59 protein-coding genes and 1 tRNA gene (2 of these 60 running past the window's edge) are annotated in these 55,191 nt (G+C 62.6%); 22 read left to right on the top strand and 38 right to left on the bottom strand.

Annotated elements, in window-relative coordinates; genetic code table 11:
• The 6 genes from ugpB to PPGU16_RS14535 all read left to right on the top strand — a co-directional run.
• On the top strand, positions 1-387 hold the end of the coding sequence (gene ugpB / locus PPGU16_RS14510; protein ID WP_180720594.1) for a sn-glycerol-3-phosphate ABC transporter substrate-binding protein UgpB. 939 nt of this gene lie to the left of the window's left edge; 387 of the gene's 1,326 nt are visible here — the last part of the coding sequence; its start codon lies beyond the left edge, outside the window; it ends in the stop codon at positions 385-387.
• Positions 388-470: 83 nt separating this feature from the next.
• Positions 471-1,355: a sn-glycerol-3-phosphate ABC transporter permease UgpA gene (ugpA, locus tag PPGU16_RS14515; protein ID WP_180720595.1), complete on the top strand. Its 885-nt coding sequence runs from the start codon at positions 471-473 to the stop codon at positions 1,353-1,355.
• The gene (gene ugpE, locus PPGU16_RS14520; protein ID WP_180720597.1) at positions 1,352-2,197 is read left to right on the top strand and encodes a sn-glycerol-3-phosphate ABC transporter permease UgpE; all 846 of its coding nucleotides are present in this window, start codon (positions 1,352-1,354) and stop codon (positions 2,195-2,197) included. Before ugpA ends, ugpE begins: the two co-directional genes overlap by 4 nt.
• A gap of 25 nt (positions 2,198-2,222) precedes the next feature.
• Positions 2,223-3,314 carry a sn-glycerol-3-phosphate import ATP-binding protein UgpC gene (locus PPGU16_RS14525; RefSeq protein WP_180720598.1) on the top strand — a complete coding sequence of 364 codons (1,092 nt, stop codon included), beginning with the start codon at positions 2,223-2,225 and terminating at the stop codon, positions 3,312-3,314.
• A gap of 964 nt (positions 3,315-4,278) precedes the next feature.
• Positions 4,279-5,946, top strand: a complete 1,668-nt coding sequence (gene ettA, locus PPGU16_RS14530; protein ID WP_180720600.1) for an energy-dependent translational throttle protein EttA — start codon at positions 4,279-4,281, stop codon at positions 5,944-5,946.
• 212 nt (positions 5,947-6,158) lie between these two features.
• Entirely contained in the window at positions 6,159-7,298 is a 1,140-nt protein-coding gene (locus tag PPGU16_RS14535) for a DUF748 domain-containing protein (protein WP_180720602.1), read from the top strand.
• Between the two features lie 19 nt (positions 7,299-7,317).
• Here the strand turns inward: PPGU16_RS14535 and PPGU16_RS14540 are convergent, their stop codons facing one another.
• From PPGU16_RS14540 to PPGU16_RS14555, 4 genes are all read right to left on the bottom strand, one after another.
• Positions 7,318-7,941, bottom strand: a complete 624-nt coding sequence (locus tag PPGU16_RS14540) for an HAD family hydrolase (RefSeq protein ID WP_180720603.1) — start codon at positions 7,939-7,941, stop codon at positions 7,318-7,320.
• Positions 7,938-8,489, bottom strand: coding sequence for a cysteine hydrolase family protein (locus tag PPGU16_RS14545; protein WP_180720604.1), 552 nt, complete (start codon positions 8,487-8,489; stop codon positions 7,938-7,940). Before PPGU16_RS14545 ends, PPGU16_RS14540 begins: the two co-directional genes overlap by 4 nt.
• A 177-nt stretch (positions 8,490-8,666) precedes the next feature.
• Positions 8,667-10,481 carry an aminopeptidase P family protein gene (locus PPGU16_RS14550; protein ID WP_180720606.1) on the bottom strand — a complete coding sequence of 605 codons (1,815 nt, stop codon included), beginning with the start codon at positions 10,479-10,481 and terminating at the stop codon, positions 8,667-8,669.
• Positions 10,482-10,500: 19 nt separating this feature from the next.
• Complete coding sequence (locus PPGU16_RS14555) at positions 10,501-10,755, bottom strand: hypothetical protein (protein WP_180720607.1); 255 nt, start codon at positions 10,753-10,755, stop codon at positions 10,501-10,503.
• A gap of 187 nt (positions 10,756-10,942) precedes the next feature.
• Between PPGU16_RS14555 and PPGU16_RS14560 the strand changes: the two genes are divergently transcribed.
• The 7 genes from PPGU16_RS14560 (at position 10,943) to PPGU16_RS14590 (ending at position 17,115) form a co-directional block, all read left to right on the top strand.
• Positions 10,943-11,689, top strand: a complete 747-nt coding sequence (locus PPGU16_RS14560) for a response regulator transcription factor (RefSeq protein ID WP_180720609.1) — start codon at positions 10,943-10,945, stop codon at positions 11,687-11,689.
• A 53-nt stretch (positions 11,690-11,742) separates the two neighbouring features.
• Complete coding sequence (gene hemA / locus PPGU16_RS14565) at positions 11,743-13,032, top strand: glutamyl-tRNA reductase (protein ID WP_180720611.1); 1,290 nt, start codon at positions 11,743-11,745, stop codon at positions 13,030-13,032.
• 147 nt (positions 13,033-13,179) lie between these two features.
• Entirely contained in the window at positions 13,180-14,262 is a 1,083-nt protein-coding gene (gene prfA / locus PPGU16_RS14570) for a peptide chain release factor 1 (protein ID WP_180720612.1), read from the top strand.
• Positions 14,263-14,271: 9 nt separating this feature from the next.
• Positions 14,272-15,120 (top strand): peptide chain release factor N(5)-glutamine methyltransferase, encoded by an 849-nt coding sequence (gene prmC, locus PPGU16_RS14575; protein ID WP_180720614.1) that lies wholly within the window; start codon positions 14,272-14,274, stop codon positions 15,118-15,120.
• A gap of 124 nt (positions 15,121-15,244) precedes the next feature.
• On the top strand, positions 15,245-15,556 hold the full coding sequence (gene grxD / locus PPGU16_RS14580) for a Grx4 family monothiol glutaredoxin (RefSeq protein ID WP_035989050.1): 312 nt from the start codon (positions 15,245-15,247) through the stop codon (positions 15,554-15,556).
• Between the two features lie 38 nt (positions 15,557-15,594).
• Positions 15,595-16,194: a UbiX family flavin prenyltransferase gene (locus PPGU16_RS14585; protein WP_180720616.1), complete on the top strand. Its 600-nt coding sequence runs from the start codon at positions 15,595-15,597 to the stop codon at positions 16,192-16,194.
• Positions 16,195-16,329: 135 nt separating this feature from the next.
• Positions 16,330-17,115: a DODA-type extradiol aromatic ring-opening family dioxygenase gene (locus PPGU16_RS14590; protein WP_180720618.1), complete on the top strand. Its 786-nt coding sequence runs from the start codon at positions 16,330-16,332 to the stop codon at positions 17,113-17,115.
• A gap of 86 nt (positions 17,116-17,201) precedes the next feature.
• On the opposite strand, the gene PPGU16_RS14595 is transcribed toward PPGU16_RS14590, so the two are convergent.
• Complete coding sequence (locus PPGU16_RS14595) at positions 17,202-18,806, bottom strand: APC family permease (protein ID WP_180720619.1); 1,605 nt, start codon at positions 18,804-18,806, stop codon at positions 17,202-17,204.
• A gap of 453 nt (positions 18,807-19,259) precedes the next feature.
• On the opposite strand from PPGU16_RS14595, the gene PPGU16_RS14600 reads away from it, so the two are divergent.
• Positions 19,260-19,463 carry a cold-shock protein gene (locus tag PPGU16_RS14600; protein WP_007731769.1) on the top strand — a complete coding sequence of 68 codons (204 nt, stop codon included), beginning with the start codon at positions 19,260-19,262 and terminating at the stop codon, positions 19,461-19,463.
• A gap of 107 nt (positions 19,464-19,570) precedes the next feature.
• Here PPGU16_RS14600 and PPGU16_RS14605 read toward each other — a convergent pair whose 3' ends face one another.
• Positions 19,571-20,842 carry an Hsp70 family protein gene (locus tag PPGU16_RS14605; protein WP_180720621.1) on the bottom strand — a complete coding sequence of 424 codons (1,272 nt, stop codon included), beginning with the start codon at positions 20,840-20,842 and terminating at the stop codon, positions 19,571-19,573.
• Positions 20,843-21,094: 252 nt separating this feature from the next.
• Here PPGU16_RS14605 and PPGU16_RS14610 point away from each other — a divergent pair, with 252 nt between their 5' ends.
• Positions 21,095-22,564, top strand: coding sequence for an MFS transporter (locus PPGU16_RS14610; protein WP_180720623.1), 1,470 nt, complete (start codon positions 21,095-21,097; stop codon positions 22,562-22,564).
• Between the two features lie 88 nt (positions 22,565-22,652).
• Here PPGU16_RS14610 and PPGU16_RS14615 read toward each other — a convergent pair whose 3' ends face one another.
• Positions 22,653-23,246, bottom strand: coding sequence for a nitroreductase family protein (locus tag PPGU16_RS14615; protein WP_180720624.1), 594 nt, complete (start codon positions 23,244-23,246; stop codon positions 22,653-22,655).
• Between the two features lie 183 nt (positions 23,247-23,429).
• Entirely contained in the window at positions 23,430-24,713 is a 1,284-nt protein-coding gene (locus PPGU16_RS14620; RefSeq protein ID WP_180720626.1) for an MFS transporter, read from the bottom strand.
• A 168-nt stretch (positions 24,714-24,881) separates the two neighbouring features.
• Here PPGU16_RS14620 and PPGU16_RS14625 point away from each other — a divergent pair, with 168 nt between their 5' ends.
• Together PPGU16_RS14625 and PPGU16_RS14630 are read left to right on the top strand one after the other, a co-directional pair.
• Positions 24,882-25,514 carry a TetR/AcrR family transcriptional regulator gene (locus PPGU16_RS14625; RefSeq protein WP_180720627.1) on the top strand — a complete coding sequence of 211 codons (633 nt, stop codon included), beginning with the start codon at positions 24,882-24,884 and terminating at the stop codon, positions 25,512-25,514.
• Positions 25,515-25,541: 27 nt separating this feature from the next.
• Positions 25,542-26,111, top strand: a complete 570-nt coding sequence (locus tag PPGU16_RS14630; protein WP_180720629.1) for a DUF1415 domain-containing protein — start codon at positions 25,542-25,544, stop codon at positions 26,109-26,111.
• A gap of 21 nt (positions 26,112-26,132) precedes the next feature.
• Here PPGU16_RS14630 and PPGU16_RS14635 read toward each other — a convergent pair whose 3' ends face one another.
• Positions 26,133-26,963, bottom strand: coding sequence for a class I SAM-dependent methyltransferase (locus tag PPGU16_RS14635; protein WP_180720631.1), 831 nt, complete (start codon positions 26,961-26,963; stop codon positions 26,133-26,135).
• 390 nt (positions 26,964-27,353) lie between these two features.
• Here PPGU16_RS14635 and PPGU16_RS14640 point away from each other — a divergent pair, with 390 nt between their 5' ends.
• From PPGU16_RS14640 to PPGU16_RS14650, 3 genes are all read left to right on the top strand, one after another.
• Positions 27,354-27,674: a type II toxin-antitoxin system HicA family toxin gene (locus PPGU16_RS14640; RefSeq protein ID WP_007731784.1), complete on the top strand. Its 321-nt coding sequence runs from the start codon at positions 27,354-27,356 to the stop codon at positions 27,672-27,674.
• A 424-nt stretch (positions 27,675-28,098) separates the two neighbouring features.
• A complete protein-coding gene (locus PPGU16_RS14645; protein ID WP_180720633.1) occupies positions 28,099-29,388 on the top strand; it encodes an MFS transporter in 1,290 nt (429 codons plus the stop codon).
• Between the two features lie 22 nt (positions 29,389-29,410).
• On the top strand, positions 29,411-30,955 hold the full coding sequence (locus PPGU16_RS14650) for a UxaA family hydrolase (protein WP_180720635.1): 1,545 nt from the start codon (positions 29,411-29,413) through the stop codon (positions 30,953-30,955).
• Positions 30,956-30,977: 22 nt separating this feature from the next.
• On the opposite strand, the gene PPGU16_RS14655 is transcribed toward PPGU16_RS14650, so the two are convergent.
• A complete protein-coding gene (locus PPGU16_RS14655) occupies positions 30,978-31,190 on the bottom strand; it encodes a DUF1059 domain-containing protein (protein ID WP_180720636.1) in 213 nt (70 codons plus the stop codon).
• A gap of 268 nt (positions 31,191-31,458) precedes the next feature.
• Between PPGU16_RS14655 and PPGU16_RS14660 the strand changes: the two genes are divergently transcribed.
• Entirely contained in the window at positions 31,459-32,727 is a 1,269-nt protein-coding gene (locus tag PPGU16_RS14660) for a TIGR03862 family flavoprotein (RefSeq protein ID WP_180720639.1), read from the top strand.
• A gap of 9 nt (positions 32,728-32,736) precedes the next feature.
• Here the strand turns inward: PPGU16_RS14660 and PPGU16_RS14665 are convergent, their stop codons facing one another.
• From PPGU16_RS14665 to PPGU16_RS14700, 8 genes are all read right to left on the bottom strand, one after another.
• The gene (locus PPGU16_RS14665) at positions 32,737-33,882 is read right to left on the bottom strand and encodes a methyltransferase (RefSeq protein ID WP_180720641.1); all 1,146 of its coding nucleotides are present in this window, start codon (positions 33,880-33,882) and stop codon (positions 32,737-32,739) included.
• Positions 33,883-34,033: 151 nt separating this feature from the next.
• Positions 34,034-34,109: transfer RNA gene (locus PPGU16_RS14670), tRNA-Thr, on the bottom strand.
• 26 nt (positions 34,110-34,135) lie between these two features.
• Positions 34,136-34,621 carry a ClpXP protease specificity-enhancing factor gene (locus tag PPGU16_RS14675; protein WP_180720643.1) on the bottom strand — a complete coding sequence of 162 codons (486 nt, stop codon included), beginning with the start codon at positions 34,619-34,621 and terminating at the stop codon, positions 34,136-34,138.
• 69 nt (positions 34,622-34,690) lie between these two features.
• Entirely contained in the window at positions 34,691-35,302 is a 612-nt protein-coding gene (locus PPGU16_RS14680) for a glutathione S-transferase N-terminal domain-containing protein (protein ID WP_006052302.1), read from the bottom strand.
• A gap of 95 nt (positions 35,303-35,397) precedes the next feature.
• Complete coding sequence (locus tag PPGU16_RS14685) at positions 35,398-36,153, bottom strand: cytochrome c1 (protein WP_180720645.1); 756 nt, start codon at positions 36,151-36,153, stop codon at positions 35,398-35,400.
• A 23-nt stretch (positions 36,154-36,176) separates the two neighbouring features.
• The gene (locus PPGU16_RS14690; protein ID WP_180720647.1) at positions 36,177-37,559 is read right to left on the bottom strand and encodes a cytochrome b; all 1,383 of its coding nucleotides are present in this window, start codon (positions 37,557-37,559) and stop codon (positions 36,177-36,179) included.
• A complete protein-coding gene (gene petA, locus PPGU16_RS14695; RefSeq protein WP_180722637.1) occupies positions 37,559-38,176 on the bottom strand; it encodes a ubiquinol-cytochrome c reductase iron-sulfur subunit in 618 nt (205 codons plus the stop codon). Before petA ends, PPGU16_RS14690 begins: the two co-directional genes overlap by 1 nt.
• Before the next feature lie 219 nt (positions 38,177-38,395).
• Positions 38,396-39,142 (bottom strand): Nif3-like dinuclear metal center hexameric protein, encoded by a 747-nt coding sequence (locus PPGU16_RS14700; protein ID WP_180720654.1) that lies wholly within the window; start codon positions 39,140-39,142, stop codon positions 38,396-38,398.
• Positions 39,143-39,161: 19 nt separating this feature from the next.
• Here PPGU16_RS14700 and PPGU16_RS14705 point away from each other — a divergent pair, with 19 nt between their 5' ends.
• Positions 39,162-40,370: a Do family serine endopeptidase gene (locus PPGU16_RS14705; protein WP_042313829.1), complete on the top strand. Its 1,209-nt coding sequence runs from the start codon at positions 39,162-39,164 to the stop codon at positions 40,368-40,370.
• Positions 40,371-40,487: 117 nt separating this feature from the next.
• On the opposite strand, the gene tatC is transcribed toward PPGU16_RS14705, so the two are convergent.
• From tatC to PPGU16_RS14805, 20 genes are all read right to left on the bottom strand, one after another.
• A complete protein-coding gene (gene tatC, locus PPGU16_RS14710) occupies positions 40,488-41,267 on the bottom strand; it encodes a twin-arginine translocase subunit TatC (RefSeq protein WP_180720656.1) in 780 nt (259 codons plus the stop codon).
• Between the two features lie 42 nt (positions 41,268-41,309).
• Positions 41,310-41,858, bottom strand: a complete 549-nt coding sequence (gene tatB, locus PPGU16_RS14715) for a Sec-independent protein translocase protein TatB (protein ID WP_180720658.1) — start codon at positions 41,856-41,858, stop codon at positions 41,310-41,312.
• Positions 41,859-41,913: 55 nt separating this feature from the next.
• Positions 41,914-42,150: a Sec-independent protein translocase subunit TatA gene (gene tatA, locus PPGU16_RS14720; protein ID WP_007731834.1), complete on the bottom strand. Its 237-nt coding sequence runs from the start codon at positions 42,148-42,150 to the stop codon at positions 41,914-41,916.
• 328 nt (positions 42,151-42,478) lie between these two features.
• On the bottom strand, positions 42,479-42,844 hold the full coding sequence (locus tag PPGU16_RS14725; protein ID WP_007731835.1) for a histidine triad nucleotide-binding protein: 366 nt from the start codon (positions 42,842-42,844) through the stop codon (positions 42,479-42,481).
• A gap of 46 nt (positions 42,845-42,890) precedes the next feature.
• Complete coding sequence (locus tag PPGU16_RS14730) at positions 42,891-43,286, bottom strand: DUF4870 family protein (RefSeq protein ID WP_180720659.1); 396 nt, start codon at positions 43,284-43,286, stop codon at positions 42,891-42,893.
• Positions 43,287-43,403: 117 nt separating this feature from the next.
• Positions 43,404-43,778: a phosphoribosyl-ATP diphosphatase gene (locus PPGU16_RS14735; protein WP_054929111.1), complete on the bottom strand. Its 375-nt coding sequence runs from the start codon at positions 43,776-43,778 to the stop codon at positions 43,404-43,406.
• Entirely contained in the window at positions 43,775-44,182 is a 408-nt protein-coding gene (gene hisI, locus PPGU16_RS14740) for a phosphoribosyl-AMP cyclohydrolase (protein WP_009771325.1), read from the bottom strand. Before hisI ends, PPGU16_RS14735 begins: the two co-directional genes overlap by 4 nt.
• Position 44,183: 1 nt before the next feature.
• On the bottom strand, positions 44,184-44,957 hold the full coding sequence (hisF, locus tag PPGU16_RS14745; protein WP_180720661.1) for an imidazole glycerol phosphate synthase subunit HisF: 774 nt from the start codon (positions 44,955-44,957) through the stop codon (positions 44,184-44,186).
• A 145-nt stretch (positions 44,958-45,102) separates the two neighbouring features.
• Positions 45,103-45,855: a 1-(5-phosphoribosyl)-5-[(5-phosphoribosylamino)methylideneamino]imidazole-4-carboxamide isomerase gene (gene hisA / locus PPGU16_RS14750; protein ID WP_054929112.1), complete on the bottom strand. Its 753-nt coding sequence runs from the start codon at positions 45,853-45,855 to the stop codon at positions 45,103-45,105.
• Between the two features lie 197 nt (positions 45,856-46,052).
• The gene (gene hisH, locus PPGU16_RS14755) at positions 46,053-46,694 is read right to left on the bottom strand and encodes an imidazole glycerol phosphate synthase subunit HisH (RefSeq protein ID WP_180720663.1); all 642 of its coding nucleotides are present in this window, start codon (positions 46,692-46,694) and stop codon (positions 46,053-46,055) included.
• Positions 46,691-47,311 (bottom strand): MarC family protein, encoded by a 621-nt coding sequence (locus PPGU16_RS14760; RefSeq protein WP_180720665.1) that lies wholly within the window; start codon positions 47,309-47,311, stop codon positions 46,691-46,693. The genes hisH and PPGU16_RS14760 overlap by 4 nt, the downstream gene beginning before the upstream one ends.
• Positions 47,312-47,372: 61 nt before the next feature.
• Positions 47,373-47,960, bottom strand: coding sequence for an imidazoleglycerol-phosphate dehydratase HisB (gene hisB, locus PPGU16_RS14765; RefSeq protein ID WP_042313845.1), 588 nt, complete (start codon positions 47,958-47,960; stop codon positions 47,373-47,375).
• 53 nt (positions 47,961-48,013) lie between these two features.
• Positions 48,014-49,084 (bottom strand): histidinol-phosphate transaminase, encoded by a 1,071-nt coding sequence (gene hisC / locus PPGU16_RS14770; protein ID WP_180720667.1) that lies wholly within the window; start codon positions 49,082-49,084, stop codon positions 48,014-48,016.
• 149 nt (positions 49,085-49,233) lie between these two features.
• Positions 49,234-50,556, bottom strand: coding sequence for a histidinol dehydrogenase (gene hisD / locus PPGU16_RS14775; protein WP_180720669.1), 1,323 nt, complete (start codon positions 50,554-50,556; stop codon positions 49,234-49,236).
• 54 nt (positions 50,557-50,610) lie between these two features.
• Positions 50,611-51,309: an ATP phosphoribosyltransferase gene (gene hisG, locus PPGU16_RS14780; protein ID WP_180720671.1), complete on the bottom strand. Its 699-nt coding sequence runs from the start codon at positions 51,307-51,309 to the stop codon at positions 50,611-50,613.
• Positions 51,306-52,568, bottom strand: a complete 1,263-nt coding sequence (gene murA, locus PPGU16_RS14785) for a UDP-N-acetylglucosamine 1-carboxyvinyltransferase (protein WP_180720673.1) — start codon at positions 52,566-52,568, stop codon at positions 51,306-51,308. Before murA ends, hisG begins: the two co-directional genes overlap by 4 nt.
• 232 nt (positions 52,569-52,800) lie before the next feature.
• Positions 52,801-53,040, bottom strand: a complete 240-nt coding sequence (locus PPGU16_RS14790; protein ID WP_007731848.1) for a BolA family protein — start codon at positions 53,038-53,040, stop codon at positions 52,801-52,803.
• A 23-nt stretch (positions 53,041-53,063) separates the two neighbouring features.
• Positions 53,064-53,819, bottom strand: coding sequence for an ABC transporter permease (locus PPGU16_RS14795; RefSeq protein WP_180720675.1), 756 nt, complete (start codon positions 53,817-53,819; stop codon positions 53,064-53,066).
• Positions 53,816-54,742 (bottom strand): ABC transporter ATP-binding protein, encoded by a 927-nt coding sequence (locus PPGU16_RS14800; protein WP_054929120.1) that lies wholly within the window; start codon positions 54,740-54,742, stop codon positions 53,816-53,818. The genes PPGU16_RS14795 and PPGU16_RS14800 overlap by 4 nt, the downstream gene beginning before the upstream one ends.
• Before the next feature lie 268 nt (positions 54,743-55,010).
• Positions 55,011-55,191 carry the 3' portion of an STAS domain-containing protein gene (locus tag PPGU16_RS14805; RefSeq protein ID WP_180720677.1) on the bottom strand. It continues 125 nt past the right edge of the window, so 181 of the gene's 306 nt are visible here — the last part of the coding sequence; its start codon lies beyond the right edge, outside the window; the stop codon is at positions 55,011-55,013.

Consider the following 55,191-nt stretch of genomic DNA (forward strand, 5'->3'; position numbering starts at 1 on the left):
CTGTGGGTGCTGTCGGGCAAGGATCCGGCCGTCTATAAGGGCGTCGCGAAGTTTCTCGCGTATCTCAGCTCGCCGCCCGTCGCCGCCAAATGGCATCAGGACACGGGTTATCTGCCCGTCACCACGGCTGCGTATCAGTTGACCCAGCAACAGGGCTTCTACGAGAAGAATCCCGGCAGCGACACGGCGATCAAGCAAATGTTGAACAAGCCGCCTCTGCCGTATACGAAGGGCCTGCGTCTGGGCAACATGCCGCAGATCCGCACGATCATCGACGAAGAACTCGAACAGGTCTGGGCTGACAAGAAGACGCCGAAGGATGCACTCGATTCGTCGGTCACGCGCGGCGACGAACTGCTGCGCCGCTTCGAAAAAGCGGGTAGCTGATTCACGCGAGGGGCGCGCTTTCCCCGCCGTAACGGCTGGAACGTAAAGCGCGCCTCATCCGCTCACTGTTGCTAAGGACGTCGATGGACAAGCGTTCCCGCTTCGGCACCAGCCTCCTGCCGTATCTGCTCGTCGCGCCGCAACTCGCGATTACGTTGCTGTTCTTTCTGCTGCCCGCGGGCGAAGCCCTCTGGCAATCGACGCAGACACAGGACGCATTCGGCACGTCGAGCGAATTTGTCGGCTTGAGCAACTTCAAGCAGCTATTTGGCGATCCGCTATACCTCGCGTCGTTCGAAACGACGCTGATTTTCTGCGCACTCGTCACCGTGTCGGGTCTCGCGATCTCGCTGCTGTTCGCCGCCTGCGCCGACCGCGTGACACGCGGCGCGAAAGCCTATCAGACACTGTTGATCTGGCCGTACGCCGTCGCGCCCGCGATTGCCGCCGTGCTGTGGTCGTTCCTGTTCAACCCGAGCATCGGCCTCGTGACCTTCGCGCTCGGCAAGGCGGGCATCGTCTGGAATCATGCGCTCAACCCGGGACAGGCGATGTTCCTGGTCGTGCTCGCCTCAGTGTGGAAGCAGGTCAGCTACAACTTCCTGTTCTTCTACGCGGGACTGCAGGCCATTCCGCGTTCGCTGATCGAAGCAGCTGCGATCGACGGCGCGGGTCCCGTGCGGCGCTTCTTCGGCGTCGCGCTGCCGCTGCTGTCGCCGACGACGTTCTTTCTGCTCGTCGTCAATCTCGTCTACGCGTTCTTCGACACCTTTCCGATCATCGACGCCGCCACGGGCGGCGGTCCCGCGCAATCGACGCGCACGCTGATCTACAAGATCTTCGCCGAAGGCTTCCAGGGGCTCGATATCGGCAGCTCGGGCGCGCAGTCGGTGGTGCTGATGCTGATCGTCGTCGGGCTGACCGTCGTGCAGTTCCGTTTCATCGAGCGGAGGGTTCAATACTCATGATCGAGAATCGCCGCGGCTTCGATATCTTCTGCCACGTCGTGCTGATTATCGGCGTCGTGCTGGTCGTGTTCCCCGTCTACGTCGCGTTCTGCGCGGCGACGATGAGCGAGCATGAAGTGTTCAACGTCCCCCTTTCGCTCGTACCGAGCACGCATCTGTTCGAGAACATCGCGAACATCTGGACGCACGGCACAGGCAACGCGGCCAGCCCGTTCGGCACGATGCTCGTCAACAGCCTCGTCATGGCGCTCGTGATCGCAATCGGCAAGATCGCCGTGTCGATCATCTCGGCGTTCGCGATCGTGTTCTTCCGCTTTCCGGGACGCAACGTCGCGTTCTGGCTCATCTTCATCACGCTGATGCTGCCCGTCGAAGTGCGGATCTTTCCGACCGTGCAGGTCGTGTCGTCGATGCATCTGAGCAATACGTACGCTGGGCTCACGCTGCCGCTGATTGCGTCCGCGACCGCGACGTTCCTGTTCCGCCAGTTCTTCCTCACGCTGCCCGACGAGTTGATGGAAGCGGCGCGCATCGATGGCGCGGGGCCGATGCGTTTCTTCTGGGACGTCGTGCTGCCGCTGTCGAAGACGAACCTTGCGGCGCTCTTCGTGATCACGTTCATTTACGGCTGGAATCAATACCTGTGGCCGATCCTGATCACCAACCAGCAATCGCTGACGACGGCCGTGGTCGGCATCAAGAGCATGATCGCTTCCGGCGACACCGCGACCGAATGGCATCTCGTGATGGCCGCGACGCTACTCGCGATGCTGCCGCCGCTCGTCGTCGTGCTGGCGATGCAGCGCTGGTTCGTGCGCGGTCTCGTCGATGCTGAGAAGTAAGGCGGAAAAACAAGGATAAAGAGTCATGTCTGCACTGACGCTAAAAGGCGTAAAGAAATCGTACGACGGCAAGCAGAACGTTCTGCACGGCATCAACGCGGACGTCGAGGACGGCGAGTTCGTCGTGATGGTTGGACCGTCGGGTTGCGGCAAGTCGACCTTGCTGCGGATGGTCGCGGGACTTGAAGCGATCACCGAGGGCGAGATTGCGATCGACGGTAAGGTCGTCAATAACCTGGAGCCGAAGGATCGGAACATCGCGATGGTGTTCCAGAACTACGCACTGTATCCGCATATGACGGTTGCGGAGAACATGGGCTACGCGTTGAAGATTGCGGGGCTGACGAAATCGAAAATCGAGTCGCGGGTGCTGACGGCGGCGAAGATTCTCGAACTCGAGCCGCTGCTGTCGAGAAAGCCGCGCGAGCTGTCGGGCGGCCAGCGACAGCGCGTCGCGATGGGCCGCGCGATCGTGCGCGAGCCGGCGGTGTTTCTGTTCGATGAACCGCTGTCGAATCTCGATGCGCGTCTGCGCGTGCAGATGCGACTCGAAATCCAGCGTCTGCATGGACGGCTCAAGACGACAAGCCTTTACGTGACGCACGACCAGATCGAAGCGATGACGCTCGCGCAGCGTGTAATCGTGATGAACCGCGGTCACGCGGAGCAGATCGGTGCGCCCACCGAGGTTTATGAGCGGCCTGCTACGACATTTGTTGCCGGGTTTATCGGCTCGCCGGGGATGAATTTGCTGAACGGCTGGATCACTGAAGACGGCGCGTTTTTTGAAGTTGCTGGGGAGGGGCCGAAATTGCCTTTGGCCGGTGTGCCGGGTGTGGGCCGCGAAATCGCGGCGGGGCGTGCATGTGTGCTGGGAATTCGGCCCGAGCATATGACGCCGTCGTCTGATGCCGGTGCGGCGACTGCTGCACTTGCCGTCGATTCATGCGAGTTGCTCGGCGCGGATAATCTCGCGCATGGGCGCTGGGGGAAGCATGATGTCACGGTGAGGTTGCCGCATGGGCATCGGCCGTTAGCCGGCGAGCGGCTGGAGGTCGCTGTGCCTGCGGGGCAGATTCATTTTTTTGATGAGGAAACGGGGCGGCGGTTGAATTGAGGTTTTGATTTGGTTTTGGTTTTGGTTTTGGTTTTGGATTTGGTTTTGTCTACGACGTTTGGTTTTTGGCTTTGCGCTGGCATCCGCGTTTTGCCTTCGTGCTTCATGCGTCGCCCCTGTGCGGGGCGGCACCTACTTTTCTTTGCCGCCGCAAAGAAAAGTAGGCAAAAGAAAGCGGCTCACACCGCCAGTTCTTGTGTTTGCCTGAGGGCCCCCATAGGTTCTTACACTTCAAACGGCAACGCCCCCGTTCGCGCCCGTTGCCAACGTTCTCCCTGTACGCCTCACCCGCTTCAAGCCCCCGCGTCTCAGCACGCCGTGCCAGACAGTCCTCAGCCGCCCAGGTGGCAAACTGTGTGTAGGCATTCGCGCCATGACCGCATCACTCCGGACTGGGTAGCACGGCTGGTGTTTCTGATAAGAGCACCAACCTGTGCGGTGCGACACCCTACACACAGTTTGCCACCTGGGCGGCACAAACCGTTCGCTGCCGCTGGCTCTTGTACGGGCGTCTGACGCGGGTGAGGCTTCCATTCAAAGCGTTGGCAACGCACGCGAACAGAAATACTGCCGTGTGAAGCATAAGACCGGTTGAGGGCCCTCAGGCAAATACACGGGCTGGCGGTGTGAGCCGCTTTCTTTTGCCTACTTTTCTTTGCGGCGGCAAAGAAAAGTAGGTGCCGCCCCGCACAGGGGCAACGCTAGCAAACCAGAAACAAAACGCGGATGCCAGCGCAAACGCAAACGAAACCCAAACAACAACAAAGGCCCACGCAGTGGCACCCCCCCTACCCCAAACAAAAAGCACCACAGACACACGAAGTACAATACGGTTTCCGCCCGAGGCGCGCGCCAAACCCAAACCCGCTGCGCCCGGCAAATACCAGCAACACCCAAAACCCAAACCCATTCACCCGACGCCGTCCACCGTCACGCGGACCGCGAACCCAACTCAAGCGTAAAAATGGCCCAATACGTCTTCACCATGAACCGGGTCGGCAAGATCGTGCCGCCCAAGCGTCAAATCCTCAAAGACATCTCGCTGTCGTTCTTCCCCGGCGCCAAGATCGGTCTGCTCGGCCTGAACGGCTCGGGCAAGTCCACGCTGATCCGGATCATGGCCGGCGTCGACAAGGACATCGAAGGCGAAGCCACGCCGATGCCGAACCTGAACATCGGCTATCTGCCGCAGGAACCGCAGCTCGATCCGCAACAGACGGTGCGCGAAGCCGTCGAAGACGGTCTCGGCGACGTGTTCCAGGCGCAAAAGAAGCTCGATGAAATCTACGCCGCCTACGCCGAGCCGGACGCCGACTTCGACGCGCTCGCCGCCGAGCAGGCCAAGTACGAAGCCATCCTCGCAACGTCGGATGGCGGAAGCCCCGAGCAACAGCTCGAAGTCGCCGCCGACGCGCTGCGCCTGCCGCCGTGGGACGCGAAGATCGAGAACCTGTCGGGCGGCGAAAAGCGCCGCGTCGCGCTGTGCAAGCTGCTGCTTCAGAAGCCCGACATGCTGCTGCTCGACGAACCGACCAACCACCTCGACGCTGAATCCGTCGAATGGCTCGAGCAGTTCCTCACGCGCTTCCCCGGCACCGTCGTCGCTGTCACCCACGATCGCTACTTCCTCGACAACGCCGCCGAGTGGATTCTCGAACTCGACCGCGGCCATGGCATTCCGTGGAAGGGCAACTACAGCAGCTGGCTCGACCAGAAGGAAGAGCGCCTGAAGCAGGAAGAAGCGAGCGAATCCGCGCGTCAAAAGGCGATCAAGAAGGAACTGGAGTGGGTGCGCCAGAACCCGAAGGGCCGTCAGGCGAAGTCCAAGGCGCGTATTGCCCGCTTCGAGGAACTGAATAGCCAGGAATACCAGAAGCGCAACGAAACGCAGGAAATCTTCATCCCTGTCGGCGACCGCCTCGGCAATGAAGTGATCGAGTTCAAGAACGTCAGCAAATCGTATGGCGACCGCCTGCTCATCGATGACCTCAGCCTGAAGATTCCGGCAGGCGCGATCGTCGGCATCATCGGCCCGAACGGCGCCGGCAAGTCGACCCTCTTCCGCATGCTGACGGGCAAGGAACAGCCGGATTCGGGCGAAATCGTCAAGGGCCCGACCGTCAAGCTGGCGTATGTCGATCAGAGCCGCGACGCGCTCGAAGGCGACAAAACCGTGTTCGAAGCGATCTCCGGCGGCGCGGACGTGCTGACGGTCGGCAAGTACGAAACGCCGTCGCGTGCATATATCGGCCGCTTCAACTTCAAGGGCGGCGACCAGCAGAAGATCGTCGGCAATCTGTCGGGCGGCGAACGCGGCCGTCTGCATCTGGCCAAGACGCTGATCGAGGGCGGCAACGTGCTGCTGCTGGACGAACCGTCGAACGACCTCGACGTCGAAACGCTGCGCGCGCTCGAAGACGCGCTGCTCGAATTCGCCGGCTCGGTCATGGTGATCTCGCACGATCGCTGGTTTCTCGACCGTATCGCGACGCACATCCTCGCGTTTGAAGGCGATTCGCAAGTCACGTTCTTCAACGGTAACTACCAGGAGTACGAAGCGGACAAACGCGCCCGTCTCGGCGAAGAAGCGGCGCGTCCGAAGCGTCTGCGCTACAAGCCGATCACCCGTTAAGCGTTGTTGTCGTGTCGTCCGCAGCCGGGCCGCTTGGCGCGGTTCGATGCGGACGGCATAAGAGTTGCTCCCGTCACTCGCAAGCCGCATTCGATCCAGGCAATTTCAGACGCAGGCACCCGCTGCCTGCGCCGCACGCCGAAGCGCGGCAAGATCCACCCTATGTAACCCGATAACCCGAACCACGGCCGGCGCACGGACGAGGAGGTGGCATGGCGATGTCGATGGGCAAGCGCGTGACGTTGGCCGTCGCAGGCGCGATCGTGCTGCTCGTCGTGATTGCGCTGGGCGGGTTGTATTTCGTGCAACACGAAGTGAAAGAGCGCGTCGCCGAAGCGCTCGCGCCGCTCGGCACGGCGGAAAGTATCGACGTCGGCTTTTCGGCGATCACGCTGCGCCACGTCCGGCTGACGGCGCCCAACGACTGGCCGACGCCCGACGCCTTCACCGCCGACGAAATCACGATGACACCCGACATTCGCGATCTGCTCGCGCATCGCGTGCATCTGCAAAGCGTCGTGGTGCGCGGCTTCACGCTGGCGCTCGTACGCACCGCTAGCGGCCGGCTGGAAATCCTGCCGAAGCTGCGTCAAACGGTGAGCCGTCCCGGCCAGCCGGCAAGCGAAGCGAGCGGCGCAGCGGAGGGCCGGCCCCCGCTACCCGCCGAGAAACTCATTGATCACATCGCGTTCGCGGACGGCCAGTTCGTCTTCTACGACGCGATGATCCGCAAGCCGCCCTACAAGGTGACGGTCAGTGACGCGAGCGCGACTGTCGATCACATCCACCTGCCCGACCTCACCGAACCGACGAGTCTGTCCGTCAAAGGCTCGATCAAGGGGCCGACGCACACGGGCACGGTGACGTTCGACGGCTGGATGAAGATCGCCAGCAAGGACTCGCAGACGACCACGACGCTGCGCGGCGTCGATGTCGTGACGCTGGATCCGTATCTGCTGAAAAAGGCCGGCGCGAAAACTCAGGTAACGGGCGGCACACTCGACCTCAATCTGCAGTCGACGGTGACGAGCTATCACATTCACGCGCCGGGCACGGTCACGCTGCATCATCTGCAACTGGCCGCGACCGACGATCCGCTCGACACTTTCATGCAGATCCCGACGCGCGCCGCCGTCGCCGCGCTCAAACAACATGGCGACGACATCACGCTGCACTTCGTGATCGACGGCAATCTGCGCGATCCGAAGTTCAAGCTCAATGAAAGCGTGATGACCGAGTTGCGCGCGAACTTCGCGAAGGCGCTGGGCGTCAGCGCCGAAGGCGTCGCGAAGGGTGCGGGTGAAACGGTGAAAGGGCTTGGGAACGCGCTGAAGAATTTGCTGGGCCAATAAGGCCCACACTAGCGCGGTCTTACACGGGAAGACCCAGTTCCCGGAGTTTCGCTTCGGTTTGCGTGGCGTCCGTGTGGTGCACGCCGTGCCAGCCCAGTTCCGTCGCAGCGGTGGCGTTCTTCAGGTTGTCGTCGATGAAAACGAGTTCGTGCGCTTCGATACCGGGCAGATGCGCGCGGATACGGCCCAGCATCTCCGCGAAGATCGCGGGATCGGGCTTGACCATCTTGACGCGCCCCGACACGACGATGTCCTTGAAGCGCCGCAGCACGGGATAGTGCTCCCACGCATACGGGAAGGTCTCGTCCGACCAGTTCGTCAGACCGAAGAGCGGCACGTTCGCGGCTTCAAGCTTTTCCACCGTCGCGACGCCGTCGTCGAGTTCGCCCGCCACCATTTGATGCCAGCGCTCATAAAACGCGCGAATCAGCGCTTCGTGCTCGGGAAACTTCGCGACCAGTTCGGCCGTACCTTCCGCGATCGGCTGGCCGCCGTCCTGACGGATCACCCAGTCCATCGTGCAGACGTTCGACAGGAACCATGCGCGCTCCGCGTCGTCGGGAATCAGCTCGCGATACAGATACTGCGGGCTCCAGTCGATCAACACGCCGCCGAAATCGAATACGACTGCCTTGATGGTCATGCGAACTCCGTTTGCAGAATGTCATCGAGAGGACGCACCTTGACGCGCTTGCCCGTCATCGACGAGTTCGCCCAGACGAAGTTCTGGTGCTCGACGATCTTGTCGGCAGCGAGGTGCGGCTTGTCTTGCGTGGTGTGCAGATCGGCGACGATCGTCGTGCGCAGGCCGAGCAGTTCGGCGCGGCGCGCCGTTGCGTTGACGCAGAACTCGGACGCGTAACCGCAGATCAGCACGCTGTCGATGTCCTGTTGTCGAAGCTGGTCGGCAAGCGGCGTCTCGTGGAACGAATCGCCGACCGTCTTGTGGATCGACGCATCCGTTTGCTCGCGAACGAGCGCGACGGGCAACTGCCAGGCGTCGCTGCCGCGCGCGAGCGGTCCGTTTGCGTCGCTCTCGTGCTGCACGAAGAAGACGGGCGCATTCGCCTTGCGCGCCGCGGCCGTGAGCCGGTTGATGCCGCCGATGACTGCTTCGCCGCGATACGCGGGGGAAGACCCGCTGAAGAACATCTGCTGTACGTCGATGACGATGACGGCAACACCGGACATGCGAGCCTCGCAATTCGTTGGTGATGGATGGAGCGAAACGGCGGCGTTAAACGGCCGAGCCGCCGTTTAGAAGCGACTCGTCAGCATAGCGGCGAATGGGATGCTGTGTAAAAACCCGCTGCGCGATCAACTCAGCTTGCTTTCGAGCGATCGCGCAGCGCAACGCTGCGCAGCGCGTCAGACCGGCTGCGTGCGCGTCTCGAGCCAAGCCTTCGCGTCGCCCGACACATGCGGCGACACGCGGGTGCGCACCATCTCGTGATATGCGTTGAGCCACGCGCGCTCGTCGTCGTTCAACAGGTTCAACGCGACGCAGCGCGTGTCGATCGGGCACAGCGTCAGCGTTTCGAATTCGAGGAAATCGCCGAACTCGGTCTTCCCCGCCGCGCGATTCAACACCAGATTCTCGATGCGGATACCCCACTTGCCCGGACGATAGATGCCCGGCTCGATCGACGTGATCATCCCCTCTTCCATTGCCGTCCAGGCTTCGGCGGGCGCGTAGTGCGAAATCACCTGCGGGCCTTCGTGGACGTTCAGGAAGTAGCCGACGCCGTGGCCCGTGCCGTGCCCGTAGTCCGCGCCCGCTTCCCAGATCGGTGCGCGCGCGATCGAGTCGAGCATCGGCGAACGGATGCCGCGCGGAAACTTCGCGCGCGACAACGCCATCGTGCCCTTCAGCACCGTGGTGAAGTCGCGCCGATGTTCGTCGTTGATCGTACCGATGGGCACGACGCGCGTGATGTCCGTCGTGCCGCTCAGATACTGGCCGCCCGAGTCGATCAGCAGCAGGCCGTTGCCTTCGATCGTCGAATGCGACGCGGGTGTCGCACGGTAATGCGGCATTGCGCCGTTCGCATTGAAGCCGGCGATGGTCGCGAAGCTCAGCGTGACAAAGCCCGGCCGACGCGCGCGCGCCGCCGTGAGCCTTTCGTCGATGGTCAGTTCGGTGATTTTTTCGCGGCCCAGCGCGCCTTCGAACCACGCGAAAAATTCAGCGAGTGCCGCGCCGTCCTGCTCCATCGTCGCGCGCACGTGTTCGGCTTCGGCTTCCGTCTTGCGCGACTTGAAGAACGTGGACGGATTCACCGCCTCGACGATCGCCACCGAAGCGGGCACCGACTGCAGCAAGCCGTAGGTGATGCGGCGCGGGTCGATCAGCAGCGTCTGCCCGTTCGGCAGCGCAGCGAGCGCGTCGGCCGCCTTCGCGTACGCCTCGACGCGAATGCCGTCGCGGGCGAGCGATTCGGCCAGCTCAGCCGGCACCTTGCCGTCCACGACGAACAGCGACGCGCGATCCAGCCCGATCAGCGCGTGCGCGACGAACACCGGGTTGTAGTTCACGTCCGCGCCGCGCAGATTCAGCAGCCAGGCGAGATCGTCGAGCGTGGAGATGAAGTGCCACTGCGCACCCTTCTCCTGCATCGCGCGGCGAATCTGGTCCAGCTTCTGCGCGCGCGAGACGCTCGCATGCGGCGCGACGTGCTCATAGACGGCGCCCGTCGGCAGCGACGGACGCTGCGGCCAGACGGTGTCGAGCAGATCGAGGTCCGTGCGCAGGTTGACGCCGCGAGCCTTCAGCGCATCGGTCAGCGCGCGCGCTGCCGCCACGCCCAGCACCGCGCCGTCGACACCGACCGTCGCGCCCGCCGGCACGTTCTGCGCGAGCCAGTCGATGTGCGGCGCGCTTTGCTGCCCGCCGAACATCTTCATCAGCTGGATGCCCGTGGCCGCCAGTTGTGCCTCGGCCTGTACCCAATAGCGGCTGTCGACCCACAGTCCGGCGAAATCCGCCGTCACGACCAGCGTGCCGACCGAGCCGGTGAAGCCCGACAGCCATTCGCGGCCTTGCCAGCGTCCGGGCAGATATTCGGAAAGATGCGGGTCCGCTGATGGCACGAGCCAGGCGGCGAGCCCTGCCTGCTTCATGGCGCTACGCAGTTGCGCAATGCGCTCGGGGATCGAGGCGGTTTCGGGGAGTCGTACGTTCATCGGTTTCACCTGCAAGAATTCATCGACGGGAGAACAAGCCGACCGTCACGGCAACAGCAACCAGAGCAATAGCAGTGCAGACGGGCCACTCGAGCGTGTCGCCGTCGTGGAAAAGCTGGGTGACGTTGCCAGCCATGTGCGCGAGGACGGCACCCGCCACGCCGATCAGCATCGCCATCCACAGCACGACGTGGCTCGCGCGCCGCAGCGGATGTAGCCACCAGCTGGCCGCGCCGACGACGGCGCCAAGAATGATCAGTCCGGGCCAGCCCATTAGCGTCGCCCGCCCATCAAATTAAGACTGTTCTGATAGGCGGCTGTTTTATCGATGGCTAGCATTTTTTCTCTTTCACTAGAAGGTCCACGCGGCTTTCTGCGTAGCGGTTGAGTTTAGGGGCCGGGATTAGGTTAAGCAAGCTGAAAGCCTCCCGTGCCAGATCGCTGCGCCCACCCCACCGTCCATGCGAATTGCCCTTATTGAGCCTGACCTCCGGCATGCGGAAATCGTCGGCCGGCTACTGCTTGCCGGGGGGCATGCCTGTCATCACTTCCCGTCCAGCGCGCCTTTTCTGGCGGGCGCCGCAAGCGAATTCTTCGATCTCCTCGTTACCGACGCGTATTGCGGCGACGCCGCCGCGGAAGACGTGATCGTGCGGGTGCGCCAGGTTCTGCCGGGCCTGCCCGTCATCGCCATGATGACCACGCCGCGCGAAAGCGAACTGGTCGCCATGCTGCAATCAGGTGCCGACGACTGTCTGTCGAAACCCGTGCGCGGTCCCGAAATGCTGGCCCGCATCGAAGCGCTGATGCGCCGCGCCGGTATTCGCCGCCCGCGCAACCGCGTGCGCGAAATGTTCGGCGAATATGCGTTCGACGCCGGCCGCTCCATTGTCAGCTTTCGGGGACAGAGCGTCACGCTGACGCCGAAAGAACTGCAGTTCGCCCTGCTGCTGTTTACCAATATGTCGCGGCCGGTGTCGCGCGCGCACATCCTCGAGACCGTCTGGTCGCGCCGCCGCGACGTAAAGTCGCGCACGCTCGACACGCACGCGTCGCGCATCCGCACCAAGCTCGAACTTCGCCCGGAATTCGGCTACACGCTTACGCCGCTGTACGGTTACGGCTACCGTCTGGACCAGATTCCCGTCGAAAACACGGATAGCGCGGATAAACCCGCGCCGACTGAAAGAATCGCGGAAACGCTATAATATTGGGCCTAACCATAGCCCCAATACCGTGCCCAAAAAGCCGTAGCGTCCCCGTGCAACTGTTAACGATCGGAATCAACCACCACACCGCGCCCGTCGCCTTGCGCGAACGCGTGGCGTTTCCGGTCGACCAGATCAAGCCGGCGCTGTCGACGTTCAAGGACATCTTTCTCGGCCGCACGGCCCGCACGGCGCCGGAAGCAGCCATTCTGTCCACCTGCAACCGCACTGAGCTCTACTGCGCCACCGACGACCAGGCCGCCCGCGAGGCCGCCACCCACTGGCTGTCGAAGTACCACAACATCGCCATCGACGAACTCGCGCCGCACGTGTATGCGCTGCCGCAGTCGGAAGCCGTGCGCCACGCGTTTCGCGTCGCGTCGGGGCTGGATTCGATGGTGCTGGGTGAGACGCAGATCGTCGGCCAGATGAAGGATGCAGTGCGCACGGCGTCGGAAGCCGGCGCGCTCGGCACGTATCTGAACCAGTTGTTCCAGCGCACCTTTGCCGTCGCGAAAGAGGTGCGGACGACGACTGAAATCGGGGCGCAATCGGTTTCGATGGCCGCCGCGGCAGTGCGCCTCGCGCAGCGCATTTTCGACAAGGTGTCGAATCAACGCGTGCTGTTCATCGGCGCGGGTGAAATGATCGAGCTTTGCGCAACGCACTTTGCCGCGCAACAGCCGCGCGAGCTGGTCGTCGCGAACCGCACCGCCGAGCGCGGCCAGCGTCTTGCAGACCGCTTCAATGGCCGGTCGATTCCGCTGTCGGAATTGCCCACGCGCATGCACGAGTTCGACATCATCGTGTCGTGCACGGCGTCGACGCTGCCTATCATCGGTCTTGGCGCCGTGGAGCGCGCGGTAAAGGCGCGGCGTCACCGCCCCATTTTCATGGTCGATCTCGCCGTGCCCCGCGACATCGAGCCGGAAGTCGGCAAGCTCGAAGACGTGTTCCTGTATACCGTCGACGACCTCGGCGCGATCGTCCGTGAAGGCAATGCGTCGCGGCAAGCCGCTGTCGCGCAGGCCGAGACGATCATCGAAACGCGCGTGCAGAATTTCATGCAGTGGCTCGACGCGCGCAGCATCGTGCCCGTCATCCGTCACATGCACACGCAGGCCGACGCGCTGCGCCGCGCCGAAGTCGAAAAGGCGCAAAAGCTGCTCGCACGCGGCGACGACCCGGCTGCCGTGCTCGAAGCGCTGTCGCAGGCGCTCACCAACAAGCTCATCCACGGTCCCACGCACGCGCTCAACCGCGCAAGCAGCGAGGAACGCGATTCGCTCATCGAACTGATGAGCGGCTTCTACAAGCACGCTCACTCTTCTTCCGAGCGTTAGCGGCGCTACACGCCGCGGCATCGCGCAGGTTGCCGACCAGGCCCGCGTGGTGCTTCATCTCATTGTCCTGGGCTTTCGTCCCGGGTTATCGTCCCGAATTCCCGAATTCAGCCGTTCTTCCCGGAGCCCGCTCCGACCGACCGCCCAATGAAAACGAGCATGCAAGCCAAGCTCGACCAGCTCACCACCCGGCTGGCCGAACTGAACGACCTGTTGAGCCGCGCAGACGTCACGTCGAACATCGACCAGTACCGCAAGCTCACGCGTGAACACGCGGAACTGCAGCCCGTCGTCGAGCAGTACGGTCTCTGGCGCCAGTCGATGAACGACGCGGCCACCGCGCAGGAACTGCTGTCGGACCCATCGATGAAAGACTTCGCCGAAGAGGAAATCCGCTCGGCGCGCGATCAGATGGAAAAGCTCGAAGGCGAGTTGCAGAAGATGCTGCTGCCGAAAGACCCGAACGACGAGCGCAACATCTTCCTCGAAATCCGCGCGGGCACGGGCGGCGACGAATCGGCGCTGTTCGCGGGCGACCTGCTGCGCATGTATCTGCGCTACGCGGAACGCAACCGCTGGCAGGTCGAGATGATGTCGGCGAGCGAATCGGATCTGGGCGGCTACAAGGAAGTGATCGTGCGGATTGCGGGCGACGCCGCGTATTCGAAGCTCAAGTTCGAGTCGGGCGGTCATCGCGTGCAGCGCGTGCCGGCGACGGAAACGCAAGGCCGCATCCATACGTCGGCGTGCACGGTCGCGGTGATGCCGGAAGCGGATGAAATCGGCGAAGTCGAAATCAATCCCGCTGACCTGCGCATCGACACGTTCCGCGCGTCCGGCGCGGGCGGCCAGCACATCAACAAGACTGATTCCGCGGTGCGTGTGACGCACTTGCCGACGGGCATCGTCGTCGAGTGTCAGGACGACCGCTCGCAGCACAAGAACAAGGACCGCGCGCTGAAAGTGCTCGCGGCGCGCATCAAGGACAAGCAGTACCACGAGCAGCATGCAAAGGAAGCCGCGACGCGCAAGAGCCTGATCGGCTCGGGCGACCGCTCGGAGCGCATTCGCACGTACAACTTCCCGCAAGGCCGTCTCACCGATCACCGGATCAACCTGACGCTGTATCGCCTCGAATCGATCATGGAAGGCGATCTCGACGAGCTGATCGCGGCGCTCGTGTCCGAGCATCAGGCGGAACTGCTCGCATCGCTTGGCGACGCGGACTGAGCGGCGCGCATGAATACCGTCGATACCGTCACCACGTTGCTGCGCGCCTCGCCGCTGCCCGCGCTGGAAGCGCGCATTCTGCTCGGCCATGCGTTGGGCTGGCGTCGCACGGAACTGATTACACGCGCCGACGAGGCACTCGACGCCGCCAGGGTAACGGCCTTTCGTGAGCTGGAAGCACGACGCGTGACGGGCGAACCGATCGCGCAACTGATCGGCTCGCGAGAATTCTTCGGGCTCGATTTCCACGTCACGCGCGACGTGCTGATTCCTCGCCCCGAAACCGAACTGCTCGTCGAAACAGCCGTGCAGGCGCTCGAAGGCCGCGCCGCGCGCTCGCGCGTGCTCGATCTCGGCACGGGCACGGGGGCGATTGCTGTGTCGATTGCGTGGTCGCGGCCGGATGCACGCGTTTGGGCCGTCGATCGCTCGGCCGAAGCGCTAGACGTCGCGCGACATAACGCCGTCAAGCTTCTCGAACCGAAACGTCCCGGCGGCGACCTGCAATTCGCACAAAGCGACTGGTACGCCGCGCTCGACGCTTCGCTCACCTTCGACGTGATCGTCAGCAACCCGCCGTATATCGCGAGTGGCGATCCGCATCTGTCGCAAGGCGATCTGCGTTTCGAACCGCGCGGCGCGCTCACCGACGAAGCCGACGGCCTCTCGGCGATCCGCGCGATCGTCGCCGGCGCGCCGACGCGGCTCGTGCCGAATGGCGTGCTGTGGATGGAGCACGGCTACGATCAGGCCGAAGCCGTCCGCGCGATCCTCACGGCGCAAGGCTTTGCCGACGTGCGCTCGGAATGCGATCTGGCGGATATCGAACGCATCAGCGGCGGTCGTTGGCCGGGCTGATACGCAGTAGTGGCGGCGCGTTGAGATGGCGCCCAGGCGCACCGATCCAGCCGCCGGTCGCTATCAGAGAAATCCGCTATCATTTCACTCTATCTCTTTACACACCGGAACCGCAAGGTCAGTCATGGACACGCAACAACGCATCAAGCAAATCGTCGACGAAAATCCCGTCGTGCTCTTCATGAAAGGCAACGCGCAATTCCCGATGTGCGGCTTTTCGGGCCGCGCGGTGCAGATCCTGAAGGCATGCGGCGTCGATCAGTTCAAGACGGTCAACGTCCTCGAAGACGACGAAGTGCGCCAGGGCATCAAGGAATTCTCGAACTGGCCGACCATCCCGCAGCTGTACGTCAACGGTGAATTCGTCGGCGGCTCGGACATCATGATGGAGATGTATCAGTCGGGCGAACTGCAGCAACTCTTCGCTGCCGCCTGAGCCACGCAACTGAGCCACGAGAGACGGCGCCGCACGTCATGGAAACACGCGCCGCGGCGGCTCGCCGTCTCATCGTCGCCATTACGGGAGCAACGGGCGCCATTTATGGCATCCGGCTGCTCCAGACGCTGCGCAAACTGGGCAGCGTCGAAAGTCATCTGCTGATTTCCAGCGCCGGCTGGCTCAATATCCAGCACGAACTCCAACTGTCGCGTGAAGACGTGCATTCGCTCGCGGATGTCGTTCATTCCGTGCGCGATGTCGGCGCGAGCATCGCGTCAGGCTCGTTTTCGACAGACGGCATGATCATCGCGCCGTGCTCGATGAAAACGCTGGCAAGTGTCGCGCACGGCCTTTCCGACAATCTGATCACGCGCGCCGCCGATGTCACGCTGAAGGAACGTCGACGGCTCGTGCTGATGGTGCGCGAAACGCCGTTCAATCTCGCGCATCTGCGCAACATGACGGCCGTCACCGAAATGGGCGGCGTGATTTTTCCGCCGCTGCCCGCCTTCTACAATCGGCCGGAGTCGATCGATCAGATGGTCGACGATACGGTCGCCCGCGTGCTCGACCTGTTCGCGCTGGGTCCGGCGCTCGCGCCCGCGTGGCAAGGGTTGAATAGTCCGTCGCAGTGAGGCGCGCCGCCAGCGCGTTGAATTCACAACTGTCGCGACGCAATCAAATCCCCGTTTCACCGTTTATCAAATGACAGTGTGGCCTTATATTGGCTCCAACGAAACTTTTCCGGCCCTCAACCAGCCCGCACTGCCATGACCCGCTTGCCGTCCCTCTTCCTGTCGCACGGCGCGCCGACGCTGCCGATCGACCCTTCTATGCCGCGCGCGGAGTTCGCGTCCCTGTCTGCAGAAGTGCCGCGCCCGAATGCGATCCTGATGCTGTCCGCTCATTGGATGACGCAGCAACCCGCGGCGAGTACGTCCGACGCGCCCGAGACGATTCACGACTTCTACGGCTTCCCGCGTCAGTTGTACGAGATTCAGTACCCGGCGCCGGGCGCACCCGATATCGCGCGTCGCGCTGCCGCGCTGCTCGGCGAACAGGGCATTCCGACCGCGACGCAACCGCATGGTCTCGACCACGGTGCATGGGTGCCGATGCTGCTGATGTTCCCGCATGCCGACGTCCCCATCGCGCAACTGTCGATCCAGCCGAGGCTCGATCCCGCGCATCACTTCCGCGTCGGACGCGCGCTGCGCCCGTTGCAGGACGAGGGCGTGATGATCGTCGGTTCGGGGCAGATCACGCACAATCTGCGCGAAGCGGATTTCTCGGCTCGGCCGGAAGACGCCGATCCGCGCGTGACGGAATTCACCGACTGGTTCGAAGCGCGCCTCGCCGACCGCGATATCGATGCGTTGCTCGATTACCGGCGTCAGGCGCCGCACGCCGCGTTCATGCATCCAACCGACGAACATCTGCTGCCCGTGTTCGCCGCGCTGGGCGCAGCGCCCGATGACTACACACTCGGCATTCAGTCGCTCGGGACGTTCCAGCGCTCGCTGGCGATGACGAACTACGTGTTCGGCAACTCGTAAGCGTTCTCCGCCGCGCGTTGCACATAAAAAAGCCCGCCAGAATCTGGCGGGCTTTTTTCATCAGGCAGGCGATCGATCGCTCTGGATCAGGCGCCGATCCCTTCGAGAATCTCGTCGTGCGATTCACGCTCGTTCAGATACTCGGTGCGATAGCCCGTGTGCACGCCCCAGTAATAGAAGATCAGCGAGAACACGATCACCACCAGCATGTCCCAGCCGTATGGCAACACACCCATACCGCCGAACTGCTTGCTGCCGATCAGCGACAGGATCGCCATCACGGGCAGATACGCGACCAGCCACCAGGCCGCCTTCAGATCCTGGTTGAAGCCGCCGAAGCCCGACTTCGCCTGAAAGTAGAAGAACACGGGGAGCGCGACGATCATCAGCAGAATGATTTCGCCCGTCAGCGGCCACTTTGCCCAGTAAAGGATCAGCGACGCGCACACGAATGCGAACGGCGCGATCACGCTCATGCCGCGAATGTGCAGCGGACGCTCAAGGTCCGTCGCCGCGCGGCGCAGCGCCATCAGGCTGATCGGGCCCGTCAGGTACGAGATCACCGTCGCCACCGAAATCACGGCCGCCAGCGAACTCCAGCCGCGGAAGAAGAACAGGAAGATGAACGATACAAACAGGTTGAACCACATCGCCGGACGCGGCACGCCGTACAGCGGATGCACGGTGCCGAACATCTTCGGCATCGTGTTGTTGCGCTCCATCGCGTAGATCATGCGCGTCGTGGTCGCCATATAGGTCGTGCCCGTGCCGCTCGGGCTCACGAACGCGTCGACGTACAGCAGAATCGCCAGCCAGTTCAGGTTCAGCGCGATTGCCAGTTCGGCGAACGGCGACTTGAAATTGAACTGGTTCCAGCCCTTCACCACGTCGGCCGGATTCACCGCGCCGATGTACGCGACCTGCAGCAGCACGTAGATCACCAGCGCCAGCAGGATCGAGCCGATCACCGCAAACGGCACGCTCTTCGCCGGATTGCGCGCTTCCCCCGCGAGGTTGATCGGGCTCTGGAAACCGTTGAACGCGAACACGATGCCGCTCGTCGCCACCGCCGTCAGCACCGCCGACCAGCCGTACGGTGCGAATACGCCCGTGCCGCCGAGAGTTTCACCGAGGTTTTCCTTGTGGAAGCCGCTCATCATCAGGCCGAGAATCGTGAGGCCCGGGATGATGAACTTGAAGATCGTGATGGTCGTGTTCGCGCGCGCGAACACCTTCACGCCCCAGTAGTTCAGCAGGAAGTAGATGACCACCAGCACGGCCGAAAGCAGAAGCCCGGGCGTCGTCAGTTCGCTGTTGATAAAGAGGTTATGCGCCCATTCGTACGGCCACGTGCTCATATACTGAATCGACGCTTCAGCCTCGATCGGAATCACCGAGACAATCGCGATCCAGTTGGCCCACGCGCTGATAAAGCCGACCAGTGCACCATGCGAGTAGCGCGCGTAACGCACCATGCCGCCCGACTCGGGGAACATCGCGCCGAGTTCGGCATAGGTCAGCGCGATTGCGAGAATCACCACCGCACCGATCACCCACGCGCACAGCGCCGCAGGACCCGCGATCTTGGCCGCCTTCCAGGCGCCGAACAGCCAGCCGGACCCGATAATCGAACCGAGTCCCGTCAGCATCAGCGCGAATGGGCCGATGTGCCGTTGAATAGAACTTTTCACGTCTTCTCCTATATCTGAAAGCACGCCGCTGCCGTGGCCGTTAGACACGGCTGGAAGTCATAGGAAAGACTAGGGCATGCGGCGAGCGGTCGCGAGCACGATTGCGAGAATTCTGTAACAGGTGCAACCGGTCGCGCGCGGGGCGTAGTTTAACGGTTGCACCGCGCGATTGCAGTCAAAATACGTTTGAGCCCTACAAAAAAACCGGGAAAATAGCAAGCTTTGTAAGCAATTTAGTACCTAATATCCCCGATCTATATGAGGATTTAAAGATTACGGTTGACCTTCTCTCGAAATGCCCGTATAAAGGACGGGCAGGATTTCAAGCGGCGAGTGAATTGGTTCTTTCGTAGTTCGCCCATCAACGGTACTCCGGTTGGTCCTATTACCCTTCCTTGATTTTCATGCACCCTCGGGCTTCGGCCTTATTTACCATTTTTAGGAAACAGTAATATGGAAACCGGTACCGTCAAGTGGTTCAATGACGCAAAGGGCTTTGGCTTTATCACGCCGGACGCTGGCGGCGAAGATCTGTTCGCGCATTTCTCGGAAATCCGCGTAGAAGGCTTCAAGACGCTGCAGGAAAACCAAAAGGTTACCTACGACGTCAAGACGGGCCCGAAGGGCAAGCAGGCCGCTAACATCAAGCCGGTCTAAGCTTAGCTTCCTTCCGGAACGCACAAAAACCCCGCCTAGGCGGGGTTTTTTGTTTTCTGCGTTTCTTTTCCGCGTTAATCGGGATTTCGGCGTGAAATCCGAAACCTTTACCGGAATACGCGTTGCGCGTGAATGCCCAAGCCGGTTGCAACACTGGCAAGCCGGTCGCCGAACACGGGGCGCGCATCGGGAAACGCCGCAGCCAGCGCGCCCGACAAGAACGCCAGTCCCGTCGATCCACCCGTGAAGTACAACGCATCGACATCGCGCGGTGCGACGCCCGCCCGCTGCACGGTTTCGCGCGCGGCCTCGACGATGCGCAAGGTCTCGTCCTTGCCCGCCGCAATCAGTTGCGCTTCATCGAACGCGAGGCGCAAATCCTCTTCGACGATTTCCAGATCGATCAGCGTCTCGCCACCCGCCGCGACGCCGATCTTCGCTTCTTCCGCATGCGCCGCGAGCGCATGGCCGTAACGCTGCTCGACGACGCGCATCAGCCGGTCGTGATGCCGCGTGTCCGAATAAAGATGCCGCATCAAGCTGAGCTCGGATACGCGCTTCGGCGTGTAGATCGTGTTGATCAGATGCCAGGTGGCGAGGTCGAAGTAAATGCGGTTCGGCACCTCGCGTCCTTCCGGATCGAGCGATTGATAGCCGAGTTCGCGCAGGATCGTCGCCAGTTCGACGCGCCGGTCGAAGTCCGTTCCAGCAACATGCACGCCGTGATGCGCCAGCACATCGTCCTTGCGATCGATACGCTTCATCCGCTCCGGCCCAACTCGCACCAGCGAGAAGTCCGACGTACCGCCGCCGATATCCGCCACCAGCACCAGCCCTTCCTGCGTCAGATGCGCTTCGTAATCGAAGGCGGCCGCGATCGGCTCGTACTGGAAGTGAATCTCGCTGAGACCAACCGAGCGCGCCGCCGCTTCGAGCTGCTGCTGCGCGAGCTGATCGGCGCGCGGATCGTCGTCGACGAAAAACACCGGGCGCCCGAGCACCGCGCGACTGATCGACGAGCCCGCCGTCTGTTCCGCGCAGCGCTTCAGATGCGTGACGAAGACCGCGATCACGTCGGTGTATTTGATCGCGGAGCCGTCGCCAAGGTCGGTTGTGTTTTCCGCGAGCGCCGAGCCGAGAATGCTCTTCATCGAGCGCATCAGGCGGCCGTCGAAGCCGTCGACATACGCTTCGAGCGCCGCGCGGCCGTACTCGCGCCGGTTTTCGTCGGTGTTGAAGAAGACGGCCGTGGGCAGCGTCGTGTAGGCGCCTTCGACAGGCGCCAGCTTCAGCGTCGCCCGCCCGCCGCCCGGCGAACCGCCGACGGGAACAGCAACTGCCGAATTCGACGTGCCGAAGTCAATCGCGCAATAGGTCATGGCAGGATTCGCCGCTCACGCAGGCGCGCACAGAAAAAGGACGGGCTTTGTAACATGAAAGCTGTGACACCATCAACCGGCAGTGCGGGGTCCGCGCTGCCGCGATGGGGAATGCAGATTGCTTCATCGAAAAGTCGCGCCGGGCTCGAATGAATCCGACAGGATACGCTGTTCGACGGCCCGCTTACAGAATCCTCATAATTCTCTCGCGCTCATTGGCTCGATCATTGGCTCGCTGATTCAGGAGACTCGATGCAGGAACCTTCCACCGCCACGGTTCGCACCGACTCGGCCAGCATCGTCGAAACCGATCTGCCTTCACGGCTCGACCGCCTGCCATGGGGCCGCTTTCATTCGCTGATCGTCGTCGCGCTCGGTGTGACGTGGCTGCTCGACGGGCTGGAGGTGACGCTCGCGGGGTCCGTTGCGAGCGCGTTGAAATCGAGCGAGGTGCTGCGCTTCTCGAACGCGGACGTGGGGCTGGCGGGCAGCGCGTATATCGCCGGCGCGGTGCTGGGCGCGCTCGGCTTCGGCTGGCTGACCGACCGGCTCGGCCGACGCAAGCTGTTCTTCATCACGCTCGCGCTGTATCTCGCGGCGACGGCGGCGACCGCCTTTTCGTGGAACCTCACGAGTTTTCTGGTGTTTCGCTTCCTGACGGGCGCGGGCATCGGCGGGGAGTACACGGCGATCAATTCGACGATCCAGGAATTCACGCCCGCCCGCGTGCGCGGACATACCGACCTCGCGATCAACGGCACGTTCTGGATCGGCGCGGCACTGGGTGCGGTCGGTTCGCTGGTCATGCTCGATCCGCATCTGCTGCCGGGGGACTGGGGGTGGCGCGCGTGCTTCTTCATCGGCGCCGCGCTCGCACTGGCGATCCTGCCGATGCGTGTCTGGATACCCGAAAGCCCACGCTGGCTGCTCACGCACGGCGAGGAGAAACAAGCGCGAGAGATCGTCGAAGGGATCGAGGCGCGTTTTCGCGCCGACAATCACACGCTCGCCGACGACACCCTCATACGCCTGCGCCTGCGCGCCCGCGAGCACACGACGCTACGTGAAGTCTTCCACACGCTGTTCATGGTGCATCGGCGTCGGGCGCTGGTCGGGCTGTCGCTGATGACGGCGCAGGCGTTCTTCTACAACGCGATCTTCTTCACCTACGCGCTCGTGTTGACCGATTTCTATCATGTGCCGGGCGACCATATCGGCTGGTACATCCTGCCCTTCGCGCTCGGCAATTTCGCCGGGCCGCTGCTGATCGGCAGACTGTTCGACGTGATCGGCCGCCGCAAGATGATCGCCGCGACCTACGCGATCTCGGCGCTGCTGCTGACCGTGAGCGGCTACCTGTTCGAACAGGAGTTGCTCACCGTGACGACCCAGACAATCGCGTGGATGGTAATTTTCTTCTTTGCGTCGGCGGCGGCGAGTTCGGCGTATCTGACCGTCAGCGAATCGTTTCCGCTTGAAATTCGCGCGCTCGCAATTGCGGTGTTCTACGCCTTCGGCACGGCGCTCGGCGGCATCGCGGGGCCGGCGTTTTTCGGCCGGCTGATCGACACGCAGCAGCGCAGCGAGGTGTTTTCGGGGTATCTGGTTGGCTCGGCACTGATGCTGGCCGCCGCTGTGATTGCGGGGATCTGGGGCGTCGACGCGGAACGGCGGTCGCTGGAAACCGTCGCCGCGCCGCTTTCCGCGATCGACGACGATTGAGGCGAATGAACACACGCGATAGCCGCGCAATGAAAAACGCGGCCGTCGGCCGCGTTCCGTGTCGAACCATTCGCGTGCTGGCAAAAACTCAGAACGCCTTGTTCCATCCGCCCGCAAAAGCAATATCGCCGAGCGGCACACGCGTGCGCGCCGCCTTTTCCCGCTCACGCAACACGGGGTCGAGTTTGTCGACGTCGCCAAAGTGGCCGAGCGAAATCATCGCAATGACCTCGATGTCGTCGGGCACCGCGAACGCCTTGCGGAATGCATTGACGTCGAAGCCGCTCATCTGATGCGCGGCGAGGCCGAGCGCGTGCGCCTGCAACACCAGCGACAACGCCGCCGCGCCTGCATCGTACGGCGCGCAGCGATTGATTTCGCCCTTCGCGGTCAGCGTGTGCGCCGTCACGCAAATCAGCACCGGCGCCTTCGAATTCCAGCCCTGATTGAACGGCACGAGGGTGTCGAACGCCCTCTTGAACGAGACTTCGTCCGCCGTACGGTCGAACACCACGAAGCGCCAGGGCTGCAGGTTGTACGACGAAGGCGCCCAGCGCGCCGCCTCGAGCACGGTGCGCAGTTGCTCGCGGCTCACGGGCTCGCTCGAATACGCGCGCGGGCTCCAACGGCCGGCGATCAGTTCATGAATGGGAACGTCGGTACGTGCGGGTTTGGTGGTCATGCGCATTTCTCGGTCGAAATTCATGATCGGCGGGCAGCGGCCCGAGGGCCCACTAGCATAACCCGAGCCGTCCGGTTCGCGCCTTGCTGGTCGCGCAGATTTAGAACGCGAGAGCGCGTAAGAAAAGCGCGTCGAGGCCCTTCGACCCCGACGCGCTTGTTCGCCCTGAAACAGGCTACGGCGTCAAACGGCCTGCGCCGCGACGCTCCGCTCGGTACGGTTGATCCGCAGCACGATGATCGACGCGACAAGACACAGTCCGCCCGAAATCATCGACGCGACCGTGTACGTGCCAAGGCTCGCGCGCAGCATACCCGCGCCGAGCGCCGCGAATGCCGCACCCAGCTGATGGCCCGCCACCACCCAGCCGAACACGACGGGGGCCGAATCCTTGCCGTAGACATCGGTGGCAAGGCGAACCGTCGGCGGCACGGTCGCGATCCAGTCGAGACCGTAGAACACCGCGAACAGCGGCAGGCCGAAGAAGTCGATGCCGAACGCGTGCGGCAGATACATCAGCGACAGACCACGCAGCCCGTAGTACCAGAACAGCAGCACCCGCGCGTTGAAGCGGTCGGACAGCCAGCCCGACAGCGTCGTGCCGAACAGATCGAAGATGCCCATGGCCGCGAGCAGCGACGCACCCTGCACTTCCGTCATCCCGTAGTCGCCGCACATGGCGATCAAATGCGTGCCGACGTAGCCGTTCGTGCTCGCGCCGCAAATGAAGAAGCTGAAGAACAGCAGCCAGAAGTCGCGCGTCTTGCTCGCCATTGCCAGCGTGCCGAACGCGATCGCGAGCGGGTTCTGCTTGCTGATGTCGGATTTGATGGGCGAGTCAGCGGGTTCGCCGACCGGACGTAGCGCCATGTCGGCGGGACGCTCCGGCAGCAGGAACGCCACCAGCGGCAGCACGAGCGCCGCCGCGATTGCGACCGTCCACACGACGGGCCGCCAGCCATGATGCTGCGCGATCGCTGCGAGCAGCGGCAGAAACACCAGTTGGCCCGTCGCCGAACTGGCGGTGAGAATGCCCATCACGAGACCGCGATGCGTGCTGAACCAGCGGTTCACCACCGTCGCCGATAGCGTCAGCGCCGCCACGCCCGTCGCGCCGCCAACCATCACGCCCCAGACGAGAATCATCTGCCACGGGTGCGTCATCAGCGATGACAGGCCGACGCCCGCCGCCATCGTGCCGAGCGCCGTCAGAATGGTCGGACGAACGCCGAAACGTTGCATCGCCGCCGCCGCGAACGGCCCCATCAGGCCATACAGCGCGATGTTCACGGAAATGGCCAGCGAGATCGTCGCGCGGCTCCAGCCAAAGTCATGTTCGAGCGGCACCATCATCACGCTCGGCGTCGCACGCGTGCCGGCCGCTGCGAGCAGCACCAGAAACACCACCGCCACGGCCAGCCAGCCGTAGTGGAAACGCCCACCAATTATTCTTGCTGCCCAGTTCATCGGTTCTCCAAGGTTTCCGTCACGGCTCACGGTGCTGCGATGCCAGCCGCATCTGATTCTTACCGCTTTCGTAAAGGAGTTGTGACTGACCTGTCACAATCGGTGTTGCGATCTTAGTTACCGGTCGGTAACATGTCAAGGCGTCGACTCAAGGACCACAACACCATCATGGCTAATTCCGACAGCGCCAAACGCGTGCCGAGCCGTCGTTCGCAAACGGCCGGTTCCGAAGCACAGCAGCATCTACTGCGCGCCGCCGCCGATCTCTTCTACAGGGAAGGCGTGCGCGCAGTGGGCGTCGATGCCGTCGTCGAGCGGGCGGGCGTCAACAAGATGAGCCTGTACCGCCAGTTCTCTTCGAAAGACGATCTGGTGGTGGCGTACCTGGAACAGTCGGACGAGCAGTTCTTCAGACGTTTCGACGAAAGCCTGGCCAAGCATCCGGGCGAGCCGCGAAAACAGATCACCCAATATGTCGAGGATCTGGCGGGGCGCGCGTCGAAGGAAGACTATCGCGGCTGTCCGTTCGTCAATGTGTCGACGGAATTTCCGGACCCAGCGCATCCGGCGCGACTCTGCGTGCTGAACAACAAGACGAAGCTGATGGAGCGGCTCATCGCGCTTTGCACGGAAGCAGGCGCGCGCGATCCGGGCGAGCTTGCGAACGCGCTCGCGTTGCTGATCGAAGGGATCTACGCGTCGAGCCAGACATACGGTCCCGGCTGCGGACCGATCGCGGTCGCACCGCGAGTGGCGGAGCAGCTGGTCGCGCTGGCGTGCGGCGAGGCGCCTGTAAAATAGCGGTTTTGCTTTCCCCGCCTGCGCGCCATGTCGTCAACGTCACCCCAATCGCACGAAGCCATCCTCGACGCCACGCGCCACTGGCTGACGCGAGCCGTGATCGGGCTGAACCTGTGCCCATTTGCGAAAGCGGTGCACGTGAAGAACCAGATTCGCTACACGATCAGCGAAGCGAACGACATGGAAGGCGTGCTGACCGATCTGGAGACAGAGCTGCGCACGTTGGTGGATGCCGATCCCGCCGCCATCGACACGACACTGCTCATCATTCCGCACGCGCTCGGCGATTTTCTTGAATACAACGACTGCCTGTTCTTCGCGGACCGGATGCTCAAGCAACTGCGCCTCGAAGGCACGCTGCAGATCGCGAGCTTTCACCCTCAGTATCAATTCGAAGACAGCGGCCCGGACGATATCGAGAACTACACGAACCGCGCGCCCTACCCGATTTTTCATTTGCTGCGGGAAGCGAGCATCGACCGCGCCGTCGAAGCCTTTCCGGATGCCGCCGATATCTACGAGCGCAACATGGAAACGCTGCGCCGACTCGGCCCGGAAGGCTGGCACAACTGGATGAGCGAGCGGGCCAAAGACTGACCGGCCGACGCTCGCACGATCTCAAACCTCGGCGTAAAACCGCTCGCGCAATTCCGCAATGCCGAGCGTGTCCATCACTTCATTGAGCCGCTCGGCGGGCCGCCGGCGCGGCAAGTCCTTGTAGGTCGCGACGATGAGCTCGTTTTTCATCGAATGCTCCCAGCCGACCAGTTCCGTCACGTTGACCTGATAGCCGTGCGCTTCCAGTTGCAGGCAGCGCAGCACGTTGGTGATCTGGCTGCCGAACTCGCGCGTATGCAGCGGATGCCGCCAGATTTCCGTCAACGCGTTCGCCAGCGACTTGCCCTTGTTCCTGCGCAGCACGCCCGCCACTTCCGCCTGGCAGCACGGCACGACGACGATGTATTTCGCATGCTTTTCGAGCGCGAAGCGGATGGCGTCGTCGGTAGCTGTATCGCACGCGTGCAAGGCGGTGACGATGTCCACGTTCGGCGGCAGTTTGTCCGATGTGATCGATTCGGCTACGGAAAGATTGAGAAACGACATACCCTTGAAGCCGAGGCGCGCCGCAAGCTCCTCTGACTTCGAGACAAGCTCCTCGCGCGTCTCAATGCCGTAGATATGCGAGTTATCCCGCAGTTCCTTGACGAACAGGTCGTAGAGAATGAAGCCGAGGTAGGATTTGCCTGCGCCGTGATCAACCAGGGACAGTTCACCTTTCGTCGCTTTCACGTCCTGGAGCAACGGCTCGATGAACTGAAACAGGTGGTAGACCTGCTTCAGCTTGCGGCGGCTGTCCTGATTCATCTTGCCGTCGCGCGTGAGGATATGGAGTTCCTTCAGTAGCTCGACGGACTGGTTAGGACGGACTTCGTAGGATTTGCTGGACATCGAATGAGCGTGCCACCGATTGCATCGCGAACGTGCGTCAGGTGACGGAAAAAGGGAAAAGTGTCTGTCAGTTTACCCAAAGCGCGAAGAACGGTCCCGATTCTGCGCGCGCACGGCGACATCGCACCCGGCTTGGAACAGTTCGTGCACGAGGATCGCCAGGTTCGAACCTGCTGAAAAGCGTGTTGCAAGGCAGTCGTCTGATGCAAGCCAGATAGAGCATGGCCGGCTTGCAAGATGCATAAGAAAGGCAAGCTACCGGTTACTGCAACGTCGAAGAACCGCCGGTACGCGTGGGGGAGGTCGAGCCGGAACAAGGGTTCGAACGTTACGTAACCTGAAGTGCGCCGGGACTGCTACGAAGCGCGCTCAGATCTGATGAGGCGGCAAATGGATACGACACCCAACGGAAACGCCGAGCAGAAGTTTCAGGAGCTCATGGCGAAGCTGCTGGCCACGCCCGAGTGGACAGAAAAGCAGCAACTGGAACTCGAAATGGCCCGCGACATCTCGGTCGAGATGCTGCGGCTCGCGGAAGTCATGCGCGACGGCAGCGTCGATATGGAGACGTGCCTGACCCTGCTCAAATACGCGAAAGTGCTGGACTTCGTGATGACGACGCTCGCGTCGCGCCGCGACATCAAGCCTCAGACGCTGCGCGTGATCTTCAAACTGGCCGGACTCAAAGTCGACGAAGCCTATCCGGGCTGAGTCCGTCGACGGCTGCGCGGCGACATCGCGCAGCCGTTTCTCCCAGCTTTCGCCGTTTTCCCCGATGTTTGCCACGGCTCGTAGCCGCCTGTGACAGCCTTTGGCCAGACTTTATGCCTCGGCCTACGCGTGATCTCCCCAATTCCCTCGCATCTCACATGCTGATGCCGCTGCGTCGCAGCATGCGCCCGCACGGGATGACTTCTATCATGCCCAACTGGTCAGGCGGAAATTCAATAAGCGCATAAGACGCAAGACGCCTCGTCGTCCCGAATCATGCACGGCAGTCCCGCCGCCAGAGCGGGACGCGCACACAGCATCCGCCACACGCTCGCAGCACGACTGTAGGAAAGCGGCCACCGGACCGGCATCGCCAAGGGGCGCCAATCATACGACAGATGCCGCCAACGGAGGAGACGTCGTCATGAGGAAAATGCGGTGGGTAGTGATCTTGCTGTGCTTTCTTGCAATCGCGGTGAACTACATCGACCGCGCGAATCTGGCCGTCGCCGCGCCTGAAATCCAGAAGGCGCTCGGCATCGGCCCCGCGCAGATGGGCTTTATCCTGAGCGGCTTCTTCTGGACTTACGCGTTGATGCAAATGCCGTTCGGCTGGTTCGTCGACCGCGTCGGCGCGCGCATCGCGTTGCCGCTCGCCGTCGGATGGTGGTCGTTGTTCACGGCGGCGACGGCGGGCGCGAGCAGCGTCGCGGGCATGTTCGGCTGCCGGCTGATGCTCGGCGTCGGCGAAGCGGGCGCGTATCCGTCGTGCGCGAAGCTCGTCAGCCAATGGTTCAAGCCGTCGCAGCGCGCGCTGGCGACGAGCATCTTCGATAGCGGCTCGCGCGTCGGCTCGGCGCTGTCGATTCCCGTCGTCGCGCTGATCATCGGCACGCTAGGCTGGAAGGCATCGTTCGTCGTCACGGGGGTCATCGGCGCGGTGTGGATTGTCGGCTGGCTCGTGATTTACCGCAGCCCGGCTCACGGCGACATGACGGGCGAGCAGGACGTCGTGCCCGACACCCGCGCCGCGCGCGCCGCCGATACGGTCACGTGGGCGTCGCTGTTTCGCCATCGCACGCTGTGGGGCATGATGCTCGGCTTCTTCTGCCTGAACTTCGTGATCTATTTCTTCATCACCTGGTTTCCGAGCTATCTCGTGCAGACGCGCGGCTTTTCGCTGAAGTCGCTCGGCACGCTCGGCATGATTCCCGCGCTGATGTCGATTCCGGGCGGCTGGATCGGCGGGCTGGTGTCGGATGCGCTGTTCCGGCGCGGCTGGAGCCTCACGGCAGCGCGCAAGACGTGTATGGTCGGTGGCATGCTGCTGTCGTCGGTGATCACGCTGTCGGCGTTCACGTCCAATATCTATCTGATGCTCGCGTTCTTCGGCATCGCGTACGGCAGCCTCGCGTTCGCCGCCGCCAGCATCTGGTCGCTGCCCGCCGACGTCGCGCCCACGCCGCGTCACGTCGCGTCGATCAGCGGCATCCAGAACTTCGCGTCGAACCTGGCGGGCATCGTCATCACCACGTTCACGGGCATCATGGTTGCGCTGACGAAGGGCTCGTTCACGATTCCGCTGATCGTCGCGGGCGGCTTCTGTTTTCTGGGCGCGTTCAGTTATCTTGTGATCGTCGGCCGCATCGAACCGCTGCCCGCCGATCCCGAGCGCCCCTACGTGCCGGAAGGCGCGCAACGCTCGCACGTTTGATCTTTCAATAAGGCACCGAATCATGTCGACAGCCATCGCCGCGCACGCCGCCATCCGCCTGCATCCGAACGATGACGTGATCATCGCGACGCGCCAGCTCGTGTCGGGCACGCGCATCGAAACCGAGGATCTGGTCGTGACGGGTCTGATTCCGCCCGGCCACAAGATCGCGACGCGCGCGATCGCGAAGGGCGAGCCCGTCAAGCGCTACAACCAGATCATCGGTGTCGCGCGCGAGGCGATTGCGCGCGGTCAGCATGTGCACACGCACAACCTGAGCATGGCCGAATTCGCGCGCGAGCACGAATTCGGCGTCGATACGCATCCGACTGCCGCAGCCCACGAGCCGGCGCATTTCATGGGCATCCGTCGCGCGGACGGCCGCGTCGCGACGCGCAACTACATCGGCATTCTGACGAGCGTGAACTGCTCGGCGACTGTCGCGCGCGCGATCGCCGATCATTTCCGCCGCGACGTGCATCCGCAAGAACTCGCGGCTTTTCCGAACGTCGACGGCGTGATCGCGTTGACGCATGGACTTGGCTGCGGCGTCGATCTGCGCGGCGAAGGCATGGCGATCCTGCAGCGCACGCTGGCGGGCTACGCCGCGCATCCGAACTTCGCGTCGGTGCTGTTCGTGGGGCTGGGTTGCGAGACGAACCAGATTGGCGGCGTGCTCGAATCGGGCGGCCTCGCCGACAACACCGCGAAACTGCGCAGCTTCACGATTCAGGACAGCGGCGGCACACGCAAAACCATCGAGCGCGGCATCGGGATGGTGCGCGACATGCTCGCCGATGCGAACCGCGCGGTGCGCGAGAAGGTGAGCGCGTCGCATCTGATGGTCGGCTTGCAGTGCGGCGGCTCGGACGGCTATTCGGGCATCTCGGCGAATCCGGCGCTGGGCGCCGCCGTCGACCGGCTCGTGCAGCATGGCGGCACGGCGATACTGTCGGAGACGCCCGAAGTCTACGGCGCCGAGCACCTGCTCACGCGCCGTGCGGTGAGCCGCGAAGTCGGCGAGAAGCTGCTGGCGCGTATCGCGTGGTGGCAGGACTACTGCGCGCGCAACGGCGCAGCGCTCGACAACAATCCGTCGGCGGGCAACAAGGTCGGCGGCTTGACGACCATCCTCGAAAAGTCGCTCGGCGCGGTGGCGAAAGGCGGCACGACAAACCTCGTCGACGTGTACGAGTACGCGCAGCCGATTTGCGCGAAGGGTTTCGTGTTCATGGATTCGCCCGGCTACGATCCGATGTCGGCGACCGGCCAGGTCGCGTCGGGCGCGAACCTGATCTGCTTCACGACGGGACGCGGCTCGGCGTACGGCTGCGCGCCGTCGCCCTCGTTGAAGCTCGCGACCAACACGGCGCTGTGGGAACGTCAGGAAGAAGACATCGACATCAACTGCGGCGGCGTGATCGACGGCACGGCATCCATCGATCAGCTCGGCGCGGACATCTTCCAGATGATGCTCGACTGCGCGTCAGGCACGCGCTCGAAAAGCGAACTGCACGGCTACGGACAGAACGAGTTCGTGCCCTGGCAAGTCGGCGTGGTGACCTGAGCGCGGACTGACGTGACAGACGTTACGCGGCGGCAGGCGCGGCGACCGGCGGCGTGCCGTCGTGGAACATCGACCTCAGTTGTGCGCGCAGTTCGGGCGAATCGCTGTGCTTGTGCGCCTGCATCGCATGCGCGACGGCGGCTTCGAGCAGTTCGTTTTCCGAATCGGCGCAAAGGGCGACCGTGCAGTTGATGTCGCTCGGGCATTCGCGGCAATCGATGTATTTGCGACCCATGACTGACTCCTCAGATCAAAGTCGTCGCGTGCAACACGTGCGCCGGCCTCGCCTCGGTGCGCCTATCGGCGAGGCTTTGGCAGCGGAAATAGGTGAGTTGTGCGCGGCTGGGCGGCGCGGCGTGCGCCGGAAAGGAAGGTGTGTGAGAAAAGTATAGGTCGCACTGTGTGCCTGCCTGCTCCGGGTTTGCCCCGCTTCCAGGTGGGTGGGACAATACCGGCCTTCGCGCCGCGCGCGTTTCACCGCCATTCACATCACTTTCCCGCCGATGCCGAACTCGTCCGATCACCCCACGCATCACGCCCGCGTTGCCGTTATCGGCGGCGGCCCTGCGGGGCTGATGGCCGCCGAAGCGCTGGCGAGCGGCGGCGCGCGCGTCGACGTGTACGACGCGATGCCGTCCGTCGGGCGCAAGTTTCTGATGGCGGGCAAAGGCGGCATGAACATCACGCACTCCGAGCCGATCGAGCCGTTTCTCGGCCGCTATGGCAAGCGCCGCGCCGATATCGCGCCGTTGCTCGATGCGTTCGGCCCGAACGCGCTGCGTGAATGGCTCGATGAACTGGGCGTCGCGACCTTCGTCGGCAGTTCGGGCCGTGTGTTTCCGACCGACATGAAGGCCGCGCCGATGCTGCGCGCGTGGTTGCATCGTTTGCGGGAAGCGGGCGTGCAATTTCACATGCGGCATAAATGGATCGGCTGGGCTGTGCCCGCTTCGTCCGATGCGCATGGCCTGCGATTCGCGACGCCCGACGGCGAGCGCGAAGTGAGCGTCGATGCCGTCGTGTTTGCGCTAGGCGGCGGCAGTTGGGCGCGCCTCGGCTCCGACGCCGCATGGGTTCCGTTGATGCAGCAGCGCGAGATTCCCGTCGCGCCGCTCTTGCCCGCAAACTGCGGCTTCGACACGCACTGGACCGACTACTTCCGCGAACGCTACGCGGGGCAGCCGGTGAAGCCGGTTTCGATCGCTGTTGAAAACGTGGACGGTGCGGTCCAGCATCGACAAGGTGAGTTCGTCGTGACGTCGACGGGGATCGAAGGAAGTCTTGTTTATGCGCTGTCTTCGGTGATTCGCGACCGTTTACTCGCGAATGGCGAGGCAACGATCGCGCTCGACCTCGCGCCGGGCCTGAGTGCACAGCGCGTGATCGACGAAGTGACGCGGCCACGCGGCTCGCGCTCGATGTCGAGCCACTTGCATAGCCGCATCGGCGTGACGGGCGTGAAGCTCGGCTTGCTGCACGAATGTGTGTCGAAGGAAGATTTCACCGATGCCGCGAAGCTCGCGCAAGCCATCAAGTCATTGCCATTGCGGCTGACGCGCCCGCGTCCCATCGACGAAGCGATCAGCAGCGCGGGCGGCATTCCATTCGAAGCGCTCAATGCCGAGTTGATGATCCGCCAACTTCCCGGCGTGTTCTGCGCGGGCGAGATGCTCGACTGGGAAGCGCCGACGGGCGGTTATCTGTTGACAGCGTGCTTCGCCAGCGGCCTCGTCGCGGGACGCGGCGCGCTGGCTTATCTCCTTCGGCGCTAGTTCACCAGGTCACGGCTTCGTTGCGGCTCTCTTCGCCTTGAGCCGCCACAAAGATGTGACTTCGGCGGCACGCGCGGCGTGCAGCGGATCGTCGGCGTCCGCCGCTTTCGGATGACGCGGCTTGATGTCCTCGCGTCCGGCGACAATCAGCCCCGCGTTGTCGATGGCGGCCAGCAGCCAGTCGCGCGTGCGCATGCCCAGATGTTCCGCGAAGTCGGACAGAATCAGCCAGCCCTCGCCGCCCGGCGAAAGATGAGCGCCGAGTCCGTTCAGAAAGCCGAGCAACATGCGACTTTCGTAGTCGTACACGGCGTTTTCGATCGGCGACGCCGGACGGGCCGGCACCCACGGCGGATTGCAGACCACGAGCGGCGCGCGTCCCTCAGGGAACAGATCGGCCGCGATCAATTCGACCTGGCTGTCGTAGCCGAGCCGCGTGAGATTCTCTTTGGCGCAGGCGAGCGCGCGTGGGTCCTGATCGGTCGCGACGATCCGCTTGACGCCCCGCTTCGCGAGCACCGCCGACAGCACGCCCGTGCCGACACCGATATCGAACGCCTTTTCCACGGAAGGCAGCGGCGTTCGCGCGACCAGATCGACATACTCGCCGCGCACGGGCGAAAACACGCCGTAGTACGGATGGATGCGCTCCTGCAAAACGGGAATCTCGACGCCCTTCTTGCGCCATTCGTGCGCGCCGATCAGGCCGAGTAGCTCGCGCAACGAAACCACGGACGGTTCCTGACCAGCAGGCCCGTAGACTTCTTCGCATGCCTGCTGCACGTTAGGCGCACGGCGCAACGGAATCGTGTAGTCGCCTTCGAGCGGAATCAGCAGCATGCCGAGCGTGCGCGCGCGTTGCGACTGCGCTTGCCGATGCAGATTGAAGGCGTCCAGCGGGGTTTCACCAACCTGCTTGCGCGGCTTGCGTTCCAGGCGGCGGGTCATCGCTTGCAGCAACTGACGTGCGTTCTGGAAATCGCCACGCCATAGCAGTGCGGTGCCCTCGCAAGCGAGACGATAGGCAGCGTCGGCCGTCGTGCGGTCGTCAGCGATCACGACGCGCTTCGCGGGCGGAACGGCGGCTTCCGAGCGCCAGCGAGCCGATTGCGGGCCGTCGGCTTCAGGCCAGGTCAGGGTGGGGAAATTGGTCATGTCCGTATTCTATTGAACCGTTGGGCCTCGTCGACATCGTGTCCGTTTCGGAGGGATGAGACTTTTGAGGACGACTGAACGGGAGACAGTGGGAGTGGACCAAAGAAAAACGGGTTACACGGTATGCCCGTGTAACCCGTTTTTTTGATACTGGTGCCGGCTGCAGGACTCGAACCCGCCACCTCATGATTACAAGTCAAGCGCTCTACCTGATGAGCTAAGCCGGCGTAAGACTTGAGACCGCGATTCTACTTCATTTCACGACTTTGAGGTGGCCTCTTCCGCCACCTTTCGATCCATCGTCGTCGGGACGCGGATCTTCATCGGTTTCGCTGACTTTCTCAGCAGCCACAGCCTGTGGCGCCGCTTCCGGCGCTTCGGCGATCACGGCTTCTTCGTCCTCGGAGTCCGTCGCCTCGCCGCCCGCCGACTCGACCGGGAACGCCATGCCCTGCCCATTCTCGCGCGCGTAAATGGCGAGAACGTTCGCAACAGGCACCTCGATCTTGTGCGACTTGCCCGAGAACCGCGCGTTGAATTCGATCCACTCGTTGCCCATCTGCAGCTGGCTCGTCGCCTCGAAGCTGATGTTCAACACGATCTCGTTGTCGCGCACGAACTGCCGCGGCACGCGCGTCTGGTTGTCGACACGCACCGCGATATGCGGCGTATAGCCGTTATCGGTACACCACTCGTACAGCGCCCGCAGCAGGTACGGCTTCGTGGAAATCTCTTGCATCAACTGTCCTTTTGCCGGGCAGACGCGCGAACCAGACGCCGCGCGCCATACCCGAAGCCAATCTCAAACTCAGCGGCGCATCACCTTTTCCGACGGCGTCAGCGCTTCGATATAGGCCGGACGGCTGAAAATACGCTCGGCGTACTTCATCAGCGGCGCAGCGTTCTTCGACAGTTCGATGCCGTAGTGATCCAGACGCCACAAGAGCGGTGCGATCGCGACGTCGAGCATCGAGAACTCTTCGCCGAGCATGTACTTGTTCTTCAGGAAGATCGGTGCGAGCTGCGTCAGGCGGTCGCGAATAGCCAGGCGCGCCTTTTCGTGATTCTTCTCGGCGGCCTTGCCCTTCTCGTTCTCGAGCGTGCCGACGTGGACGAACAGCTCTTTCTCGAAATTGAGCAGGAACAGACGCGCGCGAGCACGCTGGACGGGATCGGCCGGCATCAGTTGCGGATGCGGGAAGCGCTCGTCGATGTACTCGTTGATGATGTTCGATTCGTACAGGATCAGATCCCGTTCGACGAGGATCGGCACCTGACCATACGGATTCATCACGGCGATGTCTTCCGGTTTATTGAACAGGTCGACGTCGCGGATTTCGAAGTCCATGCCCTTTTCGAACAACACCAGCCGGCAGCGCTGGGAGAACGGGCAAGTAGTGCCGGAATACAGAACCATCATGTTTGCGTTTCCTCAAAAAACTTAAAGGGCCAGCGAGCGGGAAAACCGTCCTGCAGGTTTTCCCTTGCGCCGGCCCCACACCAGTTACGGCGTGACTATTTGATATCTTTCCAGTACGCGGCGTTCAGTCGCCAGGCGAAAAAGCTCAGGACGCCCAGAAACAGCAGCACCCACACGCCAAGCTGGCGACGGGTCTTCTGCGTCGGTTCGGACATCCATGACAGGTACGACACGAGGTCGGCCACATCAGAATCATAATCTACCGGTGACACCGTCCCCGGCGTGACCTGCTGGTATCCCACGAATTTCTTGACCTTTTCCTTCGTGTGTTCGTCGATTTCGTCTTCGAACTTCGCCGTTCTCTGCCCCTGAAGCTGCCACAGCACGTGAGGCATGCTCACGTTTTCGTACACCATATTGTTCCAGCCGGTCGGCCGTGTGTCATCGCGGTAGAAACTGCGCAAATACGTATACAGCCAGTCGCGGTTTCTTGCCCGCGCTTCCACCGACAGATCCGGCGGCGTCGCGCCGAACCACGCTTTCGCGTCGTCGGGGCGCATTGCCACCGTCATCGTGTTGCCGACTTTATCTGTCGTGAACAGCAGGTTTTTTTCAATTTCCTTCTGCGAAATGCCGATATCTTGCAATCGGCTGTACCGCATCAGGTTCGCACTATGGCAATTCAGGCAGTAGTTTACAAACAATCGGGCGCCATGCTGCAACGAGGCAATATTGTCCGCGTTGTCGGGCGCACGGTCGAGCGGGAATTCGCCTTCCGCGCGAACGGACGTCGCGGATAGCGCCAGCACGGTTGCACCGAGCAGCGCGAGCGTCGAAAGCAGTTTTCTCATTTTCGTTTTCTCCTGGCTCGCGGTTAGTGGGGTTTGAACCGCACTCGTTCGGGGGGCTGCTTGAACTTGCCAAGCGGCGTCCAGAACGGCATGCCGAGGAAAAACGCGAAATAGATCAGCGCGCAGATCTGCGCAATCAGCGTCGCGGCTGGAGACGGCGGCTTGGTTCCGAGGAACGCCAGCGTCAGGAAGGCCAGCACGAAGATCCCGTAAAACACCTTGTGGAAGAACGGCCGGTAGCGGATCGACTTGACGGGCGACCGGTCGAGCCACGGCAGGAAGAACAGCGACACCACCGCGCTGCCCATCACCACCACGCCCCAGAACTTGGACTCCGTGAACGCCATCGCGAGGATCACCAGAATGGCGAGCACGGGCAGGCCGAGCTTCCACTTGCCGCGCGCGCGGATCAGCGCGAACAGCCCGAGCAGACCGATCACGATCATCAGCACGATCTTGAACGGGTCCGTCGTGGCACGCAGCATCGCGTAGAACGCCGTGAAGTACCAGACCGGCGCGATTTCAGGCGGCGTCTGCAGCGGGTTGGCCGGGACGAAATTGTTCGACTCGAGGAAGTAGCCGCCCATTTCCGGCGCGAAAAAGATGATCGCGGCGAAAATCATCAGGAAGACGCACACGCCCATGAAGTCGTGCACCGAGTAGTACGGGTGGAACGGAATGCCATCCAGGGGGATGCCGTTCGCGTCTTTCTTCGCCTTGATCTCGATGCCGTCCGGGTTGTTCGACCCCACCTCGTGCAGCGCGACGATGTGCGCGACCACCAGCCCGAGCAGCACCAGCGGAATCGCGATCACGTGAAACGCGAAAAAGCGGTTCAGCGTGACGTCGGACACGACGTAGTCGCCGCGGATCCACAGCGACAGGTCCGGACCGATGAACGGAATCGCCGAGAACAGGTTCACGATCACCTGCGCGCCCCAGTACGACATCTGGCCCCACGGCAGCAGGTAGCCGAAGAACGCCTCGGCCATCAGGCACAGGAAAATCGCGCAGCCGAAGATCCACACCAGTTCGCGCGGCTTGCGATACGACCCGTACAGCAGCCCCCGGAACATATGCAGATACACGACGACGAAGAACATCGACGCGCCCGTGGAGTGCATATAGCGGATCAGCCAGCCCCACGGCACCTCGCGCATGATGTATTCGACCGATGCGAACGCGAGCAGCGAATCGGGCTTGTAGTTCATCGTCAGGAAGATGCCCGTGACGATCTGATTGACCAGCACCAGCAGCGCCAGCGAGCCGAAGAAGTACCAGAAGTTGAAGTTCTTCGGCGCGTAGTACTCGGAGACGTGCGCTTTCCAGGTCGCCGTCATCGGAAAGCGGCGATCGATCCAGCCCGTGAGTCCCGTTGTTTCTACTTCCTTTTCGGTTGTCGCCATTACGCTTCTCCTTTCTCGTCCTTGCCGATCACGAGCGTGGTGCCGGTGATCATGTAAGGCGGGATGTCGAGGTTTTGCGGCGCAGGTTTGTTCTTGAAGACGCGGCCCGCCAGGTCGTAGGTCGAGCCGTGGCAGGGGCAGAGAAAGCCGCCCGGCCAGTCGTCAGGGAGATTGGGCTGCGCGCCCTCCTGGAAGCGCGGAGTCGGCGTGCAGCCCAGATGGGTGCACACCGCGACGGCAACGAAAAGGTTCTTGTGATCGGCGCGCGAGCGGAACTCGTTCTTGGTGTAGTCCGGCTCGGGCATCGAAAACGGGTTCTTGCTTTCGGGATCGGCGACTTCCTTGTCGGCCTTCTGGACGTCGGCCAACTGCTTGTCAGTACGATTGATGATCCAGACCGGCTTGCCACGCCATGCGACCGTCATCATGTCGCCTGGCTTGAGGTTGGAGATATCGACTTCGACGGGGGCCCCCGCCGCTTTGGCTTTTTCGGATGGTGCAAATGAACTAACAAAGGGTACGACGGTGGCGACTCCTCCGATGCCACCTGCTACGGTCGTCGCAATCAGCCAGGAACGGCGGCCGCCATCGACGCGTTCATCTTCCTTGTCTCGCATCACACGCCCCACTTCTGAGTTGGATTTTTCCTTCACGTCGGGTCTACCGCCGCTAGTTTGCTCGAATGGAGTCGGCATTTACAAGGGCCGATTGCCAAAAACCGTGCGAAGTCATTGATAAATCAGGGTTTCCCCGCACGGATCGCAAACATTTTTACGGCTTTTATTAAGCATTTCCTCCGTTTTTCAATCCTTTTCTTCGCCTAATCCGGCCGGTATTCAAACGGGATTATGAATATCGATAAAAAGGTGTTCGAGTTCGAACTGCTCGGACAGATGCGCACCCAGCGCTTGCACGCCGTAGCGCTCGGTCGCGTGATGACCGGCCGAGATGAACGCTACACCGCTTTCGGCCGCCGTGTGCACGGTCGGCTCCGAGATTTCCCCCGTCAGGTAGACGTCCGCACCAGCGTCGATCGCTGCGTCGAAATAGCCCTGCGCCGCGCCCGTGCACCACGCGACGCGGCGCAAATTCTTGTCCGGGTCGCCGAATACGAGCGGCGCACGGCCGAGGGTCTGCTCGACCTCCGCGGTGAAGTGCGCGAGCGTGATCGGCATGGGCAGCGTGCTCATCCAGCCGATGTCGTTCTCGCCGAAACGGCCGTCGGCGATCAGACCGAACTTCGCGCCGAGCTGCGCGTTGTTGCCGTACAGAGGATGATCGTCGAGTGGCAGATGAAAAGCGAACAGATTCAGGTCGTTCGCGAGCAGCGCCTTGAGCCGCTGATATTTGCGGCCGGTGATCTGCGGTGCCTCGTTGCGCCAGAAGTAGCCGTGGTGGACCAGCACGGCGTCGGCGCCCCACTCCAGCGCAGCTTCCAGAAAGGCCAGCGACGCCGTCACGCCCGTCGCGATTTTCTCGACCTTGCGCCGCCCTTCGACCTGCAGACCATTGGGGCAATAGTCCTTGAACCGCGAAGTTTCAAGGAGATTGTTCAAGTACAATTCGAGTTCGATCCGATCCATATAACCCTCTAATTTTCAGATGCTCAGACGCTTTTGGCTGTTCTTCGCCCAGGCGGTGACCGTGCTGCTGGCGCTGATGTTCATCATTGCGACCCTCAAACCGCAATGGCTGCAGCGTCAAGGGCAGTTCGGCAAGCAACTGGCCGAGCCGATCGTCGCGCTCCGAGAGGTGGCACCCGGGATCGGCAGCGGCGGCAATGCCCAGAATTCCTACGCTGACGCAGCGCAAAAGGCGATGCCCGCCGTCGTCAACGTGTTTTCGAGCAAGGATGGCTCGCTTCCGCCCGACCCGCGCGCCAAAGATCCGCTGTTCCGCTACTTCTTCGGCGACAAGAACAAAAAGCAGCAAGAGCAACCCGCGGCCAATCTCGGCTCGGGCGTTATCGTGAGTTCGGAAGGTTACATTCTAACGAACCAGCACGTCGTGGACGGCGCAGATCAGATTGAAATCGCGCTCGCCGACGGACGCACCACGAACGCGAAGGTGATCGGCGTCGATCCGGAAACCGATCTTGCCGTGCTGAAGGTCAACATGACGAATCTGCCGACCATCACACTCGGCCGCATGGACCAGACGCGCGTCGGCGATGTGGTGCTCGCGATCGGCAATCCGTTCGGCGTGGGGCAGACGGTGACGATGGGTATCGTCAGCGCGCTTGGCCGCAATCACCTCGGCATCAATACGTTCGAAAACTTCATTCAGACCGACGCGCCGATCAATCCCGGCAACTCGGGCGGCGCGCTGGTCGATGTGAACGGCAATCTGCTCGGCATCAACACGGCGATCTACTCGCGCTCGGGTGGCTCGCTCGGTATCGGCTTTGCGATTCCCGTTTCGACGGCGCGCAGCGTGCTCGAGAGCATCATCACGACGGGCACCGTGACGCGCGGCTGGATCGGCGTCGAGCCGCAGGACGTGACGCCGGAGATCGCCGAATCGTTCGGGCTCGATCAGAAGTCGGGCGCGATCGTCGCGGGCGTGCTCAAGGGCGGCCCCGCCGACAAGGCCGGCATCAAGCCCGGCGACATTCTGGTGTCGGTCAACGGCCAGGACATCACCGATACCACGCGCCTTCTGAACGTGATCGCGCAGATCAAGCCCGGAACGGACGCGAAAGTGCATCTGGTGCGCAAGAACAAGGAAATGGATCTGAACGTGATGATCGGCAAGCGCCCGCCGCCGCCAAAGCAGCCTTCGGACGAAAGCGATGACGACGATGGCGGTTGAGCTGCAGGTCAGTCGATCAACCGGTTAAGCGAAGTCAAACAAAAAGGGCAGTCTCCAACGGAGCACTGCCCTTTTTGCTGTCCGGTGCGACCGGCGGTTCGGCGGTTCTGCGTTCGTTCAGCTTGCCGCCCCGCCCTCGTTTTCTGCCGTCACGACCGGCTTGCTGACGAACAGCCGCGCCGCGATGATCCCCGCTTCGTACAGCACGATCAGCGGGATCGCGAGAATCAGCTGCGAGAACACATCTGGCGGCGTCACCACGGCGGAGATCACGAACGCGCCGACGATCACGTACGGCCGGATCTCCTTGAGCTTCTTGATCGTCAGCACGTTCATGCGCACGAGCAGCACGACGACGATCGGCACTTCGAACGTCACGCCGAAGGCGAGGAACATCGTCAGCACGAAACTCAGGTAATTGTCGATATCCGTGGTCATCTCCGCGCCGAGCGGCGCGTTGTAGTGCGCCATCACGCGGAAGATGGTCGGAAACACGACGAAATACGCGAACGCCATCCCGCACAGAAACAGCGTGTAGCTGCTGCCGACGAGCGGACCGACCAGCTTCTTCTCGTGCTGATACAGCCCGGGCGCGACGAACGCCCAGATCTGGTACAGCACGATTGGCAGCGCGATCACGAAGGCGACGAGCATCGTCACTTTCATCGGCACGAAGAACGAGCCGGTGACGTCGGTGACGATCATCTTGCCGTCCTTCGGCAGGTTGTTCATCAGCGGACGCGCGAGCAGCCGGAAGATGTCGGGCGCCCAATAGACGAGCCCGACGAACACGACAATCACCGAAATGCCCGCGCGGATGATGCGGTCGCGCAGTTCGACGAGATGCGAGATGAAGGTCTCTTCTGTACCTTCGTTCTGGTTTTGGGGGTCGCTCACGCCGGCCCTCGGTAAGAGATTGATGCGCGGGACATCGGACGATCAGAAAAAACGTGTCGGCCGACGCAGGCTGACAGGCGTATGCCGTGCGACGCGCGCAGCGCCCGACTGTACGCGCGTGCGCCGCAACGTCGCGCGCTTGTACCAGTTCGGCGTGGCTGTCTGCTTCACGCGCCAGTTCTTGCGTTTCGGTGCGGCGGCGTCGGGGCTACGCCAAAACGTGCCATTCGACGTCGCGGTGGAATCGGCGCTGTCGGTCATCAGGCTGTCGGTCGCGCCGCCCGCAATACTCGGCGACACCGACGTGCCCTGCGTCCACGCCTCGTTCAGTTCGGTTTCGTGCTTGCGCAGATTGTCGTGAATCGACGTTTCGACGTTTTGCGCCGCGGACTCGAACTCGGTCTTCATGCGGCGCAACTCGTCGAGTTCGATCTCACGCGTGACTTCGGACTTCACGTCGTTGATATAGCGCTGCGCGCGGCCGAACAGCGCGCCCGCCGTGCGGGCCACGCGCGGCAGGCGCTCGGGGCCGAGCACGACCAGCGCGACCACGCCGATCAACGCCATCTTGGTTAAACCGAGGTCCAGCATGGATAGGGCTTCCCGTCAGTGCGCGCGTGTCAGCGCAAGCTCGGCTCGCGCCGGATTAGCGGGAATCGCCGGAATGCGGCGCCTTTTCCTTAGCGTCGACGTCAACGGTGTTCGTGCGCGAGAGCTGGTCGCGCTGCTGGCCTTCAGGCGTTTCGCCGTCCTTCATGCCTTCCTTGAAGCCCTTCACCGCGCCGCCCAGATCAGTGCCGATATTGCGCAGCTTCTTCGTGCCGAACACCAGAGCAACGATCAGCAGAACGATCAGCCAATGCCAAATACTCAACGAACCCATAAAAATCTCCTTAACCCCCACCGTCGTGCCTTGCGACGGCAACTGTACGCCTTGCGGCCTGAATCGAAGCGCGCCTCACGAACACGCCCCGTCTGCAAAACTACCCGCGACGCCGCTTTATTGCATCAGCGCCCCCGGTCCCATTATGACCATGTCTGCGAGTCGCTGTCGTTACATCCCCACATAAAAGCACGGTGTCGTGATGCCGGGCTCGCCATTGTGCGCAGTCAAAAAGCGGATGCGGCGAATCTTTGTCGATTGGCACGATGCGGCGCCAGCACACTGCTCTCAAAGTCACGCCGTGACTCGTCTGTCTGGCGACCCGCTTTCAGCCCATTCTCAGCCACGGGCGAGGTCCCGCCAGCAGATGCGCGTGCAGGTGATAGACCTCCTGGCCACCGCCAGGCCCTGTATTGATGACCGTGCGGAAACCCGTCTGTCCACCCTTGTACGCAACGCCCAGCTGATCGGCGAGGCGTGCAACCAATATCAACATTTTACCAAGCAGGGCCGAATCGCTCTCGGTACAGTTCGACAGCGTCTCGATGTGCTTGCGCGGTATCACGAGCACATGCGTTTCGGCCGCCGGACGGATGTCGCGGAACGCAACGAACTCGTCGTCTTCGTGGACTTTCGTCGACGGGATCTCACCCGCGGCGATCTTGCAGAAAAGGCAGTTCGGATCGTGGCTCATGGTCTCGGTGGACGGCGAACGCGGCGCGCGCCAGGTGCGGCGCTGCTCAGAACCAGCCGCGCGGATTCGTCAGCGGCTTATTGTCGTACAGATACAGCCAGCCTTTGATGATACGGTACAACGTCCATATCGCGACAGCCCACAGGATAGGCACGCCGATCAGCACGATGAACAGCGCAACGCCGATCAGATGCCCGATCAGCCCCATCCAGAACGTGCGGATCTGCCAGTCGAAATGCGCTTCGTATGGCGTGCCGATGGTCTCCGACCGCTTGATGTAGTTGATGATGATCGCGATCAGCACCGAGATGCCGCCCGTCAGCCAGTACACGGCGTAAAGCGCGTAGATAATATGCGTCAGCGTGCGCAGGCTGCGCTGCCGGTCGATTTCGACTGCGCTCTGATACGACGGTGGCGGATAACCGCCGTGCGACTGTTCCATGCTTGCGTCCTCCCGGAGGGTGCGAATGGATACTGTTGCTGTGCCGGTGCTATGTGTCTCGTCGTTTTGTTTCGCCGCGCGCGTGCGTCTGCGCGCGCGGCCAGGTCCTGCTCTGCCTCAGTCGCCGTTCTGCTCGCGCTCGCGACTCTTGCGCAATGCTTTTTCCTCGATGCCGGACAAGCCTTCACGGCGTTCGAGTTCTGCCAGAACGTCAGCAGGATTCAAATCGAAGTGCGACAGCATCACGAGGCAATGAAACCACAGATCGGCTACTTCGCCGACGAGCGCCTTGCGCTCCGCGCCGAGGCGCACGTCCTTCGCGGCCAGCACGACTTCCGTGGCTTCCTCGCCGATCTTCTTCAGCACCGCGTCGTCGCCTTTGTGGAACAGGCGCGATACGTACGAAGCATCGGGATCGCCGCCCTTGCGGCTGTCGATGACGGCAGCGAGACGCCGAAGCGTATCGTTTGTCGATTGCGAGTTTTGCGTCATTTGTAGATGTGTTCGGGGTCTTTCAGCACGGGATCGACGGCAACCCAATTGCCGGCATCGACCGAGCCTTCGAATTTCTGGAAAAAGCACGAGTGCCGGCCCGTGTGGCAGGCGATGCCCGACACCTGCTCGACCTTCAGCAGCACGACGTCTTCGTCGCAATCGAGCCGCACCTCGTGGACATGCTGCACGTGGCCCGATTCTTCGCCCTTGAACCAAAGGCGTTGGCGCGAGCGGGAAAAATACACCGCGCGACCCGTTTCGATCGTCTTCGACAGCGCTTCTCGGTTCATCCACGCGAACATCAGCACGTCGTTGGTCGATGCTTCCTGCGCGATGACGGGCACGAGGCCGTTCGCGTCCCACTTCACCTTGTCGAGCCAGCCGACTTCAGACGGATTCACGTTACAACCTCACCGAAATGCCCTGATCGGCCATGAAGCGCTTGCACTCGCCGACCGTGTGCTCGCCATAGTGGAAGATGCTCGCGGCCAGCACGGCATCCGCGCGGCCTTCCTTGATGCCGTCGGCCAGATGTTGCAGCGAACCGACGCCGCCCGACGCGATCACGGGAATCGACACCGCGTCCGACACGGCGCGCGTCAGCGCAATGTCGAAGCCGCTCTTCGTGCCGTCGCGGTCCATGCTGGTCAGCAGGATTTCGCCCGCGCCCAGCTCGGCCATCTTGCGCGCCCATTCGACGGCGTCGAGGCCTGTATTCTTGCGGCCACCGTGCGTGAAAACTTCCCAGCGCGGCGTTTCGCCATCGGCGGACACGCGCTTCGCGTCGATTGCGACGACGATGCACTGCGAGCCGTATTTATCGGTCGAATCGCGCACGAGCTGCGGATTCGCCACCGCCGACGAATTCATGCTCACCTTGTCCGCGCCCGCGTTCAGCAGACGCCGCACGTCTTCGACGGCGCGTACGCCGCCGCCGACGGTCAGCGGAATGAACACCTGCGAAGCCACGGCTTCGATGATCGGCAGGATCAGGTCGCGCTGGTCGGACGTGGCGGTGATATCGAGGAACGTGAGTTCGTCCGCGCCCTGCTCGTCGTAGCGGCGCGCGATTTCGACAGGGTCGCCCGCGTCGCGCAACTCGACGAAGTTGACGCCCTTGACCACGCGACCCGCCGTGACGTCCAGGCAGGGAATGATACGTTTAGCTAATGCCATGATCTTGCTAGTTCTTGCCAATACCGCTGGTGAGGCCGCTCGCCCGTGTGTCACACGCAGGAGAACGGCGCAAGGCCGGCATGCCGGACGCTCTGCGCGCCTGAACGATGCGTCAGACGCGCGCGATGCGCAGACAACCCGACGCTCAGGCGTCGTCAGATTCGCGCAAGCGGTCCGCGTGCGTCTGCGCCGCGGCAAAGTCGAGGTCGCCCGAATAGATCGCGCGGCCGCAGATCACGCCTTCGATGCCTTCGGCTTCCACTTCGCACAGCGCGTCGATATCGCCCATGTTCGACAGGCCGCCGCTCGCGATCACGGGAATCTTCACCGCGCGCGCAAGGCGCACCGTCGCCTCGATATTGATGCCCTGAAGCATGCCGTCGCGGCCGATGTCCGTGTAGATGATCGACTCGCAGCCGTAGTCCTCGAACTTGCGCGCGAGGTCCGCGACTTCGTGGCCCGTCAGCTTGCTCCAGCCATCCGTGGCGACCTTGCCGTCTTTTGCGTCGAGGCCGACGATGATATGCCCGCCGAACGCCGTGCACGCTTCGAGCAGGAAGCCGGGATTCTTCACCGCCGCCGTGCCGATGATCACGTACTCGAGGCCGTCGTCCAGATAGCGCTCGATCGTGTTCAGGTCGCGGATGCCGCCGCCCAGCTGCACGGGAATCTCGCCGCCGACTTCTTCGATGATCGCGCGAATCGCGTCTTCGTTCTTCGGCTTGCCGGCGAATGCGCCGTTCAGGTCGACGAGGTGCAGGCGCCGTGCGCCGCGGTCGACCCAATGTCGGGCCATCACCGCCGGTTCCTCGTGGAAAATCGTCGCCTGGTCCATATCGCCCTGTTTGAGGCGTACACACTGACCGTCTTTCAGGTCGATGGCGGGGATCAGCAGCATAGCAATCGGGTGTTGTCAGGGAAAAAGTTGAAGTTCGGCTGGCGGCAAATCCGGCTGGGGCCGGCGCCAGGCCGTTCCGCTAGTTTAGTACATGTCTTTCGGCGAGCTTGCCAACCGGCTTCGGATGAATGTGCATCCGGGCGGGGCAGCGAGAACGGACGGAGAACATGGACGGTTAAAGATGCTGACGGCAGGGATCAGGGATTCCAGTGCACGAAGTTGCGATACACGCGCAGCCCCGCGTCGGCGCTCTTTTCCGGGTGGAATTGGGTCGCAAAAATGTTATCCCGCGCCACCGCCGAGGTAAAGGGCACGCCGTACACGGTTTCGCCCGACGTATGCGCGGCGTCTTCCGGCACCACGTAATAGCTGTGCACGAAGTAGAAGAACGCATTGTCGGCGACGCCGTCCCACAACGGGTGCGGCTGCGCCTGACGGACACGGTTCCAGCCCATCTGCGGCACCTTGAAGCGCGAGCCGTCGTCCTGCAGCTGGCCTTCCAGATCGAAGCGCACCACCTTGCCAGGCAACAGGCCGAGGCCCTTCGTGTCGCCTTCCGCGCTCCAGTCGAACAGCATCTGCTCGCCGACGCACACGCCCATCAGCGGCTTGCTGCGCGACGCTTCGACGACGGCTTCCTGCAAGCCCGATTCGCCGAGCGAGCGCATGCAGTCGGGCATCGCGCCCTGGCCGGGCAGCACCACGCGGTCCGCCGAACGGATCGCTTCGGGCTTGTCGACGATCGCCACGTCCGCTTCCGGCGCGGCTTTCTTCAACGCCTGGGCGACCGAGCGCAGGTTGCCCATTCCGTAATCCACAATCGCAATCGAAGTTTTCATTTCAAGTTAGGCAGCAACGCCTTCAATCCGTTGACGATGAACTCCACCGCCAGCGCCGACAACATCAAACCCATCAACCGCGTACCGATGTTGATTCCCGTCCGACCGACCCAGCGGGCAATCGGTTCGGCAAGACTCAGCGATCCGAAACAAAGCGCTGCAATCACAGCGCCGATGCCAATCAGAGTAATCCGCTCGTACCAATGAGGATAGCTGGCCGAATAGACTAGGACAGTACTGATAGAGCCCGGCCCCGTCAGCAGCGGAATCGCCAGCGGCACGACGGCGACGTTGTCCTTCATCTCCGCCTCGTGACGCTCTTCCGGCGTCGAGCGCGCGTTGCCGACCTGCGCGTTCAGCATGCTGATCGACATCAGCAGCATGATGATGCCGCCGCCCACTTCGAGCGCGCCGATCGAAATGCCGAAGAAGCGGATGATCTGCTGCCCGAGCAACGTGCTCACCGTAATCACGCAGAACACTGAAATCGACGCGACACGGATCGTGCGGCGCTGTTCGGCGGACGACTGCTGCGACGTCAGGCTCAGAAAGAACGGTATCGCGCCGACCGGGTTGATCAACGCCAGCAGCGAAATAAACGACTTGATGGTGTCCATCTCAAGCCGGCCGCGCGCCGCGCAACCGGTCCTTTGGGTGGCTTGGGTGGCAGTTGGTCGCTCAGAGGCTGCCCTTGGTCGACGGAATCTGCCCCGCCGCCCGTTCGTCCAGTTCGACAGCCATGCGCAACGCACGACCGAACGCCTTGAACACCGTTTCCATCTGATGATGCGCGTTCAGGCCGCGCAGATTGTCGATATGCAGCGTCACGCCGGCATGATTGACGAAGCCGCGGAAAAATTCGATGGAGAGATCGACGTCGAACGTGCCGATACGCGCCCGCGTGAACGGCACGTGGAATTCGAGGCCCGGCCGGCCGGAAAAATCGATCACGACGCGCGACAGTGCTTCGTCGAGCGGCACGTACGAATGACCGTAGCGGCGAATGCCCTTCTTGTCGCCGACCGCCTTCGCGATGGCCTGACCCAGCGTGATGCCGACGTCTTCGACGGTATGGTGGTCGTCGATATGCGTATCGCCATGCGACTCGATGTCCAGATCGATCAGCCCGTGGCGGGCAATCTGGTCGAGCATGTGATCGAGGAACGGCACGCCCGTGGCCAGCTTCTGCTGACCGGTGCCGTCCAGGTTGATCTTCACACGGATCTGCGTTTCGCTGGTGTTGCGAACGACTTCCGCAAGGCGCATGGCAATTCCTCGAATCTGACTTTGAAAAAAGTGGGGTTGTGAGCGTGCTGACTTCAGTTCAGCACGAGTTTCAGCGCGGCGAGCATTTGAGCGTTCTCGTCCGGCGAACCGACCGTCAAACGCACGCAATTCGCGAGCAATGGATGCATTTTACTCACGTTTTTGATCAAAACCCGTGAAGTGAGAAGGGTTTCGAACGTCGCCGATGCATCCGGCACGCGCACGAGCAGGAAATTGCCCGCGCTCGGGAACACTTCAGCGCCCGGCAGCGCGGCGACGGCTTGCGCCAGCTTCGCGCGTTCGTCGCGCAGTTGCGCGGCCTGTGCGTCCAGCACGTCGATATGATCGAGCAGGAAATCGGCCGTCGCCTGTGTCAGCACGTTGACGTTGTACGGCGGGCGCACCTTGTCGAATTCGTTGATCCATTCCGTGCGGCCCGCCAGGTAGCCGAGGCGGATGCCCGCGAGACCGAGCTTCGACACGGTACGCATCACGACGACATTGTCGAAGTCTCCCGCGCGCGGCATCCAGCTTTCTTGCGCGAACGGCTGATACGCTTCGTCGATCACGACGAGGCTTCCGCTCGCCGCGGCGATGATGCGCTCCATGTCGGCGGCATCGAACAGCGTGCCCGTCGGGTTGTTCGGATACGCGAGGTAGATCACGGCAGGCCGATGTTCGGCGATCGCGGCGAGCAGCGCGTCCACGTCGAGCGTGAAGTCGGCGTTCAGCGGCACGCCGACGAACTCCATGCCCGCGAGCTTCGCCGACATCGCGTACATCACGAAGCCCGGCACGGGCGCCAGCACCTTCGCGCCCGGCGTCGCGCACGCCACGGAGATGATGCTGATCAGTTCGTCCGAGCCGTTGCCGAGCAGCACCTCGCAGTTCGCCGGCACGTTCATCACGCGCTTGAGCTTGTCGATGAGCGCCTGCGGACGCGGCGCCGGATAGCGGTTCAGCGCGACGCCCGCCAGATGATCGCCGAGTTGCGCGGCCAGTGCTTCCGGCAGCGGGAACGGATTCTCCATTGCATCGAGCTTCACGAGGCCCGTCGCATCGGCAACGGGATAACTCGTCATCGCGAGCACGTCGCGGCGAATGATGTCTTGAGGTGTCGTCATGGCGTGGGGCGCGCCCGCCTTCTGGCAGGCGACAGCGCAATAGGGGTGGCTCGCAGCCGCCCCGGGTTGAGTTCTCTGTCTTCGTGAAAAGGAGCCGTCTCGAAATCAGCGCGTGCGTTGCCCGCGTGAAAAGGCGGCTCGCCGCATGGTCAGCCTGTATTCTTCATCCGGTACTCGGCGCTGCGTGCATGCGCCTGCAGGCCTTCGCCATACGCGAGCTCGGCAGCGATTTCACCGAGCGTCTGCGCGCCGTCCGCGCTCACTTCGATCAGGCTGGAGCGCTTGAAGAAATCATAGACGCCGAGCGGCGACGAGAAACGTGCGGTACGAGACGTAGGCAGCACGTGATTTGGCCCTGCGCAGTAGTCGCCGAGGCTTTCGCTCGTGTAGCGGCCGAGGAAGATCGCGCCCGCGTGGCGAATCTGCTGCGCCCACTGCTGCGGCTCCAGCGCGGAAATTTCGAGGTGTTCCGGCGCGATGTCGTTGGCAATCGCGCATGCCTGTTCCATGTCGCGCACCTTGATCAGCGCGCCACGTCCTTCGAGCGACGCCAGGATCACGTCGCGGCGCGGCATCGTCGGCAGCAGTTCGTTGATGGCGTCTTCGACGCGAGCGATGAAACCTTCGTCCGGGCACAGCAAAATGGATTGCGCGAGTTCGTCGTGCTCGGCCTGCGAGAACAGGTCCATCGCGACCCAGCGCGGGTCCGTCGTGCCGTCACACAGCACGAGAATTTCCGACGGACCGGCAATCATGTCGATGCCGACCGTGCCGAACACGCGGCGCTTCGCCGACGCGACATACGCATTGCCGGGGCCGCAAATCTTGTCGACGGCGGGAATGGACTGCGTGCCGTACGCGAGCGCGCCGACCGCCTGCGCGCCGCCAATCGTGAACACGCGATCGACGCCGCCCAGCAGCGCCGCCGCGAGCACGAGCGGGTTCTTCACGCCATCCGGCGTCGGCACGACCATGACGATTTCGCGCACGCCGGCCACACGCGCCGGAATCGCGTTCATCAGCACCGACGACGGATACGCCGCCTTGCCGCCCGGCACATAGATACCCGCGCGATCGAGCGGCGTCACCTTCTGGCCGAGCACGGTGCCGTCGGCTTCCGTGTACTGCCAGCTATGGCTGCCGCATTCAATCTTCTGCTTCTCGTGATAACCGCGCACGCGCGCCGCCGCCGCTTCGAGCGCCGCGCGGCGCTTCGGCTCCAGGCCTTCCAGTGCTGCTTCGAGTTCCGACATCGGCAGTTCGAGCGCGGCGACATCTTTCGCGTTCACACGGTCGAACCGGTTCGTATAGTCGAGCACGGCGGCATCGCCACGCGCCTTCACGTCGGCCAGAATCTGCGCGACCGAGCGTTCGATCGCTTCGTCTTCGCTCGCTTCGAACGCGAGCACCGCATGCAGCGACTTCTGGAAATTCTCAGTGCTGGAATCGAGTTTGCGAATCTTGATAGACATGCTGGTATCCGTTTCGGTAAGGCGCGCGAGTCAGACTCGGGCGTGACCTTTGCGTCAGGCCGTTGCGCCGGTGCGTTGCGACGCGCGCTCGAACGCGTTGAGAATGGGCGCCAGCGCGGCGCGCTTCAACTTCAGCGCCGCCTGGTTCACAACGAGGCGCGACGAGATCTGCATGATCTCTTCGACCTCGACAAGATTGTTGGCGCGCAAGGTGCCGCCCGAGCTGACCAGGTCGACGATCGCGTCGGCAAGGCCCACCAGCGGCGCGAGTTCCATCGATCCATACAGCTTGATCAGATCGACGTGCACGCCCTTGGCAGCGAAGTGCTCGCGCGCCACTTGCACGTACTTCGTGGCGACGCGCAGGCGCGCGCCCTGGCGCACCGCGTTCGCGTAGTCGAAGCCGGCCGCGACTGCCACCGACATCCGGCAGCGCGCGATATCCAGATCGATCGGCTGATACAAACCGCCGCCGCCGTGCTCGATCAGCACGTCCTTGCCCGCGACGCCGAAATCGGCGGCGCCGTACTCGACGTACGTCGGGACATCCGTGGCGCGCACGATGATGACGCGCAGGTTGGGATCCGTAGTCGGCAGAATCAGCTTGCGCGACGTTTCCGGGTCTTCCGTCACTTCGATGCCCGCTGCCGCGAGCAGCGGCACCGTTTCCTCGAAGATGCGGCCCTTCGACAGCGCGAGCGTCAGCGGCTTACCGACCGCCGGTGACGTCGACGTTTGCGGCAACTCGCTCATGCCTGATTACCCTTGATGCGACGCACGTTCGCGCCGACTGCCGTGAGTTTCGATTCCATCCGGTCGTAGCCGCGATCCAGGTGATAGATGCGGTCGATCAGCGTTTCGCCGTCGGCACACAGGCCCGCGATCACGAGACTCGCCGACGCGCGCAGATCGGTTGCCATCACCTTCGCGCCCGACAGCTTCTCGACGCCATTCACCAGCGCCGTCTTGCCGTCGATCGTGATGTTCGCGCCGAGACGGTTCAGTTCCTGCACGTGCATGAAGCGGTTTTCGAAGATCGTTTCAACGACTTGCGAGGTGCCTTCAGCCAGCGCGTTGAGCGCCATGAACTGCGCCTGCATGTCAGTCGGGAACGCCGGGTATTCCGACGTGCGGAACGACACGGCCTTCGGACGCTGGTTCATGCGCACGCGCATCCAGTCGTCGCCCTCTTCGATCGTCACGCCTGCTTCGCGCAGCTTGTCCGTCACCGCTTCGAGAATCTGCGGACGCACATGGCGCAGCGTGACGTCGCCGCCCGCAGCCGCGACCGCGCACAGGAACGTGCCCGCTTCGATACGATCCGGCACGACCGTGTGCTTCGCGCCATGCAGCTTGTCGACGCCCTGAATCACGAGACGATCCGTGCCAATGCCGTCGATCTTCGCGCCCATCGCGACCAGCAGATTCGCCAGGTCGCCGACTTCCGGCTCGCGCGCGGCGTTCTCGATGACCGTCTCGCCTTCCGCGAGCACAGCCGCCATCAGCAGGTTTTCCGTGCCCGTGACGGTGATCATGTCGGTGATGATGCGTGCGCCCTTCAGACGCTTCGCGCGTGCTTCGATAAAGCCGTGCTCGATGTTGATCTCGGCGCCCATCGCCTGCAGGCCCTTGATGTGCTGGTCAACCGGACGCGCGCCGATCGCGCAGCCGCCGGGCAGCGACACCTTCGCCTCGCCGAAGCGCGCGACGAGCGGGCCGAGCACGAGGATCGACGCGCGCATCGTCTTCACGAGTTCGTACGGTGCGACGAGGTTGTCGACCTTCGACGCGTCGAGCATCACCTTGCCGTCGCTGCTTTCGGTACGCACGCCCATCTGGCCGAGCAGCTTGAGCGTCGTGCGCACGTCCTGCAGATCGGGCACGTTGTCGAGATGAACGGGCTCCGCGCTCAACAAGCCTGCGCAAAGGATCGGCAGCGCCGCGTTCTTCGCACCCGAAACAACGATCTCACCAGCGAGCTTTTGCCCGCCTTCAATCACGAGTTTGTCCATGCCTGTTTGTTCCTGATCTGCCCGTCCGCCTGCGGGCGTCTTGTTGTGGGCGGTTGCTGCGGCGCCGTTTGCGGCGTCGCGATTCTCTTGTGTAAGTCGCACTAAGGTTCCAGCTAATTTGCAGCTACGTCTAAAGCTTATTGTGCAGCTTGTTTTCCGCTCTGGCAGCCAGGTTATCGAGCGCCGTCCTCCGACAGACAGCAGGTTTTTCCGCGTAATGTCTATACGCGAGTCAGGCGCTTTGCCATTCGGTGGGCGTCAGCGTTTTCATGCTGAGCGCGTGGATCTCTTCGCGCATGCGGTCGCCGAGCGCCGCATACACGAGTTGATGCCGTTGAATCAGCCGCTTGCCTTCGAAATTCGGCGACACGATGGTCGCGAAGAAATGCTGGCCGTCGCCTTCCACTTCGAGATGCTCGCAAGGAAGGCCCGCCGCGATGTAATTCTTGACCTGTTCGGGAGTGGGTAGCATGAGTGCTCCTGTGAATGCTCCAGTCAGTGACGCAGCTTGAAGCCGGACGCGAGCATGCGCATCGCCAGTACGGCCAGCACGACAAAGAAACCGCCGACAATCAACAGGCTCCACATCGGATTGATATCCGACATACCGAAGAAGCCATATCGAAAGCCGTCGATCATGTAGAAAAATGGATTCAGCCGCGAGATTTCGCGCCACACGGGCGGCAGCGTATGCGTCGAGTAGAACACGCCCGAGAGGAACGTGAGCGGCATGATCAGAAAATTCTGGAACGCGGCAAGCTGGTCGAATTTCTCGGCCCAGATGCCCGCGATCAAGCCGAGCGTGCCGAGAATCGCCGAGCCGAGCACCGCGAACGCGATGATATAAAGCGGCGCGCTGAAGCTCATCGGGATGAACCACACCGTGACGATGAACACGCCCAGCCCGACGCTCAACCCGCGCACGACGGCCGCGAGCACATACGCGCCGTACATTTCCCAGTGCGACAGCGGCGGCAGCAGTACGAACACGAGATTGCCCGTGATCTTCGACTGGATCAGCGACGACGAACTGTTCGCGAACGCGTTCTGCAGCACGCTCATCATCACGAGGCCCGGCACGAGAAAGCTCGTGTACAGCACGCCCGGATAGACCTGCACGTGATCGCGCAGCGCGTGGCCGAAGATGGTCAGATACAGCAAGGCGGTGACGACGGGCGCGAGCACCGTCTGGAACGAGACTTTCCAGAAGCGCAGCAGCTCCTTGTAGAACAACGTTCGGAAACCGCTCATGCCAACCCCTCGACCACTTCCGGCCCGTTCATCACCTGCATGAACACGTCTTCGAGGTCGGCCTTGCGCACCTCGATTTCCTCGAACGTGCAACCCGCCGTGCGGCATTGCGCGAGGATGCGTTCCACGTCGTCGTAGCTCGACAGGCGCAGCAGATGCTGACGGCCGTTGACATTGGTGGGATCGACTTCGAGCGCCCGCAGTTCGGCGGGCAGCACGCCCTGCGCGAAGCGGATGAACAGTTGCGTGCCCGCGAAACGTTCGAGCAGCGTACTGGTGCGCTCCAACGCGACGACTTCACCGCGCCGTAACATTGCAATGCGGTCGCACAGCGATTCGGCTTCTTCCAGGTAGTGCGTGGTCAGCACGATCGTGTGGCCTTCGCGGTTCAGGCGCGAGATGAATTTCCACAGCGTCTGCCGCAATTCGACATCGACGCCCGCCGTCGGCTCGTCGAGGACGATCACGGGCGGCCGGTGCACGAGCGCCTGCGCAACCAGCACGCGACGCTTCATCCCGCCCGACAGCGCACGCATGTTCGCGTCGGCTTTTTCGGTGAGATCGAGATTGGCCATCACTTCGTCGATCCAGTCGTCGTTCTTGCGCAAGCCGAAGTAGCCCGACTGGATGCGCAGCGTCTCGCGCACGGTGAAGAACGGATCGAACACGAGTTCCTGCGGCACGACGCCGAGCGCGCGGCGCGCAAGACGAAAGTCGTCGACGACGTGGTGGCCGTGAACCGTGATACTGCCTTCATCGGCGCGAGCGAGACCGGCGAGGATGCTGATGAGCGTCGTCTTGCCGGCGCCGTTCGGACCGAGCAGTCCGAAGAATTCGCCTTGTTCGACGGTGAAGCTGACGCCTTTGAGCGCTTGCAGATCCTTGTAGCGCTTTCTGACGTTACGAATTTCAATCGCTGACATGACTGTGCGCCGTCAAAGTGGACAGCGCCTGATAGATCGCCCGGCAAGGGCGCGAAAGCATGGGGAAAACGGAATTGGGGCCGGGTGCAAAAGACCGCTTGCGCTCTGCTGCAACCGCTACGGCCGTTTCCGCGATGCGGGATGAAACGGCCAGGCGCCAAAAAACGTTTGATTATAGGGCAAAAGTCGAAGCGGCCGACTTGCCTTGGGAGAACGTGAGCCTGCGCAAACCGGGAAACGCGGTCCGAGACTCACTGACGCATGAGCGTCAATGTCGTACGGTGAGAAGGGAATCCACGCCGTAGGCTTGCGCGAGACTGGACAGCCCCGCAGGGAGGTTGACGACCATCAGCGGCGTGCCGCGCGCGGTTGCCGCGCGTTGCCATGCGAGCAGCACGGCAAGCGCCGACGAATCGAATTGCGTGAGTGCCGCGCAGTCGACCGCCGTC

Origin of the sequence: Paraburkholderia largidicola (assembly GCF_013426895.1) — a bacterium.
In the GTDB taxonomy this organism is placed as follows: domain Bacteria; phylum Pseudomonadota; class Gammaproteobacteria; order Burkholderiales; family Burkholderiaceae; genus Paraburkholderia; species Paraburkholderia largidicola.

What these genes read in the sequence shown, in the direction of transcription:
- ugpA (WP_180720595.1), top strand. Translation starts at nt 471, where the DNA reads ATGGACAAGCGTTCCCGCTTCGGCACCAGCCTCCTGCCGTATCTGCTC.
- ugpE (WP_180720597.1), top strand. Translation starts at nt 1,352, where the DNA reads ATGATCGAGAATCGCCGCGGCTTCGATATCTTCTGCCACGTCGTGCTG.
- PPGU16_RS14525 (WP_180720598.1), top strand. Translation starts at nt 2,223, where the DNA reads ATGTCTGCACTGACGCTAAAAGGCGTAAAGAAATCGTACGACGGCAAG.
- ettA (WP_180720600.1), top strand. Translation starts at nt 4,279, where the DNA reads ATGGCCCAATACGTCTTCACCATGAACCGGGTCGGCAAGATCGTGCCG.
- PPGU16_RS14535 (WP_180720602.1), top strand. Translation starts at nt 6,159, where the DNA reads ATGGCGATGTCGATGGGCAAGCGCGTGACGTTGGCCGTCGCAGGCGCG.
- PPGU16_RS14540 (WP_180720603.1), bottom strand. Translation starts at nt 7,941, where the DNA reads ATGACCATCAAGGCAGTCGTATTCGATTTCGGCGGCGTGTTGATCGAC.
- PPGU16_RS14545 (WP_180720604.1), bottom strand. Translation starts at nt 8,489, where the DNA reads ATGTCCGGTGTTGCCGTCATCGTCATCGACGTACAGCAGATGTTCTTC.
- PPGU16_RS14550 (WP_180720606.1), bottom strand. Translation starts at nt 10,481, where the DNA reads ATGAACGTACGACTCCCCGAAACCGCCTCGATCCCCGAGCGCATTGCG.
- PPGU16_RS14555 (WP_180720607.1), bottom strand. Translation starts at nt 10,755, where the DNA reads ATGGGCTGGCCCGGACTGATCATTCTTGGCGCCGTCGTCGGCGCGGCC.
- PPGU16_RS14560 (WP_180720609.1), top strand. Translation starts at nt 10,943, where the DNA reads ATGCGAATTGCCCTTATTGAGCCTGACCTCCGGCATGCGGAAATCGTC.
- prfA (WP_180720612.1), top strand. Translation starts at nt 13,180, where the DNA reads ATGAAAACGAGCATGCAAGCCAAGCTCGACCAGCTCACCACCCGGCTG.
- prmC (WP_180720614.1), top strand. Translation starts at nt 14,272, where the DNA reads ATGAATACCGTCGATACCGTCACCACGTTGCTGCGCGCCTCGCCGCTG.
- grxD (WP_035989050.1), top strand. Translation starts at nt 15,245, where the DNA reads ATGGACACGCAACAACGCATCAAGCAAATCGTCGACGAAAATCCCGTC.
- PPGU16_RS14585 (WP_180720616.1), top strand. Translation starts at nt 15,595, where the DNA reads ATGGAAACACGCGCCGCGGCGGCTCGCCGTCTCATCGTCGCCATTACG.
- PPGU16_RS14590 (WP_180720618.1), top strand. Translation starts at nt 16,330, where the DNA reads ATGACCCGCTTGCCGTCCCTCTTCCTGTCGCACGGCGCGCCGACGCTG.
- PPGU16_RS14600 (WP_007731769.1), top strand. Translation starts at nt 19,260, where the DNA reads ATGGAAACCGGTACCGTCAAGTGGTTCAATGACGCAAAGGGCTTTGGC.
- PPGU16_RS14605 (WP_180720621.1), bottom strand. Translation starts at nt 20,842, where the DNA reads ATGACCTATTGCGCGATTGACTTCGGCACGTCGAATTCGGCAGTTGCT.
- PPGU16_RS14610 (WP_180720623.1), top strand. Translation starts at nt 21,095, where the DNA reads ATGCAGGAACCTTCCACCGCCACGGTTCGCACCGACTCGGCCAGCATC.
- PPGU16_RS14615 (WP_180720624.1), bottom strand. Translation starts at nt 23,246, where the DNA reads ATGACCACCAAACCCGCACGTACCGACGTTCCCATTCATGAACTGATC.
- PPGU16_RS14620 (WP_180720626.1), bottom strand. Translation starts at nt 24,713, where the DNA reads ATGAACTGGGCAGCAAGAATAATTGGTGGGCGTTTCCACTACGGCTGG.
- PPGU16_RS14625 (WP_180720627.1), top strand. Translation starts at nt 24,882, where the DNA reads ATGGCTAATTCCGACAGCGCCAAACGCGTGCCGAGCCGTCGTTCGCAA.
- PPGU16_RS14630 (WP_180720629.1), top strand. Translation starts at nt 25,542, where the DNA reads ATGTCGTCAACGTCACCCCAATCGCACGAAGCCATCCTCGACGCCACG.
- PPGU16_RS14635 (WP_180720631.1), bottom strand. Translation starts at nt 26,963, where the DNA reads ATGTCCAGCAAATCCTACGAAGTCCGTCCTAACCAGTCCGTCGAGCTA.
- PPGU16_RS14640 (WP_007731784.1), top strand. Translation starts at nt 27,354, where the DNA reads ATGGATACGACACCCAACGGAAACGCCGAGCAGAAGTTTCAGGAGCTC.
- PPGU16_RS14645 (WP_180720633.1), top strand. Translation starts at nt 28,099, where the DNA reads ATGAGGAAAATGCGGTGGGTAGTGATCTTGCTGTGCTTTCTTGCAATC.
- PPGU16_RS14650 (WP_180720635.1), top strand. Translation starts at nt 29,411, where the DNA reads ATGTCGACAGCCATCGCCGCGCACGCCGCCATCCGCCTGCATCCGAAC.
- PPGU16_RS14655 (WP_180720636.1), bottom strand. Translation starts at nt 31,190, where the DNA reads ATGGGTCGCAAATACATCGATTGCCGCGAATGCCCGAGCGACATCAAC.
- PPGU16_RS14660 (WP_180720639.1), top strand. Translation starts at nt 31,459, where the DNA reads ATGCCGAACTCGTCCGATCACCCCACGCATCACGCCCGCGTTGCCGTT.
- PPGU16_RS14665 (WP_180720641.1), bottom strand. Translation starts at nt 33,882, where the DNA reads ATGACCAATTTCCCCACCCTGACCTGGCCTGAAGCCGACGGCCCGCAA.
- PPGU16_RS14675 (WP_180720643.1), bottom strand. Translation starts at nt 34,621, where the DNA reads ATGCAAGAGATTTCCACGAAGCCGTACCTGCTGCGGGCGCTGTACGAG.
- PPGU16_RS14680 (WP_006052302.1), bottom strand. Translation starts at nt 35,302, where the DNA reads ATGATGGTTCTGTATTCCGGCACTACTTGCCCGTTCTCCCAGCGCTGC.
- PPGU16_RS14685 (WP_180720645.1), bottom strand. Translation starts at nt 36,153, where the DNA reads ATGAGAAAACTGCTTTCGACGCTCGCGCTGCTCGGTGCAACCGTGCTG.
- PPGU16_RS14690 (WP_180720647.1), bottom strand. Translation starts at nt 37,559, where the DNA reads ATGGCGACAACCGAAAAGGAAGTAGAAACAACGGGACTCACGGGCTGG.
- petA (WP_180722637.1), bottom strand. Translation starts at nt 38,176, where the DNA reads ATGCGAGACAAGGAAGATGAACGCGTCGATGGCGGCCGCCGTTCCTGG.
- PPGU16_RS14700 (WP_180720654.1), bottom strand. Translation starts at nt 39,142, where the DNA reads ATGGATCGGATCGAACTCGAATTGTACTTGAACAATCTCCTTGAAACT.
- PPGU16_RS14705 (WP_042313829.1), top strand. Translation starts at nt 39,162, where the DNA reads ATGCTCAGACGCTTTTGGCTGTTCTTCGCCCAGGCGGTGACCGTGCTG.
- tatB (WP_180720658.1), bottom strand. Translation starts at nt 41,858, where the DNA reads ATGCTGGACCTCGGTTTAACCAAGATGGCGTTGATCGGCGTGGTCGCG.
- tatA (WP_007731834.1), bottom strand. Translation starts at nt 42,150, where the DNA reads ATGGGTTCGTTGAGTATTTGGCATTGGCTGATCGTTCTGCTGATCGTT.
- PPGU16_RS14725 (WP_007731835.1), bottom strand. Translation starts at nt 42,844, where the DNA reads ATGAGCCACGATCCGAACTGCCTTTTCTGCAAGATCGCCGCGGGTGAG.
- PPGU16_RS14730 (WP_180720659.1), bottom strand. Translation starts at nt 43,286, where the DNA reads ATGGAACAGTCGCACGGCGGTTATCCGCCACCGTCGTATCAGAGCGCA.
- PPGU16_RS14735 (WP_054929111.1), bottom strand. Translation starts at nt 43,778, where the DNA reads ATGACGCAAAACTCGCAATCGACAAACGATACGCTTCGGCGTCTCGCT.
- hisF (WP_180720661.1), bottom strand. Translation starts at nt 44,957, where the DNA reads ATGGCATTAGCTAAACGTATCATTCCCTGCCTGGACGTCACGGCGGGT.
- hisA (WP_054929112.1), bottom strand. Translation starts at nt 45,855, where the DNA reads ATGCTGCTGATCCCCGCCATCGACCTGAAAGACGGTCAGTGTGTACGC.
- hisH (WP_180720663.1), bottom strand. Translation starts at nt 46,694, where the DNA reads ATGAAAACTTCGATTGCGATTGTGGATTACGGAATGGGCAACCTGCGC.
- PPGU16_RS14760 (WP_180720665.1), bottom strand. Translation starts at nt 47,311, where the DNA reads ATGGACACCATCAAGTCGTTTATTTCGCTGCTGGCGTTGATCAACCCG.
- hisB (WP_042313845.1), bottom strand. Translation starts at nt 47,960, where the DNA reads ATGCGCCTTGCGGAAGTCGTTCGCAACACCAGCGAAACGCAGATCCGT.
- hisC (WP_180720667.1), bottom strand. Translation starts at nt 49,084, where the DNA reads ATGACGACACCTCAAGACATCATTCGCCGCGACGTGCTCGCGATGACG.
- hisD (WP_180720669.1), bottom strand. Translation starts at nt 50,556, where the DNA reads ATGTCTATCAAGATTCGCAAACTCGATTCCAGCACTGAGAATTTCCAG.
- hisG (WP_180720671.1), bottom strand. Translation starts at nt 51,309, where the DNA reads ATGAGCGAGTTGCCGCAAACGTCGACGTCACCGGCGGTCGGTAAGCCG.
- murA (WP_180720673.1), bottom strand. Translation starts at nt 52,568, where the DNA reads ATGGACAAACTCGTGATTGAAGGCGGGCAAAAGCTCGCTGGTGAGATC.
- PPGU16_RS14790 (WP_007731848.1), bottom strand. Translation starts at nt 53,040, where the DNA reads ATGCTACCCACTCCCGAACAGGTCAAGAATTACATCGCGGCGGGCCTT.
- PPGU16_RS14795 (WP_180720675.1), bottom strand. Translation starts at nt 53,819, where the DNA reads ATGAGCGGTTTCCGAACGTTGTTCTACAAGGAGCTGCTGCGCTTCTGG.
- PPGU16_RS14800 (WP_054929120.1), bottom strand. Translation starts at nt 54,742, where the DNA reads ATGTCAGCGATTGAAATTCGTAACGTCAGAAAGCGCTACAAGGATCTG.